Genomic DNA, 55757 nt, shown 5'->3' with positions numbered 1-55757 from the left:
ATGGTTGACCACCGTCGCGAGGTCCTCGAGGGCGTCGTCGTACTTCTGGGTGTCGGTGCCCTTGGCGCGCAGGAAGGCCAGCAGCGCCTCGTTGATCTCGGCGTGCTCCTCCTCGCCGTGCTCGGCCTCGTGGTCGGTGATGTCGTCGGCCTTGCGGCGCAGGGTCGGGTAGACCTTCTCCTCCTCGGCGACGGCGTGCGCGGTCAGCACCTCGGCCAGGGCGCGGCGGGCGGCCTCACGGTCGGTGTCGGTGCGCCGGGCCTCGCGCAGGAGGTCCTCGAAGAGCCGGTGGTCCTCGAGGATGCGCTCGATGACGTCGCCGCTGACCGGCCGGGGGATCTCGTAGTCGCTCATCCACGCATCCTGTCAGACGGCACGCCTGACCTGCGTCGACGCATCCCGTCCTTCGACGAGCGTCAGGGGCGCTCGGCGAGCCAGACGGTGGTCTCGCCGTACTTGCGCGGCTTGCCGACGCGCTCGAGGCCGGTGGGCCACGCGGGCTCCGGTGAGCGCGAGGAGCGCTCGACGACGACGAGCCCGTCGTCCCCGAGCCAGCCGTCGGCGAGCCGCTCCAGCACGGAGGCCAGCGCATCCTCCCCCACGTCGTACGGGGGGTCGAGCAGCACGAGGTCGGCCGGGCCCTCCGCCCCGGGCTCGCCGGCGAGCGCCGAGGCGACCGTCGTCGGCACGACCCGCACCCCTCGCAGCGCGAGCGAGGCGACGTTGGCGGCGATGACCGTCGCGGCGCGCCGGTCGGACTCGACGAGCACGCACGAGCGCGCCCCGCGGCTCACCGCCTCGAGGCCGAGCGCGCCGGAGCCGGCGTAGAGGTCGAGGACGTGGGCGCCGCGCACCGCGCCGCGGGCCTCGAGCGCCGAGAACAGCGCCTCGCGGACCCGGTCGCTCGTCGGGCGGGTCCCCGCGCCGGGCGGGGTGCGCAGGGTGCGTCCGCCGTGCGTGCCGGCGATGATGCGGGTCATCAGCCACGCTCCAAGTAGGCGGCCTGCTCGGCGTCCACGCGGGCCTGGACGGCGGCCGCCAGCAGGGGGTGGTCGGCGAGGTCCGGGTCGGCGTCGACGAGCGCGAAGGCGTCCTCGCGGGCCTGCTCGATGACGTCCTCGTGCTCGAGGATGTGGAGGAACTCCAGCTGCGTGCGCCGGCCGTGCTGCGCGGCGCCGAGGATGTCGCCCTCGCGGCGCTGGGCGAGGTCGAGGCGGGCGAGCTCGAAGCCGTCCGTCGTCCCCGCGACCGCGGCGAGCCGGGTCAGGGCCGGCTCGGCCTCGGACCCGGTGACGAGCAGGCACAGCCCGGGGAAGCCGCCCCGGCCGATGCGCCCGCGCAGCTGGTGCAGCTGGCTCACCCCGAAGCGGTCGGCGTCCATGACGACCATGACGCTCGCGTTCGGCACGTCGACCCCGACCTCGACCACGGTCGTCGAGACGAGGACGTCGGTCTCGCCGCGCTGGAAGCGCCCCATGACGGCGTCCTTGTCCTCGGGCGACATCCGGCCGTGCAGGACCTCGAGGGTGAGCCCGGCGAGCGCCGGCTCGTCGGCCAGCCGCGTGGCAAGGGCGGTGACGCTGGTCAACGGGCGCGGCGGCGGCGCCTGGGCCTCGTCGGCGTCGGGGTCGGTGGCCTCGACGGTGAGCACGGCGCCGTCCTCGGGCGCGTCGTCGTCGCCGATGCGCGGGCACACGACGTACGCCTGCCGGCCGGACCGCACCTCCTCGGCGATGCGCTGCCACGTCCGCTCCATCCACCCCGGCCGGTCCTCGGGCACGACGTGGGTCGTGATCGGCGCGCGCCCCGCGGGCAGCTCACGCAGGGTCGAGGTCTCGAGGTCGCCGAAGACCGTCATCGCGACGGTGCGCGGGATGGGCGTGGCGGTCATGACGAGGACGTGCGGCGGCGTGGACCCCTTGGCGCGCAACGCGTCCCGCTGTTCGACCCCGAACCGGTGCTGCTCGTCGACGACGACCAGGGCGAGGTCGTGGAAGTCGACGTGCTCCTGGAGCAGCGCGTGCGTGCCGACGACGATGCCCGCGTCGCCGCTCACGACGTCGAGGAGGGTGCGCCGGCGCTCCGCGGTCGGCTGGCTGCCGGTGAGCAGCGCGACCCGCGTCCCGTGCTCGGCGCCGCCCAGCATCCCGCCCTCCGCGAGGTCGCCGAGCATCCGGGTGATCGTCCGGTGGTGCTGCGCGGCGAGGACCTCGGTCGGGGCGAGCAGCGCAGCCTGGCCGCCGGAGTCGACCGCCTGGAGCATCGCCCGCAGCGCGACGACCGTCTTGCCGGAGCCGACCTCGCCCTGGAGCAGCCGGTGCATCGGCACCTCGCGGCCCATCTCGTCGGCGACGACGGCGCCGATGTCCCGCTGGCCGTCGGTGAGGGTGAACGGCAGCCGCTCGTCGAACGCGGCGAGCAGCCCGTCGGCCTGCCCGGCGCGGGCGCGCGTCGCCGTCGCGGCCGAGGCCCGCCGGCGCTGCGCGAGCGTCGCCTGGAGGACGAACGCCTCCTCGTAGCGCAGCCGCTGCTGCGCCGCCGCGACCTGCTCGAGGGTGTCCGGGCCGTGGATGCCGCGCAGGGCGTCGGTGCGCGACACCAGGTTCCGCCGCGCACGGACGTCCGCCGGCAGGGCGTCGGGCACGTCGTCGAGGACGTCGAGGACGCGGCGCACCGACTCGGTGACCGTCCACGTGTGCAGCTTGCCGACCCGGCGGTAGATGGGGATGAGGTCGCGCCGCTCCCCCGCGTCGTAGTCGTCGAGCATCGTGTAGCCGGGGTGCGTCAGCTGGAGGCGCCCGCGGTAGGTGCCGACCGTCCCGGCGAAGATGCCGCGGGCCCCGGGCACGAGCACCTTGTCGTGCCCCCAGGCCTTGAAGAACGTGATGTCGAGCTCGTGGCGCCCATCGGTGATGACGACCTCGAGCATCGTGCCCTTGCGCGTCTTCATCCGCCGGGTCTGCGCGGAGCGCACCTCGGCGACCCCTACGAGGAACTCGCCCGGCGTCACGGCGCCGAGGTCGGCCTCGCGGGTGCGGTAGCGACGCGGCCAGTAGGCGAGCAGGTCGCCGACGGTGTGGACGTCGCGGTGCTTGGAGAAGTCGGCGGCGGCCGTGGCGATGATCGGCCGCAGCGGGCTGGACTCGGTCGCCACGTCACTCCACCCCGATGAGCAGCGGGTACACGGGCTGGCCGCCGTCGAGGACGACGACCTCGAGCTCGGGCCGCTCGCGCCCGAGGTCGGTGGCGAGGCGCTCGACGAGCAGCGGGTCCGCGTCGGCGCCGCGGACCAGGGTGACGAGCTCGCCGCCGGCCGCGAGGAGCCGGTCGAGGACGTCGCGCGCCGAGGCCGCGAGGTCGGTGCCGAGGAACGCGACGTCGCCGTCGACGATCCCGAGGACGTCGCCCGGGCGGCAGACGCCGGCCCAGGTCAGCGCCTCCTTGGTGGCCACCGACACCGCCCCGTGGCGGGTCGCGACGGCGGCCTGGGTCATCGCGACGACGTTGGCGTGCACCGGCCGCGCGGGGTCGAGGACGGCCATCGCCGCGATGGCCTGCACGGTGGTGCGGGCGGGGACGACGTGCACCTCGAGGCCGTCGGCCGCGCCGGCCTCGGCGGCGACCTCGGCGGCCATCAGCCCGTCGGGGTCGGCGGGCAGGACGACGACCGCGGAGGCCCCGGTGCGCCGGGCGGCGTCGAGCAGCTGGCTGGCCGAGGCGCGCCGGCCCGGGCCGAACTCCAGCGCGACGGCGCCCGCCTCCTCGAGCAGGGCCACGACCCCCGGCCCCGCGGCGCCGGCGACGACCCCGAGGGGCACGACGGCCTCACGGGCCGCGACCTGGCTCGGCAGGTGGGTGATGCGGATGCGCTCCAGCCGGCCCGCGCCGAGCGCGGCCTCGACCGCGGCGCCGGCGTCGTCGACGTGCACGTGGACGTTCCAGAGGTCCGGGCCGCCGACGACGATGAGCGAGTCGCCGAGGGCGTCGAGCTGCTCGGTCAGCGCCTGCACGCGCGCGGCGTCGGTGTCCAGCAGCAGGTACATCACCTCGAAGGCCGGCCCGGGCGCCTCGGTCTCGTCGGCCGTGTCGTCCGGCGACGGGCGCCGCGGCGGGGAGTGCCAGCGCGCGGGGTCGGTGCCGCTCGCCGCGGTGAGCAGCCCCTCGTCGGCGCTCGTCCACGCACCGGTGACGACCCGGTGCAGTGCCTCGAGGAGCAGGACGCAGCCCGCTCCCCCGGCGTCGACGACCCCGGCGCGGGCGAGGGCCGGCAGCTGTTCGGGCGTGCGGGCGAGCGCCTCCGTCGCGGCCTCGACGGCGGCGGCCGACACCTGGGCCATCGAGCCGCCGGCGTCGCAGGCCGCCCGGGCCCCGGCCGCCGCGGCGTCGGCGACGCTGAGGATGGTCCCCTCCTGCGGGTGCGCGACGCTGGCCCGGGCCTTGGCCGCCCCCCGCTCGAGGCAGGCGGCGAGGAGCGCGACGTCGACCTCGGCGGCGTCCTCCTCGACGACGACGTCGCAGACGCCTCCGACCACCTGGCTGAGGATGACCCCGGAGTTGCCGCGGGCCGAGAGCAGGACGGCGCGGCGCAGCGTGCGGCACTCCTCGACGAGCCCGACGGCGCCGCTCCCCCCGTCGGCCGAGCGCGCCGCGACGACCTCGTCGATCGCGCCGTCGAGGGTGAGGTAGAGGTTGGTGCCCGTGTCGCCGTCGGGCACGGGGAAGACGTTGAGCTCGTCGATCTCCGTGCGGCGCGCCGCGAGGGCGGCCCGGGTCAGCAGGGCCCACTGCCGGGCGTCGGCGGCGGTGAGGACGTCGGGCACGATGTCAGGGTAACGGGGTGGTCCGTCGCCCCCGCCGGAGCCGTTTTGGTCGGGCCGGTGGCCCTCGGCTACTCTTGTCCGGTTGCGCGTGCGCTCTGCGCCGCGCCCCGATGACCACACGACCGTTACTGCATCAGGAGATCTCCCGTGGCTGCCAACTGCGACGTCTGCGGCAAGGGCCCCGGTTTCGGGCACAACATCTCGCACTCGCACCGCCGCACGAAGCGCCGTTGGAACCCCAACATCCAGCGCGTCAAGGCGATGGTGGGCGAGGCCGGTGTGACCCCGAAGCGGCTCAACGTCTGCACCTCGTGCCTCAAGGCGGGCAAGGTCAAGCGCTGACCTCCCCCTGACGCACCTCGGAACGGGCGGCCTCCCTCGCGGAGGCCGCCCGTTCCGCGTCTTCCGGGCAGGGTTCAGGCGCCGGCGAAGTGGTCCCAGCCGCGCACGTCCGGCACGACCCCGTCGACGGTGACGCTCGCGCCGTCGGGCCCGGTCCCGCCGACCCGGCCCACCGCCACCCACGGCCGCCCCGGCAGCGCTCCGAGGTCGACCGACGCCGGGAAGCACCCGACGAGCGAGTGCTCCTCGCCCCCGCCGAGCACCTGGCGCAGCGCCTCGTCCGCGCCGAGGCAGCGCTCCAGCGGGCCGCTCGCGAACCGCGTCCGCAGCGCCTCCCCCGACAGGTCGATGCCCACCCCGCTCGCCCGGGCGACCCGCCCGAGGTCGGTGACGAGCCCGTCCGAGACGTCGACGAGCGCGTGCGCGCCGGCCTCGGCGGCGACCGGCCCGGCCTCCCACGGCGGCCGCGGCGCCCGGTGGGCCGCGCGCAGCCGGTCGGCGTCCTCCCCTCCCCCGGACGAACGCCCCGCGAGGTAGAGGGCCAGGCCGCCGCCGGAGGTCCCGAGCGTGCCGCAGACGGCGACGACGTCGCCGGGGCGCGCGCCCGAGCGCCGGACCGGTCGCCGGCCGCGCAGGTCGCCGAGCGCCGTGAGGGTGACCGTCACGACCCCCGCCGGCCCGGACGACAGGTCGCCGCCGACGACGGGTGCGCCGGACTCCCGCGACACCGCGGCGATGCCCTCGGCCAGCCCGAGCACCCAGTCGACCGGGGTGTCGGGGTCGGCGACGAGCGAGACGAGCAGCCCGGTCGGGACGGCGCCCATCGCCGCGACGTCGGCGAGGTTCTGCACGCTCACCTTGACGCCGACGTCGTGCGCGCTCGACCAGTCGTCGCGCCAGTCGCGGCCGCGGACCATCCCGTCGGTCGTCGCGACGACCGTGCCGGACGGGGTCGCGAGCACCGCGGCGTCGTCGCCCGGGCCGACCCGCAGGGCCGCGTCGTCCGGGGCCACGGCCGCGGCGTAGAGGGGGAAAACGCGGGCGAGGAGCTCGGCCTCGTCCAGGTCGCGCAGGCGCTCCACGCGGTGCTCCCTCCCTGCGGTGACGTCCGGTCCACCGGCACGGTAGCGTCTGGGTCGAGCCCCGCCGGACCCGGTGGGCACCACGTGCGGGGCCGCACCGGCCCCGCCGACCGACGACAAGGTGGAGTTCAGTGGTCCAGGCCTACATCCTGATCCAGACCGACGTCGGGCGCGCCGCGTCCGTCGCCGCGACGATCGCCGACATCGACGGCGTCGTCCTCGCCGAGGACGTCACCGGCCCCTACGACGTCATCGCCCGGGTGGAGGCCGCGACCGTCGACGAGCTGGGCAAGCTCGTCATCTCCCGCATCCAGGACACCGAGGGCATCACCCGCACCCTCACGTGCACCGTGGTCCACGTCTGAGCGTGCCCGGACCCCGTCGGACGGCGGCAGCGCTCGGCGCTGCCGCCGTCCTGCTGTCCGGGTGCTCCTCGGCCGTCGGGGTGAGCGTGCCCGGGGGCGCCGCGGGCTGCGGCGACCCCCGCTGGCCGGCGCAGGTCGGCGGCCACGAGCGCGTCGACACCGACCCCGCGAACGCTGCCGTCGCCGCGTGGGGCGACCCCGCGGTGGTCGCGCGCTGCGGCGTCGGCGCGCTGGCGCCGACCGAGACGGAGTGCATCGAGATCGACGGCGTCGGATGGATCCCGTCGAGCCTCTCGGACGGCACGCGCTTCACGACGTTCGGCACCGACCCCGCGCTCGAGGTGCTCGTGCCGTCGGCCTACGACCCCGCGCCGCTCCTGCTGCCGGCCTTCGACGAGGTCGCGAAGGCCCTGCCGCCCAACGGTCTCCGCTGCCGCTGAACCCCCGCGGCGGCGGCGCGTCAGCGCAGGCCGGTGCGCCGCTCGAGCGCCAGCGCGACGAGCTCGTCGATGAGCTCGGGGTAGGCGACCCCGGTCGCGGCCCACATCCGCGGGTACATCGAGCTGGGGGTGAAGCCGGGCATCGTGTTGACCTCGTTGAGGACGATCTCGCCCTCGTCGGTGAGGAAGAAGTCGACGCGGGCGAGGCCCTCGCAGCCTGCGGCCTCGAAGGCGCGCGCCGCCATCGACCGGATGTCGTCGGCCACCTGCGACGGCACGTCGGCCGGCGCCTCGAGCCGCACGTCGTCCCCCGCGAGGTACTTGGCCTCGAAGTCGTAGAAGTCGTGGTTCTGCACGACGACGCACTCGCCGAGCTCGCTCGTGCGGGGGGCGTCGGTGCCACGGCCCTCGAGGACGCCGCACTCGATCTCGCGCCCGACGATGCCTTGCTCGACGACGACCTTGGGGTCGTGCTCGCGGGCCGCCTCGATCGCGGCCTCGAGGGCGTCCGTCGACGCGACCTTGGTGATGCCCATGCTCGACCCGGCGCGGGCCGGCTTGACGAACACCGGGAAGGTCAGGGCGCCGACGGCGTCCATCGCGGCCGCGGGGTCGCGCCGCCAGTCGCGGTCGGTGATGACGACGTACGGGCCGATCGGCAGGCCGGCCGCCGCCAGCACGGTCTTCATCATCGCCTTGTCCATCATGACCGCCGAGGCGGTGACGCCCGACCCGACGTAGCGGACGTCGGCGAGGTCGAGCAGCCCCTGGATGGTGCCGTCCTCGCCGAACGGGCCGTGGAGCAGCGGGAAGACGACGTCGACCTCCCCGAGCGTGCGCGGCGCCTGCCCCGCCTCGTGGACGACGAGGGTGCGGTCGGTGGCCGAGGTCGGGACGATGACGCTCGCCGACCCGCCGTCGACCTGCGGCTCGTGGTCGGGCGCGAGCCGCAGCGGCTCGGGGTCGTCGGCGGCGAGGACCCAGTGGCCGTCCTTGGCGATGCCCACGGGCACGACGTCGTAGCGGTCGCGGTCGAGCGCCTCGAGGACGCTCGCGGCGGTCGCGCAGGAGACGGCGTGCTCCGACGAGCGGCCCCCGAAGACGAGGGCGACGCGGATCTTGTCGGCTGGGCGGTCGGTCATCGCAGAGGACTCTAGCCGCCCCTAGGGTGGCCCTCGTGACCGACGGCCCCTCCTCGCCCGAGCCCCTCGCCCCCGCCACCCGGCTCGTCGCCCTCGGGCGCGAGCCGGCCTCCCCGGGAGCGCAGGTCGGCGCGCCGCTCGTGCTCACCTCGACCTACCACGCCGACGGCGCGGTCAGCTACGGCCGCGGCGGCAACCCGACGTGGTCGGCCCTCGAGGAGGCCCTCGGCTCGCTCGAGGGCGGCGACGCCCTCGTCCTCGCCTCCGGGATGGCCGCCGTGTCCGCCGCGTTCTCGCTCCTCCCCCACGGCGGCACCGTCGTCGTCCCGGACGCCGCCTACAACGGCGTGATGGCGACCGTCGGCGACCTCGAGGCCGAGGGCGCCGCGACGGTCCGCCGGGTCGACCTCACCGACACCGCGGCGGTCGTCGCCGCCCTCGAGGGCGCCGACCTGCTCTGGCTGGAGTCGCCGACCAACCCCCTCCTCGAGGTCGCCGAGGTCGCGACCCTCGCCGCCGCCGCCCGCGAGCGCGGGGTGCTGACGGTCGTCGACAACACCTTCGCGACGCCGCTCCTCCAGCGGCCGCTCGAGGACGGCGCCGACGTCGTCGTGCACTCGGTCACCAAGTACCTCGCCGGCCACAGCGACGTCCTCCTCGGCGCCGTCGTCACGGCGCCCACCGAGGCCGGCCGCGCCCTCCACGACCGCCTGCACCGGTACCGGCGCCTGCGGGGCGCCATCGCCGGGCCGATGGAGTCCTGGCTCGCGCTGCGCGGGATGCGCACCCTGCACCTGCGCCTCGAGCGGGCCTGTGCGAGCGCGGTCGAGCTCGCGCGCCGGCTCGAGGGCCACCCGGCCGTCACCCGCGTCCGCTACCCCGGCTTCGGCGCGATCGTCAGCATCGAGGTCGTCGGCGGGGCCGACGGCGCCGAGCGCGTCTCGGCCGCCACGCGGCTCTGGGTGCACGCGACGAGCCTCGGCGGCGTCGAGAGCCTCCTCGAGCGACGCAAGCGCCAGCCCGACGAGCCCCTCAAGGTCCCCGACGAGCTGCTGCGGCTCTCGGTCGGCGTCGAGGACGTCGACGACCTGTGGCGCGACCTCGCGGCCGCCCTGGAGCACGCAGCGGGCTGACCCCGCGGGTGCCGCTGCGGCTCAGGCGGTCTCGGCCTTGCGGGGCCGCGAGAGCAGGGCGGCGACGACCTCCTGCGCGGTCCGACCGTGCCGGATCATCGCGTCGACCTGCTCGATGATCGGCACGTCGACGCCGTGCGCCCCGGCGAGCTCGAGGATCGAGGTGCAGGACTTGACCCCCTCGGCGGTCTGCCGGGTCAGCGCGACGACCTCGTCGACGGCCATCCCCTGCCCGAGCCGGACGCCGAAGGAGTGGTTGCGCGACAGCGGCGACATGCACGTCGCGATGAGGTCCCCGACCCCGGCGAGGCCCGCGAAGGTCACGGCCTCGCCGCCGAGCGCGGTCCCGAGGCGCATCGTCTCGGCGAGGCCGCGGGTGATGATCGAGGCCTTGGAGTTGTCGCCCATCCCGAGGCCCTCGGCCATCCCGACGGCGAGGGCGATGACGTTCTTGACGGCCCCGGCGATCTCGGTGCCGACGACGTCGGAGCCGGTGTACGGGCGGAAGTACGGTGCGGCACAGGCCGCGGCCACGCGCTCGGCCATCTCCTCGCTCCGGCTCGCGACGACGGACGCGGCGGGCTGCTTGGCCGCGATCTCGCGCGCGAGGTTGGGACCGGAGACGACGACGACCCGGTCGGGGTCCACGCCCCCGACCTCGGCGACGACCTCCGACATCCGCCGGGTCGTGCCGAGCTCGACGCCCTTCATGAGCGAGACGACCGCGGCGTCGCCCGGCAGCACGTGCCCCCAGGCGGTGAGGTTGTCGCGCAGGGTCTGCGAGGGCACCGCGAGAACGACGACGTCCGCGCCGTCCGCGGCCTCCGCCGGGTCGGTCGTCGCGCGGACGGTGCCCGGCAGGCGCAGCTCGGGGAGGTAGTCGCGGTTGACGCCCTCGTTGACCTGCGCGACGACCTCGGGACGCCGGCCCCACATCGTCACCGGGGTCCCGGCATCGGCGAGGACGGCCGCGAAGGCGGTGCCCCAGCTCCCGGTGCCGTAGACGGCCGCTCGGCTCATGACGCCTCCTCGATCGGTCGGGGTCGGCCGGTCGGGGTGACGCGGGCCCGTCGGGGGTCGAAGCGCTCGGCGGGCGCGGGCTCGCCCCGCAGCACCTCGAGCTCGGTGGTGATGGCGGCCATGATCCGGCGGGTCGCCTCGGCGAGCACGTCGGCCGTCACCGGCAGGTCGTAGAGGTCCGCGAGGTCGACCGGGCGGCCGGCCCGCACCCGCATGACGGGGCGCGGCAGGAGCCGCGGCACCCGCGCGTACGGCGCGAGCATCTCCTGCGGCCCCCAGACCGCGACGGGGACGACGGGGCACCGGGTCTCGAGGGCGACGCGGGCCGCGCCGGTCTTCCCGCGCATCGGCCAGAGGCCGGGGTCGCGGGTGAGCGTGCCCTCCGGGTAGATGGCGACGCACTTGTTCGCGCGGACCGCGGCGACCGCGGCGCGGTAGGCGTCGACCGCGCTGCCCGACTCGCGGTGCACCGGGATCTGGTCGGCCGAGCGCAGCACCGCCCCGACGACCGGGACGCGGAAGACCTCGTCCTTGCCGAGGAAGCGCGGCGAGTACCCCTGGTCGACGAGGAAGTGCGCGAAGGCGAGCGGGTCGACGTGCGAGACGTGGTTGGGGCACACGACCCAGCCGCCCGTGGTCGGCAGGTGCTCGACCCCCTCCCAGCGGCGGCGCGTCAGCGCCCGGAGGACCGGCCGGAGGACGGCGATGGCGAACCGGTACCCGAAGGGACGCGAGCTGTCGGTCGGGGTGGTCACCTGTGGCCTTCCGGGGTGGGGGTCACCGCATTCTGGTCCGCGGTGCAGGTGATGTCGAGCGTGCCACGGCGGGGTGTCAGGATCGGCACGTGCCCTCGCCCCCACCCCTCGCGGTCGTCGTCCCCGTCAAGGGCGGCCCGCTCGCGAAGTCGCGCCTGCCACTGCCGCGCGAGGACCGGATGGCCCTCGCCGACGCCTTCGCCCGCGACACCGTCGCCGCGGCCGCGTCCCTGCCCGGCGTCCGCGTGCTCGTCGTCACCGGCGACCCCGTCGTGGCGGCCTGGGCCGCGGTCGTCGCCCAGGTCGTGCCGGACCCCGGCGGGGGGCTGGACGCCGCGGTGCGGGCCGGGGTCGCGGCGGCCCGCGGCACGGGCGCCCGCCGCGCCGTCGTGCTGCTCGGGGACCACCCGGCGCTCACCGGCACCGAGCTCGCCGCCACGCTCGAGCGGACGGGCCGGCTCCCCCGGGCCGTCGTCCCCGACGCCGACGGCACCGGCACGGCGCTGCTGGACCTCGCGCTCGACGACGGGCCGGCCCCGACGCGCTTCGGGGCGGGGAGCGCTGCCGCGCACGCCGACCTCGGCTGGGAGACGGTCCGGGTGCCCGCCGCGGGCCTGCGGACCGACGTCGACGACGCCGCGTCGCTGGCCGACGCCGTCGCGCTCGGGGTGGGTGCGCACACCGCCGAGGCCCTGGCTCGCGCTACCCTGCCGGGCGTGCAGGCCACCATCCACCGGGTCCCGGACGAGACGGGCGGCAGCGCGCTGCTCGACGACGGCCGCGAGGTCGAGGTGCCGATCGCCGCGCTCGTCGACAGCGGTCTCCTGCACCTGCGCAGCGGCCAGCGGGTGAGCATCGAGCTCGACGCCGACGGCCTCGTCGCCACGCGGGCCTGGATCGTCGGCATCGGGCCGGGCGAGACCATCCACTGACGGCCCCGCCCGACCCGGCGCGTCAGCGCTTGGCGGCCTTCTTGGCCGGGGCCTTCTTCGCGGTCGTCTTCTTCGCGGTCGTCGCCTTGCTCGCCGTCGCCTTCGTGGCGGTCTTCTTCGCGGGGGCGGCCTTGGTGGCGGTCTTCTTCGCCGGTGCCTTCTTCGCGGCGGTCTTCGCCGGGGTCGCCTTCGTCGCGACCTTCTTCGCGGCGGTCTTCGCCGGGGTCGCCTTGGTCGCGACCTTCTTCGCCGCGGTCTTCGCCGGGGTCGCCTTGGTCGCGACCTTCTTCGCCGCCGTCTTCGCCGGCGCCGTCGCCTTGGTCGCGGTCTTCTTCGCCGCGGCCTTGGCCGGCGCCGCCTTGGTCGCCGTCTTCTTCGCGGTCGTGGCCTTGGTCGCCGACTTCTTGGCGGCCGTCTTCTTGGCCGGGGCCGCCGCCGCGGCGCCCGCGCTGCCGGCCGCGGCGCGCCCCGTCGCCGGGCCGCCCTTGGGCAGCGAGCTCGGCTTGCGGACGTAGTCCTTGAAGGCGGTGCCCGGGCGGAAGCGCGGCGCCTTGCTCTTGGGGATGCGCACCGAGGTGCCGGTGTGCGGGTTGCGGCCGGTGCGCGCGGCGCGCTCCGCCCGGTCGAACGTGCCGAAGCCGGTGATCGCGACCTTGCCGCCCCGGGTGACCTCACGGACGATCGTGTCGAGCACGGTGTCCAGCGCGTCGTTCGCGAGCTTGCGGCTGCCGAGGGCCTTCTCGAGCTCCTTGACGATGTCTGCCTTGTTCACGGTGGATCCTCCATCGGTCGGCGCGAGGCGGCCGCCTCGACGCTGGGACGTGGGGCCGGGGCTCGCCGACCTTGTGGACGACGGTATGCCTGCCGGAGAGGCACGTCCACCACTGTCGCGGCGTGTTCTGGTTGCGCGACAGAGGCTTTGGCGTCGCCGCCGGCGTCACAGCAGCCCCACGCACACCAGCGCGGCACCCCCGAGGGGATGCCGCGCCGCTGTGTTCCTGCCCGGAAACGGTTGTGGGAGAGGGACTTCGTCAGGCGGTGACGCTCGGCTTCCACGCCGGACGAATTGCCTCGTACGCCGTGATGTCCTCTTCGTGCCGCAGCGAGAGGCTGATGTCGTCCAGGCCCTCGAGCAGGCGCCAGCGGGTGTAGTCGTCGACCTCGAAGGGGGCGACGAGGTCACCGGCGGCGACGGTGCGCGACTCGAGGTCGACCGTCACGGAGGTGCCGGGCTCGTTCTCCAGCAGCTTCCAGAGCAGCTCGACGTCGTCCTGCGAGCACTGCGCGGTGAGCAGGCCCTGCTTGCCGCTGTTGCCCCGGAAGATGTCCGCGAAGCGCGAGGAGATGACGACCCGGAAGCCGTAGTCCATCAGCGCCCACACCGCGTGCTCGCGCGAGGAGCCGGTGCCGAAGTCGGGGCCGGCGACGAGGACCGACCCCGCGGCGAAGGTCGGGTCGTTGAGCACGAAGGTCTCGTCGCCCCGCCAGGCGGCGAAGAGCCCGTCCTCGAACCCGGTGCGCGTCACCCGCTTGAGGTAGACGGCCGGGATGATCTGGTCGGTGTCGACGTTGCTGCGGCGCAGCGGGACGCCGATACCGGTGTGCGACGTGAACTTCTCCATCAGGCGTTCGCCTCCACGGGCTCGAGGTCGGCAGGGCTCGACAGGGTGCCGCGGACCGCGGTGGCGGCCGCGACGAGCGGGCTGACCAGGTGGGTCCGGCCCCCCTTGCCCTGTCGCCCCTCGAAGTTGCGGTTCGAGGTCGACGCGCTGCGCTCCCCCGGCGCGAGCTGGTCGGGGTTCATCCCGAGGCACATCGAGCACCCGGGCAGGCGCCACTCGGCGCCGGCCGCGGTGAAGACCTCGTGCAGGCCCTCGGCCTCGGCCTGGACGCGGACACGGGCGGAGCCGGGGACGACGAGCATCCGCACACCGTCGGCGACGTGGCGACCCTCGATGACCTCGGCCGCGGCGCGCAGGTCCTCGATCCGGCCGTTGGTGCAGGAGCCGACGAAGACGGTGTCGACGTGGATCTCGCGCAGCGGGGTCCCGGCCTCGAGGCCCATGTACTCGAGCGCCCGGCGCGCGGCGACCTTGTCGTTGTCGTCGCCCATCGACTCGGGGTCGGGCACGGCCTCACCGAGGGGGCTGCCCTGACCGGGGTTGGTGCCCCAGGTGACGAAGGGGGTGAGGGAGGCGGCGTCGAGCGTGACCTCGGTGTCGAACTCGGCGTCGTCGTCGCTGCGCAGCTCGCGCCAGGCCTCGACGGCGGCGTCCCAGTCGGCGCCGGTCGGTGCGTGGTCACGGCCGCGGACGTACTCGAAGGTCGTCTCGTCGGGGGCGATCATCCCGGCGCGCGCGCCGGCCTCGATCGACATGTTGCACACGGTCATCCGGGCCTCCATCGAGAGGGCGCGGATGGCGCTGCCCCGGTACTCGATGACGTGGCCCTGGCCGCCGCCCGTGCCGATCTTCGCGATGACGGCGAGGACGATGTCCTTGGCGGTCACGCCGGGCGAGAGCTCGCCCTCGACGGTCACGGCCATCGTCCGGAACGGCTTGAGCGGCAAGGTCTGCGTCGCGAGGACGTGCTCGACCTCGGAGGTGCCGATGCCGAAGGCCAGCGCCCCGAAGGCCCCGTGCGTCGAGGTGTGGCTGTCGCCGCACACGATCGTCATCCCCGGCTGGGTCAGGCCCAGCTGCGGGCCGACCACGTGGACGATGCCCTGCTCGGCGTCGCCCATCGGGTAGAGCGTGACGCCGAACTCCTCGCAGTTGCGGCGCAGCGTCTCGACCTGGGTGCGGCTCACCGGGTCGGTGATCGGGCCCGGGGTCGTCGGGACGTTGTGGTCCTCGGTCGCCAGGGTGAGGTCGGGGCGGCGGACCGGCCGGCCGGCGAGGCGGAGCCCGTCGAAGGCCTGAGGGCTCGTCACCTCGTGGAGGAGGTGGAGGTCGATGTAGAGGAGGTCGGGCTCCCCGTCGCCCCGTCGCACGACGTGCTGCTCCCACACCTTCTCGGCCAGCGTTCCGGCCATCCCACTCACCTCTCGTCCACGTGACCGCGGCGGTCGGCCGCGGGGTCGTCGGCGGCGGACGCGGCACCGCGCCGTCGCCGTCGTCCCGAGATTCGCACGGTGATGTCACGGATGGACTTGCGTCTCATCCGATGAGATAGCAATATCAAGACATGGACAACAGCAGTGGGGTCGGAGTGCTCGACAAGGCAGCCGTCGTGCTGTCCGCCCTCGAGGCCGGCCCGTCGACGCTCGCCCAGCTCGTGACGGCCACCGGCCTGGCCCGCCCGACGGCGCACCGGCTCGCCGTCGCCCTCGAGCACCACCGGCTCGTGACGCGCGACCTGCAGGGACGCTTCGTCCTCGGCCCGCGTCTCGGCGAGCTCGCGGCCGCCGCCGGCGAGGACCGCCTCCTCGCCGCCGCCGGTCCGGTCCTCGGCGCGCTGCGCGACCACACGAACGAGTCGGCGCAGCTCTTCCGCCGCCAGGGCGAGTACCGGGTGTGCGTCTCGGCCGCCGAGCGCCCCGTCGGCCTGCGCGACTCCATCCCGATCGGCGCCACCCTCTCGATGCGCGCCGGCTCGGCCGCGCAGATCCTCCTCGCGTGGGAGGAGCCCGACCGACTGCACCGCGGCCTCCAGGGCGCGGCCTTCACGGCGACGGCCCTCTCCGGGGTCCGGCGCCGGGGCTGGGCGCAGAGCGTCGGCGAGCGCGAGCCCGGCGTGGCGTCGGTCTCGGCCCCCGTCCGCTCCCCGAGCGGGCGGGTCATCGCGGCGGTCTCGATCTCGGGACCCATCGAGCGCCTCTCGCGCCAGCCCGGCCGCCTGCACGCCGCCACGGTCATGGCCGGCGCGAACAAGCTGAGCGAGGTCCTCGCGCGGCACGCCGCGCAGCAGGAGGTCCAGAACAACGCCTGACCGGTGGGGCTCGCCGGCCGCCACGCAACACGGATGTCACACGCGGCGCGCGCCGGGGCAACATGCCGCGAGCAGGCTGGGCGCACCGTCCATCGCAGGAGGAGCGCCCGTGACCCCGACCGCCGCCTCGCGCATCGCCCGTGACCGCACCCGGCTGCTCGCCTTCCCGCGCCCGGACCGGCCGGCGCTGGTCGTCGGCGGTGGCAGCGTCGCGGCCCGGCGCGCGGCGGCGCTGACCCGGGCCCGGACGCCGGTCATCGTCTTCGCACCGACCCTGTGCGACGACGTCTTCGACCTGCTCGCCGAGCGGCTCGTCATCTGGGAGAACCGCTGGCCCACGCTCGAGGACCTGCGCTCGGCGTGGCTCGTCCACGCGGCGACCGGCGACGCCCGGCTCGACGCCCGGGTGTGCGCGCTCGCCGCGAGCGCCCGGGTCACGGTCGCCTGAGGCCTCAGGACAGCCGGCTGCCGAGCCGCTGGCGGGCCGTCTCACCGCGCCGACCCAGCGGGAGGACTCCGGCGATCGACGCGAGCCCGAGCGGCTTCGGACCCGCGTACGCGCTCTCGGCACCGTGCGGCGTCACCTCGTAGGTCTCGTGCCAGATGGTGACGGCGCCGGGGTCCTTCGTCGCGACGGCGTAGAACTCGGTCCACGCCGGCCGGTGCAGGTGGTCGGCGGCGTTCGCGTAGGCGTAGAGGTCCTCGGTGCTGCGCCACCACTGGACCATCGTCGTCGCCATGAGGTGCACGGTCGAGCGGCTGCCGAGGTAACCGAGCGACTCCTCCTCGCCGCGGGCGGCCGCGGCCTTGTTGCGCTCGAGCTCGGTGATCATCCGCGGCATCGCGCTCGCGGCCTGGCGCACGATGCCGACCCGCCAGGGGCGGTGGACGCGCAGGCCGATGAGGAAGACGGTGAGGGGGCCGTCGTAGGCGTGGGTCATGCGATCCATGGGACGCTCCTGACTGGATAGTGACGCTGTCCGGTGACACCATGGTGGAGAGTGGCACTATCCGGTGTCAAGAGGGAAGGAGCGGGAGTGCGCATCTCGGAGCTGGCGGAGCGGACCGGCGTGCCGGTGCACACGCTGAAGTTCTACCTCCGGGAGGGCGTGCTGCCGCCGGGCCGGGCGACGAGCCGGACCTCGGCCGACTACGGCGACGAGCACGTCGAGCGGGTCCGGCTGGTCCGGGCGCTCGTCGAGCACGGCGGCGTCGGCCTCAGGGGTGTGCGCGCGATCGTCGGCGCCCTGGAGTCCCCTCCCCCGTCCCGTCACGACCTGCTCGGCGCGGCCGCGGCCGTCATCCCGACACCTGCCCCCCGCGGCCCGGTCGACCCCGAGATCACGGGGCTGCTCGAGGAGCTCGGCTGGTGCACGTGGTCGGGCGCACCCGCCCTCACCGCGCTCGGCGACGCGGTGGCGGCGGCCCGGGCGGCCGGCGTCCCGCTGGACGCAGCGACCCTGCGGCGGTACGCCGCGGGGATGACCGTGGTCGCCGAGGCCGACGTCGACCTCGCCCTCGCGGCGCAGGACCCGGCCGAGGCGATGCGCACCGTCGTCGTCGGGACCGTGCTCGGCGATCCCGTGCTCGTCGCGCTGCGACGGCTCGCCCAAGAGGCGGTGAGCAGCCGGCGTCAGGCGGCCGCCGACGCGCGCGAGGACGCCTGAGACGCAGCCCCGTCGACACACGACGAAGGCCCGGTCCTGGTGGACCGGGCCTTCGCTCGATGTAGCCCCGACGGGATTCGAACCCGCGCTACCGCCTTGAGAGGGCGGCGTGCTAGGCCACTACACAACGGGGCCTCGGTGTCGTCCGGACCACCGCGAGGCGGGCCGGGCAACGAGGAGAAACCTTACCGAACGGGAGGGCTTTCTCCGAAATCGCCTCCGGCCGAAGCCGGGGGCGATGGCTGGGGTACCAGGACTCGAACCTAGAACGGATGAACCAGAATCACCAGTGTTGCCAATTACACCATACCCCATGGGGTATGCCGTCCGATGTCCCGCGAGCGGGCCGACCGAGCGGCGAACCGAGAGAGAACACTACCGGGCCTCCTCCCCCGACCCAAATCGCGGGGCTCACACCCCCCGCAGACCGGCGATCTCGCGCAGCGAACGCACCACCGGCACACCGTGCTGCGCGGCGAGCAGCCGCTCCCGCTCCCCCGGCTCGCCGTCGCGGACGAGCCACGCCGCGGGCATCCCGGCACCGACGGCGCCGAGGGGGTCGGTGGTCAGCTCGTCGCCGACGTACCCGGTCCGGGACGGGTCGGCCCCGAGCCGCCGCGCGGCTTCGTGGAAGGCGCGGGCATCCGGCTTGCCGAAACCGAGGGTGTCGCGGCTGCAGACGACGTCGAAGAGGTCCTCCAGCCCCGCGGCCACCAGCTTGGCCTGCGTGTAGTCACCCGCCGAGTTGGTGAGCACGCCCACCAGCACGCCCTGCTCCCGCAGCGCCCCGACCGCCGGCCGGACGTCGTCGAAGGCCTCGAGCGCGACGAGGAAGGCCGGCTCGTAGGCCTCGTCGAACGGCGCCGACCACTCGCCGTCCGGCTGCCCGAGCCACACCGCGAGCTCGCCGAGGCGGGCCCGGCGCATCTGCGCGAAGTCGGTCTCGCCGCGCGTGTACGCGGCGAAGTGCCCCTGCGGGTCGTCACGGAAGCGCACCCCGGCCGCCGCGAGCCGCTCGGGGTCGGCGTCCGGCCAGACGCGGGTCGCCGCCGCCGCGCCGGCCCGGTGCATCGCCGTGCGGGTGTCGTAGAGCGTGTCGTCGGCGTCGAGGAGGACGGCCTCGACGCCGAGGCCGTCCCACGCGGCGGTCACAGCGTCGCGCGCAGCGCCGCGAGGCGGGCGAGCGTCGAGTCCTTGCCGAGGATCTCCATCGACTCGAACAGCGGCGGGCTGACGCGCTGCCCCGAGACCGCCGTGCGCAGCGGCCCGAAGGCGAACTTCGGCTTGAGGCCGAGGCCCTCGACGAGCGCGGACCGCAACGCGGCCTCGATCGCCTCGGCGCGCCAGGTGCGCTCGGCACCGAGCGGCCCGCCCCGCTCGTCCGGCACGTCCGCCAGCGCGGCCGACGCGGCGTCGAGCGTCGCGGCGGCGTCGTCCTTGAGCTGGGCGCGCGCGTCGTCCGCGACGACGACGGCGTCGTCGGCGACGTAGAACGGCGCGACGAGCGCGGTCGCCTCGGTGAGGTGGGCGATGCGGGTCTGGACGAGCTCGGCGACGAGCTCCAGGCGCGCGAGCTCGGCGAGCGAGGGGCTCTCGCCGAGGACGCCGTCTCGCACGAGGTAGGGCAGGAGGCGGGAGGCGAAGTCGCCGAGCGAGAGCGCGCGGATGTGGACGCCGTTGAGCCAGTCGAGCTTCTTGAGATCGAAGATCGGGCCGACGGGATTGACGAGCGACCAGTCGAAGCGCTGCGCGAACTCCTCGAAGGTGAAGAACTCGACGTCGTTGCCCTCGGCGTCCTGGGCCGGCGGGTACGCGAGCAGGCCGAGGAAGTTGACGAGCGCCTCGGGCAGGTAGCCCTCCTCCTGGAACCACGTGAGGCGCGCCTCGGGGTTCTTGCGCTTGCTGATCTTGCTCTTGTTCTCGTTGCGCAGCAGCGGCATGTGCGCGAACCGCGGCGGCTCGAGCCCCAGGCGGCGGTAGAGCAGGACGTGCTTCGGGGTCGAGCTGACCCACTCCTCGCCGCGCACGACGTGGGTGATGCCCATCTCGTGGTCGTCGACGACGACGGCGAGGTGGTAGGTCGGGAACCCGTCGGCCTTGAGGATGACCTGGTCGTCGGGGCGCGGGGCGGTCATCCGGCCGCGGATGAGGTCGTCGAACTCGAGCTCGACGTCGTCCGGGACGAGGAGTCGCACGACGGGCGTCTCGGAGAAGCCGGGCAGCGCGCGCCGCTCCTCCTCGCTCTTGCCGAGGCAGAGGCGGTCGTAGCCGGTCGGCTGCTTGAGGCGCTGCTGCTCCTCGCGCATCGCGGCGAGGCGCTCGGTCGAGCACCAGCAGAGGTAGGCGTGGCCGTCGGCGAGCAGCCGGTCGACGTAGGGGCGGTAGGTCGTCAGCCGCTCGCTCTGGCGGTACGGCGCGCACGGGCCGCCGACGTCCGGGCCCTCGTCCCAGGTGAGGCCGAGCCAGCGCAGCGTGTCGAAGACCTGCTGCTCGGAGTCCTCGCGGAAGCGCGTCCGGTCGGTGTCCTCGATGCGCAGGAGGAACCGGCCCCCCTGCTGGCGCGCGAAGGCGAGGTTGAAGAGGGACATGTACGCCGTGCCGACGTGCGGGTCGCCCGTCGGGGACGGGGCGACGCGGAGGCGGACGGGACCGGGGAGGTCGCCGGCCGGCGGGGCTGCGGGGGTGTGCTCGCTCATGATGGGGCCAGCGTAGTGACGTCGCGCCGGGGGTGGCGCACGGGCGGCGACGGGCGCAGACTCGCGGCATGGCGGGGGCGACGGCCGAGCGACCGGCGCGACGGGTGCGCCCCGTCGGCGTCGTCGTGGCCGTGCTCACGACCGTCGTGCTCGTCTTCTTCGTCCTGCGCCTCGTCACCGACGTGCCGCACCTGGTGGACGGCACCGTCCCGGACGACGACCTCGCCGAGCTCTACGTCGCGCACCCGTGGCTCGCCTACGGCCACATGGTGCCCGGCGTCCTCTACCTGCTCGGGGCCCCGCTCCAGCTGTCGGCGCGCGTCCGGGACCGCCACCTGCGCCTGCACCGCCGGCTCGGCCGGGTGCTGCTCGCAAGCGGCCTCCTCTCGGGCGTCCTCGCCGTGGTGCTCGGGTTCGTGTTCGCTTGGGGCGGAGGGGCCGAGACGAGCGCGACGCTGGTCTTCGGCGCATGGTTCGTGCTCTGCCTGGCGCTCGCGCTGCGCGCCGTCCGCTCCGGGCGCGTCGCCGACCACCGCCGCTGGATGGTGCGCGCGTTCGCCGTCGGGCTCGGCGTGGGGACCATCCGCCTGTGGGTGGGGCTCTTCACCGGGATCCAGCTGGGGCTGCTCGGGATGGGCGGCACGACGATGCCGCTGCGGGCCACGTTCGGGGTGGCCTTCTGGCTCGGCCTGTCGATGCACGTCGTCGCCGGTGAGTGGTGGCTGGGTCGCCGACCGATGAGTCCGGCGACCACCGGCGGTCGGTCCACGTGAGCCGGCAGGGAGCCGGCCGGGAGGAGCCCACCATGGACACCACGCACGACGCCACCCGACCGGGGCCGGTCGACCTGCGCTTCGACGCCGAGGTCGTCCGCAGCGACGCCCCGGGCGGCTGGTGCTACGTCGTCTGGCCGCGGTCCGCGGAGGTCTTCGGCACCCGCGGCCTCGTCAAGGTCACCGGCACGGTCGACGGGCGGGACATCCGCACGTCCTTCATGGCGCTCGGCGACGGCCGCCACAAGCTGCCGATGACGCAGGACCTGCTCCGCGCCCTCGGCAAGGACGTCGGGGACACCGTGTCGGTCCACCTCACCGAGCGGCGCTGACCCGGTCGGGCGGAGCGGTCAGGCCTGGTCCGCGGGCCGGGCGTCGCCGACGTCGGGCGAGCCGGCGGTCTCGTCGTCCTTGACCTCGTCGATCTCGTCGACGACGCGCTCGCGCTCGGCGGGGTCCAGGGCGACGCCGGCCTCGTCGAGGCCGCGGTCCAGCTCGCCCTCGATGGTCTCGCGCTCGCCGCTGTACTCCCACGACGTCACCTCGTCAACGACGTTCTGGGCGGCCTCGGTCGCGGCCTCGTGGGTGGAGGCGTCGTCGGTGGTCTCGGGGCGGTCCTGCTCGGTCACGGGGTGCTCCTCGGGGGTCGGGACGTCGTCATCCCGACCATGCCCCGTGGCGCCCGGCGCGAAACGCGGCCGGGCGCACCGGTGCTCAGTGCCGGACGAAGGGGTTGGCGAGGACCCCGATGCCCTCGACCTCGACCTCGACGCGCTGGCCGGCCTCGACCGGCCCGACGCCCGCCGGGGTCCCCGTGAGGATGACGTCGCCGGGCAGCAGGGTGAAGGCCTTGGACGCGTACGAGACGAGCGCGGCGACGCCGTGCACCATGTCGCCCGTCGTGCCGTCCTGGACGACCTCGTCGTCGCGGCGCGTGACGACCGAGAGGGACGAGACGTCGAGGTCGGTCTCGATCCACGGCCCGAGCGGGCAGAAGGTGTCGAAGCCCTTGGCCCGCGCCCACTGGCCGTCGGAGCGCTGCAGGTCGCGCGCGGTGACGTCGTTGGCGCAGGTGTAGCCGAAGACGACCGAGAGCGCGTCCTCCGGCTCCAGGTCCTTGCACACCCGGCCGATGACGACCGCGAGCTCGCCCTCGTAGTGGACCTCGGTGCTCTGCGGCGGCAGGACGACGGGGTCGCCGGGGCCGACGACCGCGGTGTTGGGCACGAGGAACATCAGCGGCTCCTCGGGCACGTCCGTCCCCATCTCGGCCGCGTGGTCGGCGTAGTTCTTGCCGATGCCGATGACCTTGCTCCGCGGGATGACCGGGGCGAGCAGGCGCACGTCCTCGACGAGGTGCGTGGCGCCGGTCAGCTCGATCCGCTGGTAGAGGGGGTCGCCGGTGACCTCGGCGATCTTCTCGCCGGCCCCGTCGACCAGGCCGTAGACGGGGTCGTCCCCGGTGGTGAACCTCGCGATGCGCATGACGCGAGCCTACCGACCGGGCGTCGGCCTCAGGAGACCCCGGCCTTCCGGGCGGCGTCCGCGACGACGCGGCCGACGACGGCGGCGCCCTCGTCGGTGAGGTGCACGTCGAAGGCGGTGCAGATGTAGGTGAGGGTGCAGACCTGCGCGACGTTGGTCGGGACCTCGCGGCCGTTGAAGGTCGTCGGCGACTCGTCGTCGAACGCGAAGGCGGCGTCGAGCCCGACGTAGCGCGCCCCCGCGGCCTTCGTCGCCTTCTCGATGGCGGCGTCGAGCCCGGAGTACGCGGTCTTCGCGGCGTCGAGCTGGGCCTCGCCCGTGCCGAGGTAGGAGGCCGCGAGCCACGGGTTGTAGTAGCCGAGGACGAGCACCGGCACGTCGGGGCCGGCCGCGGCGCGCAGCCGCTCGACGATCGTCGGCAGGTTCTTCGCGACGGTCCGCACGCCTTGCTCGGCGCAGGCGGCGTCGACCTGCAGCCGGGCCGCGCAGCGGAGCAGGTCGTTGCCGCCGATGTCGAGGGTCACCATCCGCACGTCGGAGCCGCGCTCGCGCAGGAAGGCCTCGGCCTGGGCCAGCTGGCTGCCCTCGGCGTAGTCGCAGCGGCCGCCCTCGAGGAGGGTGCCGGTGGTCTCGCCGCTGCAGGCGAGGTTCTCGACGCCGAGCTCGGTGCCGCCCTGCGACACCCGCGCTGCGGCGAGCGCGGGGTAGGCGGTGTCGCGCCGCTCGCTGCCCCCGGGCTGGTAGCCGGCGGCCAGGGAGTCGCCGAGGGCGAGGACCACGGGGCCGTCGGGGGCCGCCGTCGCGGACGCGGACGGCGATGCGGAGGCGGAGGCGGTGCTCGAGGCCGGCGCCGGGGCCGACGAGGCGGCGGGGTCCGGCTCGGAGCCGCCGATGGTGCAGCCGCCGACGAGGGCGAGCGCGGCGAGCGCGGCGGTGAGAAGCGCGGGGCGGCGCACGGGTGGACCTCCGGGTCGGTGGCTGGACGCTGACGGGGGCGCGGCGGTGGCCGCACCTCCATCCTCACCCGCGTCCAACGCCCGAGGGCTCCCGGGTGTGCCCGGGGCGTCCCGCGGTCGCGACTACCGTGGTGCGGGTGACCGTCGTCCTGGCCCGCGAGGAGTGGCGTGGGCTCGAGCGGGCCCACGCCGAGCGGGTCGACGCCGCGACCGCCGGTCACCGCACCCGTCGCGCCGACGGGCGGGCGCACCCCGTCGAGGACTTCCTGTTCCGCTACTACAACCACTCCCCCGCGAAGCTGCGCCGATGGCACCCCGGCGCCGGCGTGCTGCTCGAGGGAGCGGCGTCCACCGAGCGGGCCGGGTGGCGGCACCACGAGGTCGTCGGCGACGGCGTCCGGCTGGACCTCGGGTCGTTCCTCGACGCGCGGGGTGGCACGGTCTCGTTCGTCCGAGAGCTGCTGACGGCCACGCTCTCGCGGCCCCCGCACCTCGGGTGCTTCGGGCTGCACGAGTGGGCGATGGTCCACCGGCTGCCCGCCGACGACATCCGCCACAGCGGGTGGCCGCTGCGCCTCGGCCCGCGGGGCACCGACGAGGTCGTCGAGCGGCACGCGGTGCGGTGCTCGCACTTCGACGCCTACCGCTTCTTCACCGAGTCGGCCGCCCCGCTCAACCAGCTGCGGCCGACGCGCGAGGAGCAGGTCGCGCACGAGCAGCCGGGGTGCCTGCACGCGGGGATGGACGTCTACAAGTGGGCGTTCAAGCTCGCGCCGCTCGTGCCGAGCGACCTCACGGCGGACGCCTTCGACCTCGCGCGCGCCATCCGCGTGCTCGACATGCAGGCCTCGCCGTACGACCTGCTCGAGCTCGGGTACGAGCCGGTGCGCATCGAGACGTCCGAGGGCAAGACCGAGTACCTGACGCGGCAGCGTGAGTTCACGGTCCGGTCTAACGCGTTGCGGCGCAGGCTCGTCGAGGTGCTCGAGCAGGGAGTCGCGCGCTCAGGCGGCGTTCGCGAAGAGCCAGTCGATGCGTCGCTCGAGCGCTGAGCCGCCTCGTCCGTCGGCGCCCGGTGGTGGGTGCGGCTCGCTCCCCCAGCCCAGCAGGGGCGGTGCGAGGGAGCGGTAGGAGTGCCCGGCCGGGGTGCGCGTGACCAGCTCGTGGGGTGAGCCACGCGTCACGGTGACGCACCAGCCCGGCGCCTCCTTGACGAGGTTGCAGCGCAGGCACTTCCCGTTCCCGTTCCATGCGCTGGTGGGCCCGCCGTCGTGGGCGGGGTGGGCGTGGTCGGCCTGGACGATCGGTGCGTCGCAGAACGGGGTCGTGCAGACGTCGTCGCGCAGCACGAGCATCCGGCGCAGCCCGCCGAGGAAGGTGCGGCGGCGGGAGTCCATCGCGACGAGGTCCCGCCCGTCGGGCGTCGTGTAGAGCCGGCGCAGCCACACGGACGCGGGGCCGGCCCCTCGGACCCATGCGCGGGCGACCGGCGCCGGTACCGAGCCGTGCCCCGGGAGGCGGGCGGGCTCGTCGAGCGGGCGGTCGGCGTCACCGGTGCCGAGGAGGGAGCGGTCGGTCATGACGAGCTGGACCTCGAGGGGCTGCACCTGCCCGTGCGTCCGCCCGGAGAGCAGGCGCAGAGCGGTGTCGGCGCTGACGGCCCCGACGCCCCGCCCGTCGGGCGCCTCGTCCTCGCACTGCCCGCCGACAACGCTCCGCGCCCGGCGCAGCAGGGCGGCGTGCGCGCCGACGATCTCGTGCAGGGGGCCGAGCACCGTCAGGTAGGCCATCCCGTCGGGAGCGGGGCGCACGCTCACCCGCCGGCTCCGCACCGCGGCCTCCATCCGGCGGACGACGGACGCGGCGTCCAGCTCTGCCGCCACCCGGGCGGCCGCCCGTCCGGCCGCGCGGGCGGAGAGCCGATGGAGGGCGTCGGCGATGCGGCGGTCGACCTCGGCCCGGTCCTCGCGGGTCAGCGTCGCGGTCTCCCGGACGACCTCGACCGCGGCCCACTCGCTCGTCGCCCCCTCGGTGAGAGCGGCCAACAGGCAGGGCATCTCGTGCACGAGCGCCCGCGCCAGGCCGACGAACCGGTCTCCGCGGCTCGGGGCCTCCCGGCGGGCGAGGGCGATCTCCGAGCCCACCGAGCGGGTCACGTCGTGCGGCGCCACCGCCTCGCGCGAGCGTCGGAGCGCGTCCGTCGCACGGGCCTGGCAGGCCGCCGCCGCGGCCTTGAGCCGCTCCAGCTCGGCGACCAGCGCGACCCGCTCGTGGTCCGTCCCGGCCCCGGCGTCGAGCGTGGCCAACGAGGCGCGCAGGGAGGCGACGACGTCCGCGGGCGCAACAGAACTTCGGCTGTCCTGCAGCGAGATCGCGCCCATCGGTCGCCCCCTTTCCCTGTGCTCCACACTCTAGGAGAAGCCACCGACAAGGCCCACCGACCTTCCGCTTCGAGGACCCCGGCGGCTGCGGGCCCGTGGCTGGAGCACCGGCCCGACCACGTAGCCGCCTGCCACCATCGTGAGGTGGCCGTCGGTCGTCCCCTCCCCGCGCTCTCGGTGCTCTGCGCGTGCGCCGCCCTCGTCGGGTGCGACTCCGGCTCCGGTCAGGTGCTGGACGCCGGCGGCACAGCGGTGCTCGTCGGGGAACGGACCAACTCCGGGGGCGACGCCCTGCTCTCGGGGCCTCTCACGGACGTCGGTGGGTGCCTGGGCGTCGGCGACACGGTCGTCGTCTGGCCCGCCGGCACGTCGGTCACCACCGACGGCCCGGCGACGGTCCACGTGCCCGGCCGGCCGTCGGCCGCGCTCGGCGACCCGGTGGACGTCGGCGGCGGAGTCGCGCTCGAACCGGGCGAGCGGCGCTCCGACCACGAGGTGGCCGGCGTCGTCGTCCCCGCGGCCTGCGCCGAGAAGGGTGTGTGGGTGGCGGCTCCCGCCTCGTGACGACGCCCCCCGAGCCGACGACCGCTGTCGTCCGCATCGCGGACCGCGTGGAGCTCACCCGCTCCCGAACCACCATCGACCGTGTCGCGGTGCGAGGGTCGAGGTCATGGCCAGCACCAACCACCACGTCAGCACGTCGCACGACCGCCCAGGGGAGGCGTCGCCCGAGGCCGTCACGAAGGCGCGCAAGGCCGTCGTCGCGTCCTCGATCGGCAACGCCCTCGAGTGGTTCGACATCATCGTCTACTCGAGCTTCGCGGTCGTCATCAGCGAGCTGTTCTTCCCCGAGGTCTCCGGCTTCGCCGCGCTGATGCTCACCTTCCTCACCTTCGCCGTCTCCTACCTCATCCGCCCGCTCGGCGCCGCGGTCATCGGCAGCTGGGCCGACCGTCACGGCCGCAAGCGCGCCCTGTCGATGACCATCCTCACGATGATGGTGGGCACGGGCCTCATGGCCGTGGCCCCGACCGCAGCCGTTGTCGGACCGGTCGCGGCCGGCCTCTGGCTGCTCGCCTCCCGTCTCGTGCAAGGGTTCTCGGCCGGCGGTGAGTTCGGCACCGCGACGACCTTCCTCGTCGAGTCGGCCCCCGACCGGCGCGCCTTCTACGGCAGCTGGCAGGTGGCGACCCAGGGCGCGGCGATGTTCCTCGCCTCCGCGTTCGGCTTCGGGCTCACCACCTTCCTGTCCCGCGAGGCCCTCTACACGTGGGGCTGGCGCGTCCCGTTCTTCGTCGGGATGCTCATCGGCCCGGTCGGCTGGTACATCCGCCGCAAGATGGACGAGACCGCCGACTTCGAGCACGCCGAGAAGCTCGACTCCCCGCTGGGCTCCACGGTCAGCACGCACCTCGGCCGCCTGCTCGCGGCCGCCGGCGCCGTCGCGCTCGCGTCGATCTCGGTCTACCTCATCCTCTACATGCCGACCTTCGCCGTGAAGAGCCTCGACCTCCCGGGCTACGCGGGCTTCCTCGGCGGGATGATCGCCGGCGTCGTCACCCTCGTCGGCACCCCCTTCGTCGGGCGGCTCGCCGACCGCGTCGGCCCGGCCCGCGTCATGACCGTCGCCGCCGTCGCCGGCCTCGTGGTCGCGTGGCCCCTCTTCCAGCTGCTCGTCGCGGTGCCGACCGTCGCCGTCCTCACCGTCGTCCAGGTCGTGTTCGGCGCGGTCATGGCCTCGTACTTCGGCCCCCTGCCGGGGCTGTACCACGACCTCTTCCCGACCAACGTGCGCACGACCGGCATGGCCGTCGGCTACAACCTCGGCGTCCTCGTCTTCGGCGGCTTCGCGGGCGCGATCTTCACGTTCCTCATCGACCGCACGGGCAGCCTCTCGGCCCCCGCGTTCTACTTCATGGCGGTGGCAGCGCTGTCACTCGTGACGATCACCTTGTGCCGCAAGCGCTTCCATCTGGCCTGAGAGGTCACGGCCCGGACACGGACCGCGCCCACCTGTTGCCCTGAGGCCGACGTGCACCTAGGGTCGCTCCACCGGCTGTGACCCAGGTCACCGTCGGGCACGGCACCCAACGGAGGGAGAGCGGGCCGATGCGACTGCGACGACTCACGGGCCTGGGGGTGGTCGCGGCCTCGGTGGCGGCGCTCGCGGCCTGCAGCGACGGCGACGGCGGCACGCCCGTCATCAACGTCTACGGCAGCACCTCCGACGCGGGGTGGACCAAGATCCTCGACGCCTGCAATGCCGCCGCCCAGGGCCGCTACACGATCCGCCCCAACCTCATCCCCAGCGACGCCGACAGCCAGCGTGAGCAGTTCGTCCGCCGGCTCGCGGCCCGCGACGAGGGCATGGACGTCCTCGGGATGGACGTCACGTGGACGGCCGAGTTCGCGGAGGCCGGGTGGATCCGCGAGCTGACCGGCGAGCAGGCGCAGGCCGCCACGGAGGGCGTGCTCCAGCAGCCGATCGACACCGCGACGTGGAAGGACAAGCTCTACGGCATCCCGCGGACGACCAACGTCCAGCTCCTCTGGTACCGCAAGTCGCTCGTGCCCGACGCGCCGACGACGTGGCAGCAGGTCGTCGACCGGGCCCAGCAGCTGAAGTCCGAGAACAAGCCGTACGTCATCGGCCTGACCGCCGCGCAGTACGAGGGCTACGTCGTCGGCTTCAACACGATCCTCTCCTCGCTCGGCGGCACGCTCGTCAACGAGGACAGCACGAAGCCGACCGTCGACGAGCGCACGGTCGAGGCGCTCGGGATCCTCAAGAGCCTCGCGACCGACGGGCTGGCGAGCGCCTCCCTCTCCAACAGCCAGGAGCCGGAGGTCTTCGCCCAGATGCAGAACGGCCAGGCGGCCTTCGCCATCAACTGGCCGTACATGCTCTCGGCGATGCGCGAGGCCAACCCCGAGGTCGCCGACGACCTCGGCTGGACCAAGCTCCCGCAGTTCAAGGAGGGCGAGCCCGCCCGCGCCACGCTCGGCGGGATGAACTACGCGATCAGCACCTACAGCACGCACCCCGACCTCGCCTTCGACGCCGCGATGTGCCTGCGCAACCCCGAGGCCGAGCTCAACGGCGCCCTCGACGCCGGCAACGTCCCGGTCCTCGAGGAGGTCTTCGACGACCCCGAGTTCCAGGAGGCCTACCCGATGTACGAGGACATCCTCGCCGAGCTCGAGACCGCCGTCCCGCGGCCCAAGACGCCTCTCTACCAGAACATCTCGACGATCGTGTCGTCGACGCTGTCGCCACCGTCGCAGATCGACCCACAACGCACGGCCGACACCCTGCGCACCGAGATCCAGGACGCCATCGACGGCAAGGGGATCCTCCCGTGAGCACCCAGACGCCGCCGGCGGTCGCCGCTCCCGAGCCCGACGAGGGCCTCGTCATCGCCCGCAAGCGCGCCAGCGAGGGCCGTCGCGCCGAGCAGCGCCTGGGGCTCATGCTCTGCGCCCCGGCCGTGCTCGTCATGCTCGCGGTCGCGGCCTACCCCATCGCCTACGCGATCTACCTGTCGTTCTTCAAGGCCGACCTGCGCAAGCCGGACGCCAACGAGTTCGTCGGCCTCTCGAACTACGTGACCGTGCTGACGAGCCCGATCTGGTGGCAGTCCTTCGGCATCACGATGTTCATCACCGTCATCGGCGCCGCCGCCGAGCTCGTGCTCGGGATGCTGCTCGCGCTCGTCATGCACCGCACCCTCGTCGGCCGCGGGCTCGTGCGCACCTCGGCCCTCGTGCCGTACGCCATCGTCACCGTCGTCGCCGCGTTCTCGTGGCGCTTCGCGTGGACCCAGGGCATCGGCTGGCTGGCCGGCGACTCCGCACCGCTGACGGACCGGTGGCCCTCGATCTGGATCATCATCCTCGCCGAGGTCTGGAAGACGGTGCCCTTCATGGCGCTGCTCCTCATGGCCGGCCTGGCGCTCGTCCCCGAGGACCTCCTCAAGGCCGCCTCGATGGACGGAGCCAGTGCGTGGCAACGGTTCTGGCGCGTCACGGTCCCGCTCATCAAGCCGTCGATCCTCGTCGCGCTGCTCTTCCGCACGCTCGACGCCTTCCGCGTCTTCGACAACATCTTCGTGCTGACCGGGGGCAGCAACGACACCTCGTCGGTGTCGATGGTGGCCTACAACAACCTGATTCGCGGCCTCAACCTCGGCATCGGGTCGACGATGGCGGTGCTCATCTTCATCACCACCGCGATCATCGCCTTCCTGTTCGTCAAGCTGTTCGGGGCCGCGGCCCCGGGAGGGAGCGGGTCCCGATGACTGCAGTCCCCATCACCCCCCAGCGACGCATCGGCTGGAGCGTCGCCAACGCGATCGTCCTCGTCTACGCCTTCGTCCCGATCATCTGGATCATCTCGCTCTCGCTCAAGGGCGACGACACCCTCAACGACGGCAACTTCCTGCCGCTCAACCCGGACACCACCGCCTACAGCGACATCTTCCGGAACAGCGACTTCATCCGGGCACTGGTCAACTCGATCGGCATCTGCCTCATCGCCACCGGCATCGCCCTGACGCTCGCGACGATGGCCGCCTACGCCATCGCCCGGCTCGAGTTCCCCGGCAAGCGGGCGATCGTCGCGACGTCGCTCCTCATCTCGATGTTCCCCCAGATCGCCCTCGTGACACCGCTGTTCAAGATCGAGACGGCGATCGGCATCTTCGACACCTGGCCCGGGCTCATCCTCCCGTACATCACCTTCGCCCTGCCGCTGGGCATCTACACCCTGTCGGCGTTCTTCCGCGAGATCCCCTGGGAGCTCGAGAAGGCCGCCCAGATGGACGGCGCCACGCCCTACCAGGCGTTCCGCCGGGTCATCGCCCCGCTCGCCCTCCCGGGCGTCTTCACGACGGCGATCCTCGTCTTCATCGCCTGCTGGAACGACTTCCTCTTCGCGATCTCGCTCACCTCGACCAACTCGGCGCGCACCGTGCCCGCCGCGATGTCGTACTTCACCGGCGCGACGACGTTCGAGAAGCCCACCGCGGCCATCGCGGCCGCCGCCGTCGTCATCACCATCCCGATCGTCCTGTTCGTCCTGTTCTTCCAGCGGCGGATCGTCGCCGGCCTCACCTCGGGAGCGGTCAAGGGCTGACGCCCGCGACCCGGACCACGAAGGAGCACCCCATGGCAGAGATCGTCCTCGACCACGTCGTCAAGCGGTACCCGGACGGCGCCCTCGCCGTCGACGACCTCAACCTCGAGATCCGCGACGGGGAGTTCATCATCCTCGTCGGGCCCTCGGGCTGCGGGAAGTCCACGACCCTCAACATGATCGCCGGGCTGGAGGACATCACCCAGGGCGAGCTGCGGATCGACGGCCAGGTCGTCAACGACAAGGCGCCCAAGGACCGCGACATCGCGATGGTCTTCCAGTCGTACGCGCTCTACCCGCACATGACCGTCGCCGAGAACATGGCCTTCCCGCTCGTCCTCGCCAAGGTTGACCAGAAGACGATCGACCAGAAGGTGGGCGAGGCCGCCGAGATGCTCGAGCTGACCAACCACCTCGACCGCAAGCCGGCCAACCTCTCCGGCGGGCAGCGCCAGCGCGTCGCGATGGGCCGCGCGATCGTCCGCAGCCCCAAGGCCTTCCTCATGGACGAGCCGCTGTCCAACCTCGACGCCAAGCTCCGGGTCCAGATGCGCACGCAGGTCTCGCGCATCCAGAAGGCCCTCGGCACGACGACCGTCTACGTCACCCACGACCAGACCGAGGCGATGACCCTCGGCGACCGCGTCGTCGTCATGCGCGGCGGCATCGTCCAGCAGGTCGGCTCCCCCACCGAGCTCTACGAGCACCCGACCAACCTCTTCGTCGGCGGCTTCATCGGCAGCCCGTCGATGAACTTCCTCCCGGCCACGATCGAGGGCGACCGGCTGCAGACCGGCCTGGGCGAGCTGACCGTCCCGGGCGCCGTCCGCCGCGCCGTGCAGGAGTCGACCAGCAAGCAGGTGCTCATCGGGTTGCGGCCCGAGCACTTCGAGGACGCCTCCCTCGTCGGCGACAAGCCGGGCGCCACCGTCACGGTGCCGGTCGACCTCGTCGAGTCGATGGGCTCGGACGTCTACGCCTACTTCACCGTCCAGGGCGAGCAGGTCACCTCCGGCGACCTCGAGGACCTCGCGAAGGACACCGGGCAGGACATGGTCGGCGAGGGCACGACGGTCACGGCGCGGCTCGACGCCGCGGCGCGCGTCCGGGCCGGGCAGCAGGCCGAGCTGTGGGTCGACACCTCGAAGATGCACGTCTTCGACGTCGGCAGCGGTCGCAACCTCACCGCCGGCGTCGGCGAGCACGCCGACGCCTGACGCGCGTCAGCGGGGCGGCACCTGCGCGCGGACCAGCCCGTAGGTGACCGACTCGACGAGCGCGTCCCAGCTCGCCTCGAGGATGTTCGCCGCGACCCCGATCGTCGTCCACGACGTCGTGCCGTCGGAGGTCTCGATGAGCACGCGCGTCACGGCGTCGGTGCCGTGGGCGGCGTCGAGGATGCGCACCTTGTAGTCGATGAGCTCGAGGCCGGCGAGCTCCGGGTAGGTGGTGGCGAGCGCGGCCCGCAGCGCGTGGTCGAGCGCGTTGACCGGCCCGTTGCCCTCGCCGGTCTCGACGTGCCGCTCCCCCGCCGCGCGCACCTTGACGGTGGCCTCGGACAGCGCGTCCTCGTCGCCCCGCGCGTCGGTGATGACCCGCCACGACTCGGTCTCGAAGAACGCGGGCAGGCCGCCGTCGAGCTCGCGGCGCAGCAGCAGCTCGAAGCTGGCGTCGGCGGCGTCGAAGGTGTACCCGCGCAGCTCCTTCTCCTTGACGGCGGCGAGCACCCGGCGCAGCGTCGCGGCGTCCGCCTCGTCGGAGGCGTCGAGGTCGAAGCCGAGCTCGCGGGACTTCAGCTCGATGGACGCGCGCCCGGCCATGTCGGAGACGAGCATCCGCATGTCGTTGCCGACGTGCTTGGGGTCGAGGTGCTGGTAGAGGTCGGGGTCGACCTTGATGGCGCTCGCGTGCAGGCCGGCCTTGTGCGCGAACGCGCTCGAGCCGACGTACGGCTGGCGCGAGTACGCCGGCACGTTGGTCACCTCGGCGATGGCGTGCGCGATCCGGGTCGCCTCCTGGAGGCGGTGCGGCTCGAGGAGCGCGCGGCCCTGCTTGAGCTGGAGGTTGGCGACGACGGTCAGCAGGTCGGCGTTGCCGGTGCGCTCCCCGTAGCCGTTGACCGTGCCCTGCACGTGCGTGGCGCCGGCGTCGACGGCGGCCATCGAGTTGGCGACGGCGCAGCCGGTGTCGTTGTGGCAGTGGATGCCCACGCGCGCGCCGGTCGAGCGGACGACGTCGTCGACGATGCCGCCGACCTCGCCGGGCAGCAGCCCGCCGTTGGTGTCGCAGAGGGCCGCGACCTCCGCGCCGGACTCCATCGCGGCCCGGACGACCTCGAGCGCGTAGTCGCGGTCGGTGCGGTAGCCGTCGAAGAAGTGCTCGGCGTCGAGGAAGACCCGGCGGCCCTCCCCGACGAGGAAGGAGACGGTGTCGCGGACCATCTCGAGGTTCTCGGCGAGCGTCGTGCGCAGGGCGCGCTCGACGTGCCCGGTGTGCGACTTGGCGACGAGCGTGACGACCTGCGCCCGGCTGTCGAGGAGCGCGCGCACCAGCGGGTCGGTGTCGGCACGGCCGCCGGCCCGGCGCGTGGCCCCGAACGCGGCGAGGGTGGCGTTGTGCAGCCGCAGGTCGCGTGCGGCCCGGGCGAAGAACTCGGTGTCCTTGGGGTTGGCCCCCGGCCAGCCGCCCTCGATGTAGCCGACCCCGAGCTCGTCGAGGTGCGCCGCGATCGCCATCTTGTCGGCGACGGAGAGGTTGAGCCCCTCCTGCTGCGCCCCGTCACGCAGGGTCGTGTCGTACACGTGCAGGTCGGTCATCGGATCCATCCGCGAGTCAGGCCGGTCTCCCGGCGCCCGTGCCCCGGCCCGTGCGGGCCGGGGCGTCGACGCGTGGTGCTTCGTGCTCCATCATCGCCTCGCCGGTGCCCGGTCGCCCGCGGGGGTGGGCGGTCGACCGTCTCCGTCGGTCCGGCCGCACCCTCCCGGGTGACGTCCCTCCCAACGAAAAGACCTCCCGGGGTGCGGGAGGTCTGCGCGACGAGGAAGTGCTCTCGTCGCGCTACACGATGATGATCGCGGTGGTGGCCGCGTCACGGAACGTCACGGGCCCAGCGTGGCACGGGGCCGGACCGGCGGCCAGCACCCGTCCACATCGTGGCGGTGCCGGACGGCTCGATGCCACCGGGTCCTCGTACGGTGGCGGGATGAGGTACGGCCTCGAGCTCCCCTGCGGAGGCGACGACGTCCCGGCCGACCTGCTGGTCGAGCTGGGTGTCGAGGCCGAGCGCGCCGGCTGGGACGGCGTCTTCCTCGAGGACTACCTGGATTACCACCGCGGTGAGGACCCCTCGACCTCCGACCCCTGGCTGGTCCTCGCTCTCGTGGCGGGACGGACGCAGAAGGTCACGCTGGGGACGACGGTCACCGGGCTGCTCGCGCGGGACCCCGTCGGGCTCGCCCGGGGGGCCATGACCCTGCAGGCCCTCTCCGGCGGCCGCGTGGTGCTCGGGGTGGGTGCCGGCGACCCCGGCGACCGTGGCGCAGCGCTGAACCCGTTGTGGGACACCACCCGCGCCCGGGGCGGCGGCCCGGCGGGCGGCCCGCGCCGACGGTGTCGTGCCCTACAAGCTCGCCGACACCGGGCGGTGGAGCGACCACACGACCGAGGACGTGCTCCGCCTGCGCGAGGCGGTGGCGCGCCGCCGTCGACGCCGCGGCCCGGTGCGGGCCACGAGCCGGGGTCCGGGCTGACCGTCCGGGGCGGGGGCGGTGCTCAGGCTCGCACGGGGAGGCCGGCCGCCGCTTCCCACCACGGGTCGAGGCCGGGCGGGTCCGCCACGTCGACCCGGTCGCCGACGCGCGGGACGGCGACCGGGACGCCCTCAGTCGCCGCGGCGACGAGCAGGCGCTCGACCGGCTCGGCCCACGGGTGCGGGGCGAGCACGAAGGTGCACCAGTGGATCGGCAGCAGCAGGCCGCCGCCGAGCTCGACGGTCGCGCGGACGGCCTCCTCGGGGTCGAGGTGGATGTCGCGCCACGCGGCGTCATAGGCACCGACGGCCATGAGCGAGACGTCGAACGGGCCGTGCTCGGCCCCGATCCCGCCATACCCGTCGAAGTACCCGGTGTCGCCGCTGAAGAACACGCGCCCGCCGGGGCCGCCGAGCACCCACGAGGCCCAGAGCGTCCCGTCGCGGCGCAGGCCGCGACCCGAGAAGTGCTGCGACTCGACCGCGGTCACCCGCACGCCGCGGACGTCGTGTCCCTCGCCCCAGTCGCACTCGACGACCCGCGCCCCGGGCACGCCCCAGACGTCGAGGTGCGCGCCGATGCCGAGCGGCACGACGAAGACGGCGTCGGTGCCGGCGGCGAGCGCCTGGATGGTCGCCATGTCGAGGTGGTCGTAGTGGTCGTGCGAGATGACGACGGCGTCGATGCGCCCGAGCGCCTCGAGCGGCACGGGGGTCGCGTGGAGGCGTCGGGGGCCGACGTGCTGGCTCGGCGAGCAGCGCTCGCTCCACACCGGGTCGAGCAGGAGGCGGACGCCGTCGAGCTCGACGAGGGCGCTGGCGTGACCGAACCACGTGACGTGCAGGCCCTCGGTCGCGGGCTCGCGGTGCGCGCTGACGACGGGGATGGGCCCCGCCGGCCGGCGCGTCTCGGCGTTGGCCCGGTAGCGCTCGAGCACGTCGCGCTGGCTCGTCGGCATCGACGCCGTCCCGCGGCGGCGGTTGTGGAAGGCGCCCGCGCGGTAGTGCGGCGAGCGCCGCATCCGCTCGAGGCGGACCCCGTCCGGTCGTGCCCCCATGGCGGCACCCACGCCGCGCCCGGCGGCGGCAAGGGCCCCGAGGGCGCTCGCGGCGCCGGCGGCGACGGCCAGTCTGTTGAGTCGGCTCACCGGCCCATTGTCACCCCGGCGACAGGCAGTGGCGGTCTCGTCCACCCTGTCGAGACGATGTCGGTCAGGGCCGGAGCGCCGCCACGTCGGCCGCCGCGCGGACGAGCGCGACGAACAGGTCGGCGAGCTCCCCCTCCTCGGCGTGCCACTGCACCCCGAGGCGGAAGCGGGCCCGCGGGTCCTCCATCGCCTCGAGCGTCCCGTCGCCGTGCCACGCCGCCGGCACCCAGCCCGACCCCTCAAGGGAGGACGCGAGCACCGCCTGGTGGTGGTAGGTCGGCACGTCGAGCGGCAGCTCGCCGACGACGGACGCGAGGAGGCTCCCCGGCACCGGGTCGACGTGGTGCGAGGTGTAGACGCCGGGGCTCGGGCAGTGCGCCTCGTGCCCGACGCGGTCCGGCAGGTGCTGCTCCAGCGTCCCGCCGTCCGCGACGGCCATCACCTGCATCCCCCGGCAGACGCCGAGGACCGGCAGGTCGACCTCCGCAGCCGCCCGGACCAGGGCCGTCTCCCAGGCGTCGCGGTCGGGCCGCGGCGCCTGGGAGGTGGGGTGCGGCTGCGCGCCGTAGCGGCCGGCCTCGACGTCCGCTCCCCCGGCGACGACGAGCCCGTCCACGCGCTCGAGCACCGAGCGGGCGAGCGCCCCGTCGACGTCGGGTCGCGGGGGCAGGACGACGGCCACCCCACCCGCCGCCTCGACCTGCGCGACGTACCGGTGCGGCAGGACGACGCTGCGCTGCCCCACCCAGGGGTAGCGGTCGACGTCCTCGACGTAGCAGGTGATCCCGATGACCGGGCGGTGGGTGGGCACGGCCGGGCTCAGAGCGGCGTGACGTAGGCGCCCGAGATGCCGCCGTCGACGAGGAAGGTCGAGGCGGTCATGAAGCTCGACTCGTCCGAGGCGAGGAAGAGCACCGCGTTCGCCATCTCCTCCGGCTCGCCGAAGCGACCCATCGGCACGTGGACGAGGCGGCGCGCGGCGCGCTCGGCGTCCTTGGCGAACAGCTCCTTGAGCAGCGGCGTGTTGACCGGGCCCGGGCAGAGGGCGTTGACCCGGATGCCCTCGCGGGCGAACTGCACGCCGAGCTCGCGGGTCATCGACAGGACGCCGCCCTTGGATGCGGAGTACGAGATCTGCGACGTCGCCGCACCCATGACCGCGACGAAGCTCGCCGTGTTGATGATCGAGCCGCCGCCCTGCTCGCGCATCATCGGGATGACCGCCTTGCAGCAGAGGTACACCGAGGTGAGGTTGACCTCCTGCACCCGGCGCCACGCGTCGAGGTCGGTGTCGAGGATCGAGTCGTCGTCGGGCGGGCTGATCCCCGCGTTGTTGAAGGCGATGTCGACCCGGCCGTGCTTCTCCTTCGCCGTGGCGAAGAGGGCGTCGACGTCGTCCTTGGACGCGACGTCGCAGTGCACGTACGTGCCGCCGATCTCGGCGGCGAGGGCCTCGCCCGCCTCGTCCGCGAGGTCGGCGACGACGACGGTCGCGCCCTCCTCGGCGAAGCGACGCACGGTCGCGAGGCCGATGCCGGAGCAGCCGCCGGTGACGACGGCGACCTTGCCCGCGAGCCTGCCTGACATGTTCTCTCCTCGGTGCTGGGTGGTGCGGTGGGTGGTCGGGTGGAGCGGCGCTCAGTCCTCGGTGGAGATGAAGACGTTCTTCACCTCGGTGAACGCGTCGAGGGCGTCGGGCCCGAGCTCACGGCCGATGCCGCTCTGCTTGAACCCGCCGAAGGGCGTGGAGTAGCGGACCGACGAGTGGCTGTTGACCGAGAGGTTGCCCGCCTCGATGCCCCGCGAGACGCGCAGGGCCCGGCCGACGTCCCGCGTCCAGATCGAGCCCGAGAGCCCGTAGGCGCTGTCGTTGGCCATCGCGACGGCCTCCGCCTCGTCCTCGAACGGCAGCACGGCGACGACCGGCCCGAAGACCTCCTCGCGCCAGATCCGGTCCTCGGTGCCCGAGGGCAGGACGACGGTCGGCGGGTACCACCAGCCGGCGCCCTCGGGGGCGCTGCCCCGGAACGCGACGTCGACCGCGTCGTGCCCGTCGGTGCCGTCGACGTAGCCGCGGACGGTCTCGCGCTGCCGCTCGCTGACGAGCGGGCCCATCTGCGTCGCCTCGTCCCCCGGGTCGCCGACGACGACGTCGCGGACGGCGGTCTCGAAGCGCTCCATGAACGCGTCGAGGACGCTGCGCTGCACGAGGATCCGGGTGCGGGCGCAGCAGTCCTGGCCGGCGTTGTCGAGGAAGCTCATCGGGGCCGCGGCCGCCGCCTTGTCGAGGTCGGCGTCGGCGAAGACGACGTTGGCGGACTTGCCGCCGAGCTCGAGCGTCACCCGCTTGAGGTGCTCCGCAGCGCCGCGCATGATCCCCTGCCCGACCCGGGTCGAGCCGGTGAAGGCGATCTTGCGGACGTCGGGGTGGGTGACGAAGCGCTCGCCGACGACGGCGCCGGCGCCGGGCAGGACCTGCAGCACACCCTCGGGGAGGCCGGCCTCGAGCGCGAGCTCGCCGATGCGCATCGCCGTGAGCGGGGTGAGCTCGGCCGGCTTGAGCACGACGGTGTTGCCGGCGGCCAGCGCGGGGGCCATCCCCCAGCCCATGATCGGCATCGGGAAGTTCCAGGGGACGATGATGCCGACGACGCCGAGCGCCTCGCGGAAGGTCACGTCGAGGCCGCCCGCGACCGGGATCTGCCGGCCGAAGAGGCGTTCCGGAGCGGCGGAGAAGTAACGCAGGACGTTGACGACGTTGCCGGCCTCCCAGCGGGCGTTGCCGATGGTGTGCCCCGCGTTGCGGACCTCGAGCCGCGCGAGCTCCTCGGTGTGCTCCTCGACGAGGTCGGCGAAGCGGCGCAGGAGCATCCCGCGGTCGGCGGGCGCGACGGCGCGCCAGGCCGGCCCGACCTCGACGGCCCGCGCGACCGCGGCGTCGGTCTCCTCGACGCCGGCCAGGGTGACCGTGGTGACGACCTCCTCGGTCGCCGGGTCGATGACGTCGTGCGTGGTGGTGCTCATCGCTGGGTGCTCACAGCCTCTCGAATCCGCGGACCCGCTCCCAGTCGGTGACCGCCGCGTTGAACGCGGTGATCTCGACGTCGGCGGCGTTGACGTAGTGGTCGACGACCTCGTCGCCGAACGCGGCGCGGGCCACCGCGCTGCCGGCGAGCAGGTCCCGCGCCTCGGCGAGGGTCGTCGGGACGTGGTCGTACTCGCCCGTGTAGGCGTTCCCCTCGCAGACCGGGGGGAGCTCGAGGCCCTCACGGATGCCGTGCAGGCCGCCGGCCATCATCGCGGCCACCGTGAGGTAGGGGTTGACGTCCCCGCCCGGGACGCGGTTCTCGACGCGCAGGCCGGCGCCGTGGCCGACGACGCGCAGGGCACAGGTGCGGTTGTCGGTGCCCCACGCGACGGCGGTGGGGGCGAACGAACCGGCAGCGAACCGCTTGTAGGAGTTGATGTTCGGCGCGTAGAAGTACGTCAGCTCACGCATCGTCGCGAGCAGGCCGGCGAGGAAGTGGTCGAAGAGCTCGGAGCGACCCCCCTCGCGCTCGTCGTCGGCGAAGACGATCTCCCCGTCGGTGCCGCGCAGCGAGAGGTGCACGTGGCACGAGTTGCCCTCGCGCTCGTCGTACTTCGCCATGAAGGTCAGCGACTGCCCGTGCCGGGCCGCGATCTCCTTGGCCCCGGTCTTGTAGACGGTGTGGTTGTCGCAGGTGCGCAGGACCTCGTCGAAGAGGAAGCCGACCTCGTGCTGGCCGAGGTTGCACTCCCCCTTGGCCGACTCGACGGTCATCCCGGCGCGGTACATCTCGTTGCGGATCTCGCGCAGGACCGGCTCGACCTTGCTGCCGCCGAGGATCGAGTAGTCGACGTTGTACCGGTTGGCCCCGGTCAGGCCCTGGTAGCGGCGGTCCCAGGCGCTGTCGTAGGAGTCCTCGAAGAGGATGAACTCGAGCTCGGTGCCGGCGAAGGCGCCCCAGCCGCCCTCCTGCGCCGCGGCCACCTGCTTCTTGAGGATGGTCCGCGGCGACTGCACGACCTCGCCCGAGCCGTCGAGCCACGACAGGTCGCACTGGACGGTGACGGACCCCGGGTGCGCGGGGGTGCGCCGCAGGGTCGAGAGGTCGAGGTCGAAGAACATGTCGCCGTAGCCGCGCTCCCACGACGAGATCGCGTAGCCCCCGACGGTGTTCATGTCGACGTCGACGGCGAGGAGGTAGTTGCAGCCCTCGGTCCCGCCGTCGAGGACGTGCTCGAGGAAGAAGGCCGCGTGGATCCGCTTGCCCTGCAACCGTCCCTGCATGTCGGTGAACGCGACGATGACGGTGTCGACGGTGCCGTCGGCCACGTCGGTCCGCAGCTGCTCGAGGGTCAGGCGCGGCGGTCCGCCGAGGTGGGTCGGGGTCGTCATGGTCGTCCTCCCGGTCATCCGATGAGCCCCCGCAGGAGTGCGGAGGTCGCGTCGCAGTGTTCTTCCATGGCGGTCCGCGCGTCGTCGGCCGCCCCGGTCAGGATGGCAGCGACGACCGCCCGGTGCTGGTCGTGCGAGTGCTGGATGTTCTTGCGGAGCACGGGGATCGCCGTGAGCAGCTCGCCGAGCGCCGCCTGCGCGCGGGTGACCGCCTCGATGAGCATCGGCGAGCCGGACACCGTGGCCACCGCGAGGTGGAGACGGCTGTCCGCGAGGCGGTGCGCCCCCGGGTCGACGGCCTCCGTCGTCTCGCGCAGGCACGTCTCGAGCCACGCGCGCTGGTCGCCGGAGAGGTCGCGGGTCGCCGCGAGCCACGCGGCCCCCGGCTCCACGACCCGCCGGAAGTCGAGCGCGTCGAGCAGGGTCGCCCCCCGCCGCACGGGCCCTCCGCTGCCGGGAGCGGGCGCGGTGTAGGTGACCACCGACCCGCCGCCCCGGCCGCGGCGCGTGGTCACGAGCCCGGCGTCGCGCAGGGCGGCAATGGCGTCGCGCAGCGTGCCGCGCGCCACGCCCATCCGCTCCGCGAGCTCGCGCTCGGGCGGCAGCTGGTCGCCGTCGAAGAACACGCCGAGCCGGATGGCCGTCGCGAGCTGCTCGACGGTCGTCTCGAAGGGGTTGCCCGGGGTCTGCCGGAGGATGGCCGACGGCAGGTGGGTCACGAGGGCGGGGTCGCCCATGCTCGGTCCTCCTTCCCGGACGGCGACGCCGGGGGCGTCGTCGGCAAAGGTCCCTTTCCGGACCTTTCGTGGCGTCGAGTCTGTCACGGCGTCACCGTCCGCGCCGTCCGTGGGTCGAGGGGCGGACGCCGGGACACCGTGAGGGGCAGCCGCTCCCCCGCCAGGTCGACCTCCCAGCGGCCGGTGCCGAGCCACCCGTCGTCGGCGGAGCCGGTCGCCTGGTCCCCCACGAGGGCGAGGCCGACCGACGCCCCGACCGTCGCGCCCCACGCCGCGCTCGTCACCTGCCCGGCCGGCACGTCGTCACGCAGGACGAGCTCGCCGCCCCACAGCCAGGCCTGCGGCTCGGCGCACACGAGGGAGACGACCCGGCGCGCCGGGCCGCGACTCCGGCGCTCCTCCAGCGCCGCCCGCCCGAGGAAGTCGGAGCCGCCCGCGAGGTCGCAGGCGAAGAGCAGGCCCGCCTCCAGCGGGGTGACCTCGGGGGTCAGCTCCCGCCCGAAGGCCCGGTACCCCTTCTCGAGGCGCAGCGCCTCGATCGCCGAGTAGCCGGCCGGCACGACGCCGAGGTCGGCGCCCGCCTCGAGCAGCGCGTCGTGGACGACCGCCGCCTGCTCGGTCGTCACGTAGAGCTCCCACCCGAGCTCGCCGACGTAGGTCATCCGGGTGGCGCGCACCATCGAGCGGCCGAGCGGCAGGACGCGCGAGGTGCCGAACGGGTGCGCGGCGTCGTCGAGGGGGTCGGGCGTGAGGCGCGAGAGCAGCTCGCGCGAGCGCGGACCCATGACCCCGAGCACGGCGTAGGCGCTCGTAACGTCGACGACGCCCGGCCGGCCGACGCGGTGGCGCCGCAGCCGGTCGAGGTCGCGCTCGGTCGTCGCGGCGCTCGAGACGACGAGGAACTCCTCGGGCGCGGTGCGGGTCACGGTCACGTCGGCCTGGTACCCCGCGCGCTCGTCGAGCATGCCCGTGTAGACCGTGCGCCCCACCGGCACGTCGACGTCGGCCGTGCACGTCCACTGCAGGGTGGCCAGCGCGTCGGGGCCGGTCACGAGGTACTTGCTGAACGAGGTCTGGTCGAAGACCGCGACGGCCGAGCGGGTGGCGCGCTGCTCCGCGTCGCACCAGTCGGCCCACGCCGGTCGCTCCCACGAGTACTCGAGCCGCGGTTCCTCCCCGGGCGGCGCGAAGGCCAGCGGACGCTCCCACCCGTTGCGCGTCCCGAAGACCGCGCCCAGCGCGGCGACCCGGTCGTGCACCGGCGAGCAGCGTTGTGGCCGACCGGAGGTCAGCTCGCGGTTGGGCCACGGCACCGCGTAGTGCAGCCCGAGCACCTCGACCACCCGAGAGCGCAGCCACGTCGGGTTGGCCGCCACCGACGGGAAGCGGCGCAGGTCGACGGCCAGCAGGTCCGAGGTCGCTTCCCCCGCGACGACCCACTCGGCGAGCGCCCGACCTGCGCCGCCCGCCGACGCGATGCCGACGGAGTTGAAGCCGGCGGCGACGAAGAACCCGCCGCACGCGGGGGCCTCGCCGAGGATGAACTGGTTGTCCGGCGTGAAGGACTCGGGCCCGTTGTAGAACTTGCGGATGCCCGTCTCGGCGAGCACCGGGAGGCGGTGGACCGCGCTGTCCATGAGCACCGAGAAGTGCTCCCAGTCCTCCTCGAGCAGCTGGAACTCGAACGGGTAGGGGATGTCCTGCGGCGCGACCCACGGCTTGGCCTCGGGCTCGAAGCCGCCGACGAGCAGGCCCCCGACCTCCTCCTTGACGTACGTGTAGCCGTCCGGGTCGCGCAGCACCGGCAGGTCGCGGTGCACGCCCTCGACCTGGTCGGTGACGACGTAGAAGTGCTCCGCCGAGTGCAGGGGCACACCGACGCCGGCCATCGCCCCGACGAGCGGCGCCCACTGGCCGGCCGCGTTGACGACGACCTCGCACTCGACCTCGCCCCGGTCGGTGACCACGCCGGTGACGCGCCGCCGGTCGCCGCGCTGCTCCAGGTGCAGCCCGGTGACCCGCACCCGCTCGTGGATGCGCACGCCGAGCTGCCGCGCCCCGCGGGCGAGCGCCTGGGTGAGGTCCGCCGGGTCCGCGCGCCCGTCCCCCGGCAGCCAGATGGCGCCGACGAGGTCGTCGGTGCGCAGCAGCGGGTAGCGCTCCTTGGCCTGCGCGGGGGTCAGCAGCTCGCACTCGAGGTCGTAGGCGGCAGCGCTCGCGACCGTGCGCCGCAGCTGCACCATCCGCTCGGGGGTCCGGGCGACGGTGAGGCCGCCGCAGACGCGGTAGCCGGTCGAGAGCCCCGTCTCGGCCTCGAGCCGGCCGTAGAGCTCCGTCGAGTAGCGGACGAGCCGTGTCGCGGCCTCGCTGGCGCGCAGCTGCCCGACGAGCCCGGCTGCGTGCCAGGTCGTGCCGCACGACAGCGTGCCCTGCTCGAGGACGACGACGTCGGTCTCCCCCAGGTGCGCGAGGTGGTAGGCGACGGAGGCGCCGATGACCCCGCCACCGACGACGACCACCCGTGCGCGGGAGGGCAGCTCGCCGCTCATGATCCCGCCGCCCCGGCCAGCAGCCGTTCCCAGCGCGGCCCTCCGGCGAGCTCCCGCGCGGCGTCGAACTTCTCCGTGGCCCACGCCCGGAAGTCGAAGTCGATCTCGCCACGTCCCTCCTGGATGACGCCCCACAGCGTCCAGCCGTAGCGGGCGAGGAAGCCCCAGAGCTCGGCCCGCGCCGCGTCGCCGGGGTCGCGCCGAGCGTGGTAGACCGCGCACAGCTCGGCGAGCGCCTCGTGGTCGAGGCCGGCCTCGGCGGCCGCGTTGCCCAGCTCGAAGGACGGCTCGTTCATCCCGGAGTACTCGTAGTCGATGATGCGCAGGTCGCCCCCGTCGTCGAGGACGTTGGCGGCGAGCAGGTCGTTGTGGCAGGGCACGAGCGGCTCGGGCCGCGCGGCGAGGGCGGCCTCGGCGCGCTCGGCAACGGGCTCGAGGTCGTCGTACCCGGGCGGGAGCGCGAAGCCCTGCTGCTCGACGACCCGGCGGTACTCCCGGCGCAGCGCGGTCATGTCGAAGCGGCCGACGAACCCCGGCGCGGAGTGCAGCCGGCGCAGCGCCGTCGCGAGCCGGGGCAGGTTGGCCGCGACGTCGGCGTCCCCCCACGTGCGCCCGGGCAGGAAGGCGACGACGAGGATGCCGCGGCCGCCGAGGTAGTCGACGACCGGCGCCCCGACCCCGGTGCCCGCCGCGGCGAGGGTGTTGACGAACTCGGCGTGCCGGTCGACCCCGAGCAGCCCGGTCCCGGGGTCCGAGAGGCGCACGACGACGTCGAGGCCGGTGCCGGTGCGCACCCGCAGGTTGGTGTTGGTCAGCCCGCCGGGCAGGCGCGTCACGTGGCGCGCCTGCCCGGCGAGGACGGGGATCCCGTCGAGGACCTCGTGGTGACCGGTCACGGAGGGGCCGGTCACTTCAGCGGGTCGCCGGGCTTCCAGTCGTGCTCCACCCCGCCGTGGGCCGTCTTGCCGTGGTGCTCGAGCGCGATCTCGTCGGCGCCGGTCATGCCCTCGGGCAGGTCGATCGTCGTCTTCGGCCCGGTGAACCACTTCTTCGCCGACAGGTGCCACCCGACCCACAGCGCGACGAGCGTGCCACCGGTGAGGATGGGGGCGTAGTTGACGAACTTCCAGCTGAACTCGTCGTTCAGCGGGTTCGCGGCCGGGGTGAACGGGAGGACGAAGTACACCGACACGACCGCGATCTCCGCGACCGCGAGCGGGGCCATCCACCGCCACTTGCTGCCGAGGTTCCACCGGCCCTGCTGGAAGGAGTCACCGGCCTTCCACCGCAGGTAGATCGGGATGGCGAAGGCGAGGTAGAGGCCGATGACGGCCACCGACACGACGGCGTAGAAGGCCACCGGGACCGGGGCCCCGTTGATGTCGACCTCGACGAGCGCCGGGAGGGTGATGATCGCGGCCACGACGGACGAGACGAGGACCGCGTTGGCCGGCACCTTGCGGCTGTTGAGCCGCGCCCACCGGGAGGCACCCGGCACCGCACCGTCGCGGCTGAAGGCGAAGAGCATCCGGCTCGTCGAGGTCATGCAGGCGGTGGTGCAGAAGAACTGGCCGATGCTCGCGATGAGGAGCACGGTGCCGGCCCAGCCCGACGAGAGCGCCTGGTTGAAGATCAGGGCCACGCTGCCACCGCCCTCGGTGACCGCCGCGGGGTCCTGGACGGCGAAGAGGAAGGACAGCAGGAGGATCCAGCCACCGATGGCCGAGTAGAAGATCGAGCGCCAGATGCCCTTGGCCGCACCGTCGGCCGCGCCCTGCGTCTCCTCCGAGAGGTGGGCCGAGGCGTCGTAGCCGGTGATCGTGTACTGCGTGAGGAGGAAGCCGAGGGGCAGGACGTAGAACCAGAAGCCGAAGCCCTCGGTGTCACCCCCGGCGAGCCCGCCGCTGTTGTTGACCCGCATCGTGAAGACGTCCGCGACGCTCATGTGCTTCTCGGGGAGGAACACGAGGATGAGGATGACGGCCGCGGCGCCGACCACGTGCCACCACACCGAGACGTTGTTGAGCAGCGCGAGGAGGTGCCCGCCGAAGATGTTGACGAGCGCGGTCAGCACGAGGACGACGAGGAACATCCAGAACACGCGCTGGAGGCTGTAGCCCGCCGCCCACGACTCGCTCATCGTGCTGAACGACAGGTCGAAGAACGTCGCGGCACCGTAGGCGACCGATGCGTCGACCGCGAGCAGGCCGATGAGGTTGAGCCAGCCGGTGTAGTAACCCGCCTTCGCGCCACCGAGCTTGGCCGCCCACCAGTAGATGCCGCCGGACGTCGGGTAGGCCGACACCAGCTCCGACATGCACAGGCCGATGACGAGGATGAAGGCCGAGATGATCGGCCAGCCGATCGAGATGGCGATCGGGCCGCCGTTGTTCCACGCCTGGCCGAAGGTCGTGAAGCAGCCGGCGAGGATGGAGATGATCGAGAAGGAGATCGCGAAGTTGGAGAAGCCGGACCAGCTCCGGTTCAGCTCCTGCTTGTAGCCCAGCTCGGCGAGGAGGGCCTCGTCGTCCGAGTGGCCTTCGGTCGTCCGGGAAACGCTCACGTGCACCTCTTGGTGTGCAGAAGCGGACCGCGGGGGTCCGGGGCGGATCGAGTGGTGCACAGACAACACCCGGCGCTCCGGCGGTGTCAATGGTCCGTTCAGGAACCATTGATCGCGGTCGGTCAGGCCAGGCGCGTCAGCCAGCCGCGGGAGTCCTCGGCGCGCCCGTACTGGACGTCGAGCAGGGCCTGCCGGATGGAGCGCGTGACCTCGCCGCCCTCGTCGCCCGCGGTGGACGGCGCCTCGCCGCCGTCCCAGCAGAGCTCACCGACCGGCGTGATGACCGCGGCTGTGCCACAGGCGAACACCTCGCGGATGTGCCCGTCGCGCACGCCGTCCTTCCACTCCTGGATCTCGATGCGACGCTCCTCCGGCTCGAGCCCGAGGTCCTTGGCGAGCTCGAGGATGGAGCTGCGCGTCACGCCCTCGAGGATCGTGCCGGTGAGCTCCGGGGTGAGCAGCCGCCCGTCGTCGGTGACGAGGAAGAGGTTCATCCCGCCGAGCTCCTCGATGTACGTGTGCGTCGCGGAGTCGAGGAACACGGCCTGGTCGCAGCCGTGCTCGATGCCCTCGAGCTGGCCCGCGAGCGAGGAGGCGTAGTTGCCGCCGGTCTTCGCGGCGCCGGTGCCACCGACGCCGGCCCGGGCGTAGTGCTCGGAGATCCAGAGGCGCACCGGCTTGAGGCCCCGAGGGAAGTACGCCCCGGCCGGTGAGGCGATGACCGAGTAGGTGACCTCGTTCGCCGGGCGCACCCCGAGGAAGGCCTCGCTCGCGTACAGGAACGGGCGCAGGTACAGGCTCGTCTCGCCCGTGCCGAACGCCGGCACCCACGCCTCGTCGACCTCGACGAGCGCGCGCAGCGAGGCGAGGAAGTCGTCGGTGGGCAGCTCGGGCAGCGCCAGGCGCCGGGCGCTGCGCTGCATCCGCTCGGCGTTGGCCTCCGGGCGGAAGGACCACACCGAGCCGTCCTCGTGGCGGTACGCCTTGAGGCCCTCGAAGACCTCCTGCGCGTAGTGCAGCACGGCGGCGCTCGGCATGATCGTGATCGGGCCGTACGGGTGGATGCGCCCGTCGTGCCACCCGCCGTCGCGGGTCCACGTGGCGCTGGCCATGTGGTCGGTGAAGTACACGCCGAAGCCGGGGTTCGCGAGGATCTCGGCACGACGCTCGTCGCTCGCGGGGTCCGGCCGGCGCTCGAGGTCGAAGGTCAGGCTCATGGGACGGAAGGTCCTTTCCTCGGGAAGCGACGGTGCTCCCGAGAGGCTAGCCGGTCGGTCAGAGGCGCGCCGCGATGGCGTCGCCGACGGCGCTCGTCGAGCGGGCGGCGGTGCCGCGCTCGGCGAGGTCGGCGGCGACGGCCTGCTCGACGCGGGCGGCGGCGTCCGCGAGCCCGACGTGCGCGAGGAGCATCGCCACCGAGAGCACGGTGGCGGTCGGGTCGGCGACGCCCTGACCGGCGATGTCGGGGGCCGAGCCGTGGACCGGCTCGAACATGCTCGGGAAGCGGCCCTCGGGGTTGATGTTGCCGCTGGCCGCGAGGCCGATGCCGCCGGCGATGGCCGCGGCGATGTCGGTGATGATGTCGCCGAACAGGTTGTCGGTGACGACGACGTCGAAGCGGCCGGGGTCGGTCGCGAGGAAGATCGTCGCGGCGTCGACGTGCTGGTAGGCGGTCTCGACGTCGGGGAACTCGGCGCCGACCTCCTCGACCGTGCGCCGCCACAGGTGGCCGGCGTGCGTGAGGACGTTGTGCTTGTGCACGAGGGTCAGGTGCTTGCGCGGGCGGGCCTGGGCGCGGGCGAACGCGTCGCGGACGACCCGCTCGACGCCGAAGCGGGTGTTGACGCTCACCTCGGTGGCGATCTCGTGGGGCGTGCCGACGCGCAGGGCGCCGCCGTTGCCGGTGTACGGACCCTCGGTGCCCTCGCGGACGACGACGAAGTCGATGCCCTCGGGCGCGACGCGCTCGACGGCCAGCGGGCTCTCGACGCCGGGGTAGAGCTTGGCCGGGCGCAGGTTGACGTAGTGCTCGAGGGCGAAGCGCAGCGGCAGGAGGACACCGCGCTCGAGGACGCCGCTCGGCACGCCGGGGTCACCGATCGCGCCGAGGAGGATGGCGTCGTGGCCCGTGACCTCCTCGAGGACGGAGTCCGGGAGGGTCTCGCCGGTCGCGTGCCAGTGCCGGGCGCCGAGGTCGTACTCGGTGGTCGCGACCTTGGGTCCGTCGGCGCCGACCGCCGCCTCGAGCACCTTGAGCCCCTCGGCGACGACCTCCGGGCCGATCCCGTCACCGGCGATCACGGCGAGGTCGAGGGAGGACGGGGTGGTCGTGGCGGCGTCGCTCATGTGCTCCAGCCTAGGGAGATGGGTCCGGGATGCGGACGGCCGTCCCAGCCCGTGGAAGGGCGAGAACGGCCGTCGGGTCCGCGCCGCTCGTGGGCGGCGTCGGGGCTCAGGCCCACGCAGAGCGTGGGACCCGGGCGCTGTCAGTCGTCGCTGTGGCCCTGGTCGCGCAGGTCCATCGACTCCTGCAGGGCCTGACGTGCCAGGGTGGCCTCGTCGAACGTCGTCTCGGTGTTCATCGCGTCTCTCGTTTCCGCGGCGGGTGCCGCTCGGGGGTTCTGGGTGGTCCGGTGCTCGAGCCGGGGTGGGCCGGCGAGCGGTCAGCGGCGTCGCGGGGTCTCCGCGGCGAGGGTGCTGACTACAGGACCTCGCCGCGGCCGGGAATGAGGAGTACGCGCCGCGTCATGCCTCCACGGTAGGAGGACGTCCTACTACCCGTCAGGTCGATCCCACGATGCGGACCGCGCGACGCACGAGATGCGCGTCACACCGGCCGCCGAAGTTCGGAATCGCGCGTCTCGGCGGCCCCTGGACGACGTGATCAGCGGTAACGACGACGGATCCAGTGCACGGGGCGCCCTCTGTCCCACGACGGCGTCCCGGGGTCCCGCCGGGGTCCTCCCCCATGCCGCGGTCGGTCGCACGCCCGTAGCGTCGACACCGTGCCTCTCCGCCACTCCGCCCCACCCGCCCTGGTGCTCGCCGCCGGCCTCGGTACCGTGCACGCCGCCTCCAGCCTCGCGTGGGCGGCCGGCTCCCCCGTCCTCGCCGCCACCCTCGGCGAGTGGGCGACGTCGTGGCGGGACGAGTCCCCCGTGGCCGCCGGCCTCGCCCTCGCCGCCATCGGGCTCGGCAAGCTCGCCGCGGCGTGGGTCCCCCTCCTCGCCGCCCGACGTGGCGGCCCGCGGCACGGCCTGGGCATCGCGGCCTGGCTCGTCGCCGCCGCCCTCGTGCTCTACGGCCTCGCGAACACCGTCGCGGCCAACCTCGCCCTGACGGGTGGCCTCGGCCCGGTCGAGGACCTCGTGGCCGTCCGCGGCCACGCCTGGCTGTGGGACCCCCTCTTCCTCGCGTGGGGGCTCGCCCTCGCGGCCGGGCTGCGCCGCACACGACGACGGCGGCCCACCCCCGAGGGGGCGGACCGCCGTCGCGGGGTGCCGGTGGTCAGCCGAGGTTGACGACGCGCACGGTGTCGGCGCCGATCTCGCGACCGATGGCGGCCACGACCTCGTCCGGGATCGCGCGGTCGACCGTCAGCGCCACCATCGCGGTGCCGTCGGCGTCGTGCGGCGAGACCTGCATGGCGGCGATGTTGACGTCGGCGTCGCCGAGGAGGCGGCCGATGGAGCCGATGACGCCCGGCCGGTCGACGTAGGAGAAGAACGCGAGGTGGCGGCTCAGCGGGACCTCGAGGTCGTAGCCGTGGACGCCGGTGACCTTCTGGACGAGCTTCGGGCCGGTCAGCGTGCCGGCCACGGAGACGACCGTGCCGTCGGCGAGCGTGCCCTTGAGCGTCGTGACGTTGCGGTAGTCCTCGCTGCTGCCGTCGGTGACCAGACGCGACTCGAGGCCGCGCTCCTTGGCGAGCAGCGGGGCGTTGACGTACGTCACCGGGTCCTCGGTGATGTCCGTGAACAGGCCCTTGAGCGCCGACAGCTCCCAGATCGAGACGTCGTGCTGGGTGATCTCGCCGCGCACCTCGACGTCGAGCTGCACCGGCACGGAGCCGGCGATGGCGGTGAAGACGCGGCCGAGCTTCTCGACGAGGTCGATGCCCGGGCGGACCTCCTCGGCGACCGCGCCGCCGGACACGTTGACGGCGTCCGGCACGAGGTCGCCGCCGAGCGCCAGGCGCACGGACTTCGCGACCGCGACACCGGCCTTCTCCTGGGCCTCCTCGGTCGAGGCGCCGAGGTGCGGCGTGACGACGACCGACTCGAAGGCGAACAGCGGGCTGTCGGTGCACGGCTCGGACGCGAAGACGTCGAGTCCGGCGCCGGCGACGCGACCGTCGGCGATGGCCTCGGCGAGGGCCGACTCGTCGAGGACGCCACCGCGGGCGGCGTTGATGATCCGCACGCTCGGCTTGACCTTCGCGAGGGCCTCCTTGCCGATGAGGCCGAGGGTCTCGGGCGTCTTCGGCAGGTGGATGGTGATGAAGTCGGACTCGGCGAGCAGCTCGTCGAGGGTGACGAGGCGGGCCCCGAGCTGGCCGGCGCGCTGCACCGACACGTAGGGGTCGTAGGCGAGGATCTCGACGCCGAAGCCCTTGAGCCGCTCGGCGACCAGCTGGCCGATGCGCCCGAAGCCGACGATGCCGACCTTCTTCTCGAGCAGCTCGACGCCGCCGTACTTGCTGCGCTTCCACGCGCCGTTCTTCAGCGCCTCGTTGGCCGGCGCGATGTTGCGGGCGCAGGCGAGGAGCAGGCCGACGGCGAGCTCGGCGGCGGAGGTGATGTTCGAGGTCGGCGCGTTGACCACCATCACACCGGCCTTCGTGGCGGCGTCGACGTCGACGTTGTCGAGACCGACCCCGGCGCGGGCGACGACCTTGAGGTTCTTCGCGGCGGCGAGGGCCTCCGCGTCGACCTTGGTCGCGGACCGGATGAGGATCGCGTCGACGTCGGCGATGGCCGGCAGGAGCTGGGAGCGGTCCGCGCCGTCGGTGTGGCGCACCTCGAAGTCGGGTCCGAGGGCGTCGATGGTCGCGGGCGAGAGCTCCTCGGCGATGAGGACGACGGGCTTGGTCACGTGAAAGGTCCCTTGCGTGCGTGGGTGGTCGGGGGTCCGCCGATGCGGTGACGTGCCGTCCGGCACGCCGCTGTGCCGGGACCTCCATCGTAGGCACCCGCCAGCATGTGGACACCAGTGACCACGATGTGATCGTCGTCGCGTCCGGGGTCAGGCCGCGGCGTCGACCCGACGACGCAGCCGCCGCGCCGCGAGGACGACGAGCAGCACGACGCCGGCGGCCACGAGGAGCCACCACCAGGGCACCCGGCCGAGCGCGGCGTCGACGACCGTCATCCCGACCGTCGTGTAGACGGCCGCCCAGAGCAGGGCCCCGGGGACGACCGCGGGCAGGAAGCGGCGCAGCGGCATCCGGAGCATCCCGCTGGAGGCGTTGATCGCGCTCTGCAGGCCGACGGTGAGGAAGCCGAGGGTGACGGCGGGCGGGCCGACCCGGCGCACGAAGCGCTCGGCGCGCGCGACGGCCGGCCGGTCGAGGTGGTGGGCCCAGCGGGTGCGCCCTCCCCCGGCCCGTACGCCGCGCCCGACCCAGTACGTCGCGACCCCGCGGGCCGTGGCGCCGGCCCAGAACGCGACGAGGACGACCCAGAAGGGCCACCCGTCGACGAGGTCACGCATGTGTCGAACGTACAGAACACGCCGTGCGCGAGGAGTCGCGCACGGCGTGTTCTGCTCACTCGACGGGTGGGTCGAGGTGGTGGTGTCGCGTCAGCGCGCGGCGGAGCCCTCGACGTAGTCGCTGTCGCGGTCGGTGTCGACCCACGCCATGAGCTGGCGCAGCTCGCGGCCGGTGCCCTCGATGGGGTGGGCGGCGCCCTTGGCGCGCAGCTCCGTGAACTCCGGTGCCCCGGCGTCCTGGTCGTCGATGAAGCGCTTGGCGAAGTTCCCGTTGCGGATGTCCTCGAGGACGGCCTTCATGTTGTCCTTGACGTGCGGGTCGATGACGCGGGGCCCGGAGACGTAGTCGCCGTACTCGGCGGTGTCGGAGACCGACCAGCGCTGCTTGGCGATGCCGCCCTCGATCATGAGGTCGACGATGAGCTTGAGCTCGTGGAGGCACTCGAAGTACGCGACCTCGGGCTGGTAGCCGGCCTCGACGAGCGTCTCGAAGCCGTACATGACGAGCTGCGAGGCGCCACCGCAGAGGACGGCCTGCTCACCGAACAGGTCGGTCTCGGTCTCCTCCGTGAAAGTGGTCTTGATGCCGCCGGCGCGCAGGCCGCCGATCGCCTTGCCGTAGGACTTCGCGAGGTCCCAGGCCGAGCCCGAGGCGTCCTGCTCGACGGCGAGGAGCACGGGCACGCCGCGCCCGTCGACGAACTCGCGGCGCACGATGTGGCCCGGGCCCTTCGGGGCGACCATGAGCACGTCGGAGCCGGCCGGCGGCTCGATGTAGCCGAAGCGGATGTTGAAGCCGTGGCCGAAGAGCAGGGCCGCGCCGTCCCGGAGGTTCGGCTCGATCTCGGCCGCGTAGAGACCGCGCTGCACCTGGTCCGGCGTGAGGATGACGACGAGGTCGGCCTCGCGGACGGCGTCGGCGACGGTGTGGACGGTCAGGCCCTCGGCCTCCGCCTTGGCGCGGCTCGTGGAGCCCTCGGCGAGGCCGACGCGCACGTCGACGCCGGAGTCGCGCAGGTTGAGGGCGTGGGCGTGGCCCTGGCTGCCGTAGCCGATGACCGCGACCTTGCGGCCCTGGATCACCGACAGGTCGGCGTCGTCGTCGTAGAACATCTCGGCCATCGGAACAGGCCTCTCCTTCGGGTCGGGTGTGCTGCTGGATGGGACTCTAGGGGGGTGCGGCTCAGGCGCTGCGGAGCGCCCGGTCCGTGATCGAGCGCGGCCCACGGCCGATCGCGACCATCCCCGACTGCACGAGCTCGCGGACACCGAAGGGCTCGAGGACCTCGAGCAGCGCATGGAGCTTCTCGGTGGTGCCGGTGGCCTCGATGGTCAGCGACTCGGTCGCGACGTCGACGACCTTGGCGCGGAACATCTGGACCATCTCGAGGACCTGGCTGCGGGTGGCGGCGTCGGCGCGCACCTTGATGAGCATGACCTGCCGCTGGACGGCCGAGCCGGGCTCGAGCTCGACGACCTTGAGCACCTCGACGAGCTTGTTGAGCTGCTTGGTCACCTGCTCGAGCGGGAGGTCCTCGACGTCGACGACGACGGTCATCCGCGAGACCTCGGGGTGCTCGGTCTCGCCGACGGCGAGGCTGTCGATGTTGAAGCCGCGGCGGGAGAAGAGCGCGGCGATGCGCGCGAGGACGCCGGGCTTGTTCTCGACGAGGACGGACAGCGTGTGCTTGCTCATGGTTCTCCCTCAGCGGCCGTCGTGGTCGGCGTCGGTGTGCTGCTCGATGGCCTCGGACTCCTCGCGGTCCCACTGCGGAGCGGTGTCGCGGGCGACCTGGATCGCGTCGTTGCTCACGCCGGCGGGGACCATCGGCCAGACCATCGCGTCGCGCTCGACGACGAAGTCGACGACGACCGGGCGGTCGGTGACGGCCATCGCCTGGCGGATCGTCTCGTCGACGTCCTCCGGTCGCTCGCACCGCAGCCCGACGCAGCCGTAGGCGTCGGCGAGCTTGACGAAGTCGGGGACGCGCGAGCCGACCGACGTGTGCAGGTCGGTGTTCGAGTAGCGCTCGTTGTAGAAGAGGGTCTGCCACTGGCGGACCATCCCGAGGCTGCTGTTGTTGATGATCGCGACCTTGATCGGGATGTTGTTGATGACGCAGGTGGCGAGCTCCTGGTTGGTCATCTGGAAGCAGCCGTCGCCGTCGATGGCCCAGACCGTGCGGTCCGGCTCGCCGACCTGCGCGCCCATCGCGGCCGGGACGGAGTAGCCCATCGTCCCGAGGCCGCCGGAGTTGAGCCAGGCGTTGGGCCGCTCGTACTGCACGAACTGCGCGGCCCACATCTGGTGCTGGCCGACGCCGGCCACGTACACCGACTCCGGCCCGCTCAACGCGCTGAGCCGCTCGATGACGTACTGCGGTGCGAGAGCGCCGTTCTCGGGCGCCGTGTACCCGACGGGGAAGGTCTCCTTCCAGCCGGCCACACGCTCGCGCCACGCGGTGTAGTCGCCGCCCTGCCCGGCCTCCATGTCGGCCTCGACCGCCTCGGCGAGGTCGGCGATGACGGCGCGCGCGTCGCCGACGATCGGCACCTCGGCGACGCGGTTCTTGCCGATCTCGGCCGGGTCGATGTCGGCGTGGATGACCTTGGCCTCGGGCGCGAAGGTCGACAGCTGCCCGGTGACCCGGTCGTCGAAGCGCGCGCCGAGCGCGATGATGAGGTCGCTCTTCTGGAGGCCGGTCACGGCGGCGACCGAGCCGTGCATCCCCGGCATGCCGAGGTGCAGCGGGTGGCTGTCGGGCAGGGCGCCGCGGGCCATGAGCGTCGTCACGACGGGGATCTGCGTCAGCTCGACGAAGCGGCGCAGCTCCTCGCTCGCGCGGGCCCGGATGACGCCGCCGCCGACGTAGAGGACGGGGCGCTCGGCCGCCGCGACGAGGCGCGCGGCCTCGCGGATCTGCTTGCCGTGCGGACGGGTCACCGGGTGGTAGCCGGGCAGGGCGATCTTCGGCGGCCACGAGAACGTGGTGCGCGCCTGGAGCGCGTCCTTGGAGATGTCGACGAGGACGGGCCCGGGCCGGCCGGTGCTCGCGACGTGGAACGCCTCGGCGATGACCCGCGGGATCTCGGCGGGGTCGGTGACGAGGTAGTTGTGCTTCGTGACCGGCATCGTGATGCCGCGGATGTCGGCCTCCTGGAAGGCGTCGGTCCCGATGGCCGTCGAGCTGACCTGCCCCGTGATCGCGACGATCGGCACCGAGTCCATGTAGGCGTCGGCGAGCGGCGTCACGAGGTTCGTGGCGCCGGGGCCGGAGGTCGCCATGCACACGCCGACCCGCCCCGTGGCGGCCGCGTACCCCTCGGCCGCGTGGCCGGCGCCCTGCTCGTGGCGCACGAGGATGTGGCGGACCTTGACGGAGTCCAGCAGCGGGTCGTAGGCGGGGAGGATCGCGCCGCCGGGGATGCCGAAGACCGTGTCGACCTCCATCGCCTCGAGCGAGAGCACGAGGCTCTGGGCGCCGGTCACCTCCACGGGTGCCTTGGCGCGCGCCTGCTCGGCCACCCGGGCCGGGCTGGGAGCCGGTTTCAGGGGTGCCGGGGTCGCCGGTCGGGTGTCGCTCACGTTCGTGTCACCGCTTCCTTCTCGCCGAAAGGGTCGTGCCGGGGTCCGCGCACAAAAAAACCCTCCAGTCCCGTGGTGGGACGACGGAGGGAGCGCGCCTGGTCGCGGGGGCGTCAGGCGCGCTGTGGAAGTACGAGGATCCGGGCCACGCGACAACTGTCTCCCCCTCCCCCCGGTGTGTCAACCGGCGAGACGGCCGGTCCCAGCATCCGGGACCGTGGCGTCCGTCACCCCGGCGGGT

At 73.7% G+C, this 55757-nt stretch carries 55 protein-coding genes, 2 tRNA genes and 1 pseudogene (1 of these 58 only partly in view); 20 read left to right on the top strand and 38 right to left on the bottom strand.

Translation table 11 applies throughout. From position 1 onward, the window contains the following. The 4 genes from IG69_RS0109575 to IG69_RS0109560 all read right to left on the bottom strand — a co-directional run. On the bottom strand, positions 1-354 hold the 5' portion of the coding sequence (locus IG69_RS0109575; protein ID WP_030527940.1) for a hemerythrin domain-containing protein. Its footprint begins 276 nt before the window's first position; the window shows 354 of its 630 coding nt (coding positions 1-354); its start codon is at positions 352-354; its stop codon lies beyond the left edge, outside the window. Between the two features lie 62 nt (positions 355-416). Beyond that, complete coding sequence (gene rsmD, locus IG69_RS0109570) at positions 417-980, bottom strand: 16S rRNA (guanine(966)-N(2))-methyltransferase RsmD (RefSeq protein ID WP_030527939.1); 564 nt, start codon at positions 978-980, stop codon at positions 417-419. Continuing rightward, positions 980-3154: an ATP-dependent DNA helicase RecG gene (locus tag IG69_RS0109565; protein ID WP_030527938.1), complete on the bottom strand. Its 2175-nt coding sequence runs from the start codon at positions 3152-3154 to the stop codon at positions 980-982. The genes rsmD and IG69_RS0109565 overlap by 1 nt, the downstream gene beginning before the upstream one ends. Before the next feature lies 1 nt (position 3155). Then, entirely contained in the window at positions 3156-4820 is a 1665-nt protein-coding gene (locus IG69_RS0109560; RefSeq protein WP_030527937.1) for a DAK2 domain-containing protein, read from the bottom strand. Between the two features lie 147 nt (positions 4821-4967). On the opposite strand from IG69_RS0109560, the gene rpmB reads away from it, so the two are divergent. Beyond that, positions 4968-5162 (top strand): 50S ribosomal protein L28, encoded by a 195-nt coding sequence (gene rpmB / locus IG69_RS0109555; protein WP_030527936.1) that lies wholly within the window; start codon positions 4968-4970, stop codon positions 5160-5162. Positions 5163-5236: 74 nt separating this feature from the next. On the opposite strand, the gene thiL is transcribed toward rpmB, so the two are convergent. Continuing rightward, positions 5237-6244, bottom strand: coding sequence for a thiamine-phosphate kinase (thiL, locus tag IG69_RS0109550; protein ID WP_030527935.1), 1008 nt, complete (start codon positions 6242-6244; stop codon positions 5237-5239). A gap of 131 nt (positions 6245-6375) precedes the next feature. Between thiL and IG69_RS0109540 the strand changes: the two genes are divergently transcribed. Both IG69_RS0109540 and IG69_RS0109535 read left to right on the top strand, forming a co-directional pair. Beyond that, the gene (locus IG69_RS0109540; protein WP_030527934.1) at positions 6376-6609 is read left to right on the top strand and encodes an Lrp/AsnC family transcriptional regulator; all 234 of its coding nucleotides are present in this window, start codon (positions 6376-6378) and stop codon (positions 6607-6609) included. Positions 6610-6611: 2 nt separating this feature from the next. After that, positions 6612-7049: a DUF3515 family protein gene (locus IG69_RS0109535; RefSeq protein WP_157577478.1), complete on the top strand. Its 438-nt coding sequence runs from the start codon at positions 6612-6614 to the stop codon at positions 7047-7049. A gap of 20 nt (positions 7050-7069) precedes the next feature. On the opposite strand, the gene IG69_RS0109530 is transcribed toward IG69_RS0109535, so the two are convergent. Further along, a complete protein-coding gene (locus IG69_RS0109530; protein WP_030527932.1) occupies positions 7070-8191 on the bottom strand; it encodes a D-alanine--D-alanine ligase family protein in 1122 nt (373 codons plus the stop codon). 26 nt (positions 8192-8217) lie between these two features. On the opposite strand from IG69_RS0109530, the gene IG69_RS0109525 reads away from it, so the two are divergent. Beyond that, complete coding sequence (locus IG69_RS0109525) at positions 8218-9324, top strand: trans-sulfuration enzyme family protein (RefSeq protein WP_084696709.1); 1107 nt, start codon at positions 8218-8220, stop codon at positions 9322-9324. A 21-nt stretch (positions 9325-9345) separates the two neighbouring features. Here IG69_RS0109525 and IG69_RS0109520 read toward each other — a convergent pair whose 3' ends face one another. Next, on the bottom strand, positions 9346-10344 hold the full coding sequence (locus tag IG69_RS0109520; protein WP_030527930.1) for an NAD(P)H-dependent glycerol-3-phosphate dehydrogenase: 999 nt from the start codon (positions 10342-10344) through the stop codon (positions 9346-9348). After that, a complete protein-coding gene (locus IG69_RS0109515; RefSeq protein WP_051750400.1) occupies positions 10341-11099 on the bottom strand; it encodes a lysophospholipid acyltransferase family protein in 759 nt (252 codons plus the stop codon). Before IG69_RS0109515 ends, IG69_RS0109520 begins: the two co-directional genes overlap by 4 nt. 89 nt (positions 11100-11188) lie before the next feature. On the opposite strand from IG69_RS0109515, the gene cofC reads away from it, so the two are divergent. Further along, complete coding sequence (gene cofC, locus IG69_RS0109510) at positions 11189-12031, top strand: 2-phospho-L-lactate guanylyltransferase (protein WP_084696708.1); 843 nt, start codon at positions 11189-11191, stop codon at positions 12029-12031. 22 nt (positions 12032-12053) lie between these two features. On the opposite strand, the gene IG69_RS0109505 is transcribed toward cofC, so the two are convergent. The 3 genes from IG69_RS0109505 to leuC form a co-directional block, all read right to left on the bottom strand. Beyond that, positions 12054-12803: an HU family DNA-binding protein gene (locus IG69_RS0109505; RefSeq protein ID WP_030527927.1), complete on the bottom strand. Its 750-nt coding sequence runs from the start codon at positions 12801-12803 to the stop codon at positions 12054-12056. Between the two features lie 259 nt (positions 12804-13062). Then, complete coding sequence (gene leuD, locus IG69_RS0109500) at positions 13063-13653, bottom strand: 3-isopropylmalate dehydratase small subunit (RefSeq protein WP_030527926.1); 591 nt, start codon at positions 13651-13653, stop codon at positions 13063-13065. Further along, positions 13653-15065, bottom strand: coding sequence for a 3-isopropylmalate dehydratase large subunit (gene leuC, locus IG69_RS0109495; RefSeq protein WP_030527925.1), 1413 nt, complete (start codon positions 15063-15065; stop codon positions 13653-13655). Before leuC ends, leuD begins: the two co-directional genes overlap by 1 nt. Positions 15066-15217: 152 nt before the next feature. On the opposite strand from leuC, the gene IG69_RS0109490 reads away from it, so the two are divergent. Together IG69_RS0109490 and IG69_RS0109485 are read left to right on the top strand one after the other, a co-directional pair. After that, on the top strand, positions 15218-15961 hold the full coding sequence (locus IG69_RS0109490) for an IclR family transcriptional regulator (RefSeq protein WP_030527924.1): 744 nt from the start codon (positions 15218-15220) through the stop codon (positions 15959-15961). Positions 15962-16070: 109 nt separating this feature from the next. Next, positions 16071-16409 (top strand): NAD(P)-dependent oxidoreductase, encoded by a 339-nt coding sequence (locus tag IG69_RS0109485; RefSeq protein WP_030527923.1) that lies wholly within the window; start codon positions 16071-16073, stop codon positions 16407-16409. Positions 16410-16413: 4 nt separating this feature from the next. On the opposite strand, the gene IG69_RS0109480 is transcribed toward IG69_RS0109485, so the two are convergent. Beyond that, the gene (locus IG69_RS0109480; protein ID WP_030527922.1) at positions 16414-16911 is read right to left on the bottom strand and encodes a monooxygenase family protein; all 498 of its coding nucleotides are present in this window, start codon (positions 16909-16911) and stop codon (positions 16414-16416) included. Positions 16912-16998: 87 nt separating this feature from the next. Between IG69_RS0109480 and IG69_RS0109475 the strand changes: the two genes are divergently transcribed. Beyond that, positions 16999-17628, top strand: coding sequence for a MerR family transcriptional regulator (locus tag IG69_RS0109475; RefSeq protein ID WP_030527921.1), 630 nt, complete (start codon positions 16999-17001; stop codon positions 17626-17628). Between the two features lie 62 nt (positions 17629-17690). Here the strand turns inward: IG69_RS0109475 and IG69_RS0109470 are convergent. The 4 genes from IG69_RS0109470 to gltX all read right to left on the bottom strand — a co-directional run bounded on the left by IG69_RS0109470 (position 17691) and on the right by gltX (position 20324). Next, positions 17691-17763, bottom strand: a tRNA-Glu gene (locus IG69_RS0109470). 104 nt (positions 17764-17867) lie between these two features. Further along, positions 17868-17942 (bottom strand) — tRNA-Gln (locus IG69_RS0109465). Between the two features lie 97 nt (positions 17943-18039). Next, positions 18040-18780, bottom strand: a complete 741-nt coding sequence (locus tag IG69_RS0109460; RefSeq protein WP_030527920.1) for an HAD family hydrolase — start codon at positions 18778-18780, stop codon at positions 18040-18042. Further along, on the bottom strand, positions 18777-20324 hold the full coding sequence (gene gltX, locus IG69_RS0109455) for a glutamate--tRNA ligase (RefSeq protein WP_030527919.1): 1548 nt from the start codon (positions 20322-20324) through the stop codon (positions 18777-18779). The genes IG69_RS0109460 and gltX overlap by 4 nt, the downstream gene beginning before the upstream one ends. A 68-nt stretch (positions 20325-20392) precedes the next feature. On the opposite strand from gltX, the gene IG69_RS20975 reads away from it, so the two are divergent. Next, entirely contained in the window at positions 20393-21097 is a 705-nt protein-coding gene (locus IG69_RS20975; RefSeq protein WP_051750399.1) for a DUF2306 domain-containing protein, read from the top strand. Positions 21098-21129: 32 nt separating this feature from the next. Next, positions 21130-21429, top strand: a complete 300-nt coding sequence (locus tag IG69_RS0109445; protein ID WP_051750398.1) for a DUF1905 domain-containing protein — start codon at positions 21130-21132, stop codon at positions 21427-21429. 18 nt (positions 21430-21447) lie between these two features. Here IG69_RS0109445 and IG69_RS0109440 read toward each other — a convergent pair whose 3' ends face one another. The 3 genes from IG69_RS0109440 to IG69_RS0109430 all read right to left on the bottom strand — a co-directional run bounded on the left by IG69_RS0109440 (position 21448) and on the right by IG69_RS0109430 (position 23538). Further along, the gene (locus IG69_RS0109440; protein WP_030527916.1) at positions 21448-21726 is read right to left on the bottom strand and encodes a hypothetical protein; all 279 of its coding nucleotides are present in this window, start codon (positions 21724-21726) and stop codon (positions 21448-21450) included. 85 nt (positions 21727-21811) lie between these two features. After that, positions 21812-22582: a fumarylacetoacetate hydrolase family protein gene (locus IG69_RS0109435; protein WP_030527915.1), complete on the bottom strand. Its 771-nt coding sequence runs from the start codon at positions 22580-22582 to the stop codon at positions 21812-21814. A gap of 29 nt (positions 22583-22611) precedes the next feature. Continuing rightward, complete coding sequence (locus tag IG69_RS0109430) at positions 22612-23538, bottom strand: SGNH/GDSL hydrolase family protein (RefSeq protein ID WP_030527914.1); 927 nt, start codon at positions 23536-23538, stop codon at positions 22612-22614. Between the two features lie 131 nt (positions 23539-23669). Between IG69_RS0109430 and IG69_RS0109425 the strand changes: the two genes are divergently transcribed. After that, a complete protein-coding gene (locus tag IG69_RS0109425; protein WP_425414802.1) occupies positions 23670-24590 on the top strand; it encodes a 3-methyladenine DNA glycosylase in 921 nt (306 codons plus the stop codon). Here IG69_RS0109425 and IG69_RS0109420 read toward each other — a convergent pair. Next, on the bottom strand, positions 24543-25919 hold the full coding sequence (locus IG69_RS0109420) for a 13E12 repeat family protein (RefSeq protein ID WP_051750396.1): 1377 nt from the start codon (positions 25917-25919) through the stop codon (positions 24543-24545). The genes IG69_RS0109425 and IG69_RS0109420 overlap by 48 nt on opposite strands. 144 nt (positions 25920-26063) lie before the next feature. On the opposite strand from IG69_RS0109420, the gene IG69_RS0109415 reads away from it, so the two are divergent. From IG69_RS0109415 to IG69_RS0109390, 6 genes are all read left to right on the top strand, one after another. Next, entirely contained in the window at positions 26064-26483 is a 420-nt protein-coding gene (locus IG69_RS0109415; RefSeq protein ID WP_030527911.1) for a hypothetical protein, read from the top strand. Between the two features lie 106 nt (positions 26484-26589). Further along, a complete protein-coding gene (locus IG69_RS0109410; RefSeq protein ID WP_036829640.1) occupies positions 26590-27900 on the top strand; it encodes an MFS transporter in 1311 nt (436 codons plus the stop codon). Positions 27901-28028: 128 nt separating this feature from the next. After that, positions 28029-29282, top strand: coding sequence for an ABC transporter substrate-binding protein (locus IG69_RS0109405; RefSeq protein WP_030527909.1), 1254 nt, complete (start codon positions 28029-28031; stop codon positions 29280-29282). Beyond that, entirely contained in the window at positions 29279-30217 is a 939-nt protein-coding gene (locus IG69_RS0109400) for a carbohydrate ABC transporter permease (RefSeq protein WP_030527908.1), read from the top strand. The genes IG69_RS0109405 and IG69_RS0109400 overlap by 4 nt, the downstream gene beginning before the upstream one ends. Continuing rightward, positions 30214-31053 (top strand): carbohydrate ABC transporter permease, encoded by an 840-nt coding sequence (locus IG69_RS0109395; protein WP_030527907.1) that lies wholly within the window; start codon positions 30214-30216, stop codon positions 31051-31053. The genes IG69_RS0109400 and IG69_RS0109395 overlap by 4 nt, the downstream gene beginning before the upstream one ends. Before the next feature lie 32 nt (positions 31054-31085). After that, positions 31086-32270, top strand: a complete 1185-nt coding sequence (locus tag IG69_RS0109390; RefSeq protein WP_030527906.1) for an ABC transporter ATP-binding protein — start codon at positions 31086-31088, stop codon at positions 32268-32270. A 6-nt stretch (positions 32271-32276) separates the two neighbouring features. On the opposite strand, the gene cimA is transcribed toward IG69_RS0109390, so the two are convergent. Then, a complete protein-coding gene (cimA, locus tag IG69_RS0109385; RefSeq protein WP_030527905.1) occupies positions 32277-33869 on the bottom strand; it encodes a citramalate synthase in 1593 nt (530 codons plus the stop codon). 248 nt (positions 33870-34117) lie between these two features. Here cimA and IG69_RS23270 point away from each other — a divergent pair. Continuing rightward, a pseudogene (locus IG69_RS23270) lies at positions 34118-34576 on the top strand (LLM class flavin-dependent oxidoreductase); the annotation flags it as partial. A 91-nt stretch (positions 34577-34667) separates the two neighbouring features. Further along, complete coding sequence (locus IG69_RS23115) at positions 34668-34802, top strand: hypothetical protein (RefSeq protein WP_281174728.1); 135 nt, start codon at positions 34668-34670, stop codon at positions 34800-34802. Positions 34803-34824: 22 nt separating this feature from the next. Here IG69_RS23115 and IG69_RS0109370 read toward each other — a convergent pair whose 3' ends face one another. The 12 genes from IG69_RS0109370 to IG69_RS0109315 form a co-directional block, all read right to left on the bottom strand. Further along, the gene (locus IG69_RS0109370; protein ID WP_030527904.1) at positions 34825-35949 is read right to left on the bottom strand and encodes an MBL fold metallo-hydrolase; all 1125 of its coding nucleotides are present in this window, start codon (positions 35947-35949) and stop codon (positions 34825-34827) included. A 64-nt stretch (positions 35950-36013) separates the two neighbouring features. Further along, entirely contained in the window at positions 36014-36760 is a 747-nt protein-coding gene (locus IG69_RS0109365) for a gamma-glutamyl-gamma-aminobutyrate hydrolase family protein (protein ID WP_030527903.1), read from the bottom strand. Between the two features lie 8 nt (positions 36761-36768). Further along, entirely contained in the window at positions 36769-37536 is a 768-nt protein-coding gene (locus tag IG69_RS0109360; RefSeq protein WP_030527902.1) for a 3-oxoacyl-ACP reductase, read from the bottom strand. Positions 37537-37587: 51 nt separating this feature from the next. Continuing rightward, a complete protein-coding gene (locus IG69_RS0109355) occupies positions 37588-38973 on the bottom strand; it encodes an aldehyde dehydrogenase family protein (protein WP_030527901.1) in 1386 nt (461 codons plus the stop codon). 10 nt (positions 38974-38983) lie between these two features. Next, entirely contained in the window at positions 38984-40369 is a 1386-nt protein-coding gene (locus IG69_RS0109350) for a glutamine synthetase family protein (protein ID WP_030527900.1), read from the bottom strand. Positions 40370-40383: 14 nt separating this feature from the next. Beyond that, positions 40384-41106, bottom strand: coding sequence for a FadR/GntR family transcriptional regulator (locus IG69_RS0109345; RefSeq protein WP_030527899.1), 723 nt, complete (start codon positions 41104-41106; stop codon positions 40384-40386). A gap of 83 nt (positions 41107-41189) precedes the next feature. Continuing rightward, on the bottom strand, positions 41190-43655 hold the full coding sequence (locus IG69_RS0109340) for a GcvT family protein (protein WP_036829638.1): 2466 nt from the start codon (positions 43653-43655) through the stop codon (positions 41190-41192). Next, positions 43652-44551 (bottom strand): phosphotransferase, encoded by a 900-nt coding sequence (locus tag IG69_RS0109335; protein ID WP_036829748.1) that lies wholly within the window; start codon positions 44549-44551, stop codon positions 43652-43654. Before IG69_RS0109335 ends, IG69_RS0109340 begins: the two co-directional genes overlap by 4 nt. An 11-nt stretch (positions 44552-44562) precedes the next feature. Beyond that, complete coding sequence (locus IG69_RS0109330) at positions 44563-46218, bottom strand: amino acid permease (RefSeq protein WP_084696704.1); 1656 nt, start codon at positions 46216-46218, stop codon at positions 44563-44565. A gap of 122 nt (positions 46219-46340) precedes the next feature. Then, the gene (locus tag IG69_RS0109325; protein ID WP_030527895.1) at positions 46341-47435 is read right to left on the bottom strand and encodes a branched-chain amino acid aminotransferase; all 1095 of its coding nucleotides are present in this window, start codon (positions 47433-47435) and stop codon (positions 46341-46343) included. 58 nt (positions 47436-47493) lie between these two features. Further along, the gene (locus tag IG69_RS0109320) at positions 47494-48564 is read right to left on the bottom strand and encodes a 3-isopropylmalate dehydrogenase (protein WP_030527894.1); all 1071 of its coding nucleotides are present in this window, start codon (positions 48562-48564) and stop codon (positions 47494-47496) included. 140 nt (positions 48565-48704) lie between these two features. After that, a complete protein-coding gene (locus IG69_RS0109315) occupies positions 48705-48800 on the bottom strand; it encodes a hypothetical protein (RefSeq protein WP_030527893.1) in 96 nt (31 codons plus the stop codon). 423 nt (positions 48801-49223) lie between these two features. Here IG69_RS0109315 and IG69_RS0109310 point away from each other — a divergent pair, with 423 nt between their 5' ends. Continuing rightward, the gene (locus IG69_RS0109310) at positions 49224-49739 is read left to right on the top strand and encodes a DUF3995 domain-containing protein (protein ID WP_051750395.1); all 516 of its coding nucleotides are present in this window, start codon (positions 49224-49226) and stop codon (positions 49737-49739) included. On the opposite strand, the gene serA is transcribed toward IG69_RS0109310, so the two are convergent. From serA to IG69_RS0109285, 5 genes are all read right to left on the bottom strand, one after another. Then, positions 49726-51312: a phosphoglycerate dehydrogenase gene (gene serA / locus IG69_RS0109305; protein ID WP_030527891.1), complete on the bottom strand. Its 1587-nt coding sequence runs from the start codon at positions 51310-51312 to the stop codon at positions 49726-49728. The genes IG69_RS0109310 and serA overlap by 14 nt on opposite strands. Positions 51313-51462: 150 nt before the next feature. Beyond that, on the bottom strand, positions 51463-51930 hold the full coding sequence (locus IG69_RS0109300; RefSeq protein WP_030527890.1) for a DedA family protein: 468 nt from the start codon (positions 51928-51930) through the stop codon (positions 51463-51465). A 90-nt stretch (positions 51931-52020) separates the two neighbouring features. Continuing rightward, positions 52021-53052, bottom strand: a complete 1032-nt coding sequence (gene ilvC, locus IG69_RS0109295; protein WP_030527889.1) for a ketol-acid reductoisomerase — start codon at positions 53050-53052, stop codon at positions 52021-52023. Between the two features lie 61 nt (positions 53053-53113). Further along, a complete protein-coding gene (gene ilvN / locus IG69_RS0109290) occupies positions 53114-53626 on the bottom strand; it encodes an acetolactate synthase small subunit (RefSeq protein ID WP_030527888.1) in 513 nt (170 codons plus the stop codon). A gap of 9 nt (positions 53627-53635) precedes the next feature. Continuing rightward, complete coding sequence (locus IG69_RS0109285; RefSeq protein ID WP_030527887.1) at positions 53636-55516, bottom strand: acetolactate synthase large subunit; 1881 nt, start codon at positions 55514-55516, stop codon at positions 53636-53638. Positions 55517-55757: the final 241 nt, after the last annotated feature.

It is taken from the genome of Phycicoccus jejuensis (assembly GCF_000720925.1).
Lineage (GTDB): Bacteria > Actinomycetota > Actinomycetes > Actinomycetales > Dermatophilaceae > Phycicoccus > Phycicoccus jejuensis.
Note: the sequence above shows the minus strand (reverse complement) of the source record. Positions and strands in the feature narration are given on the sequence as shown.

What these genes read in the sequence shown, in the direction of transcription:
- IG69_RS0109350 (WP_030527900.1), bottom strand. Translation starts at nt 40,369, where the DNA reads ATGACGACCCCGACCCACCTCGGCGGACCGCCGCGCCTGACCCTCGAG.
- IG69_RS0109410 (WP_036829640.1), top strand. Translation starts at nt 26,590, where the DNA reads ATGGCCAGCACCAACCACCACGTCAGCACGTCGCACGACCGCCCAGGG.
- leuD (WP_030527926.1), bottom strand. Translation starts at nt 13,653, where the DNA reads ATGGAGAAGTTCACGTCGCACACCGGTATCGGCGTCCCGCTGCGCCGC.
- IG69_RS0109315 (WP_030527893.1), bottom strand. Translation starts at nt 48,800, where the DNA reads ATGAACACCGAGACGACGTTCGACGAGGCCACCCTGGCACGTCAGGCC.
- IG69_RS0109325 (WP_030527895.1), bottom strand. Translation starts at nt 47,435, where the DNA reads ATGAGCCTGACCTTCGACCTCGAGCGCCGGCCGGACCCCGCGAGCGAC.
- rsmD (WP_030527939.1), bottom strand. Translation starts at nt 980, where the DNA reads ATGACCCGCATCATCGCCGGCACGCACGGCGGACGCACCCTGCGCACC.
- IG69_RS0109445 (WP_051750398.1), top strand. Translation starts at nt 21,130, where the DNA reads ATGGACACCACGCACGACGCCACCCGACCGGGGCCGGTCGACCTGCGC.
- IG69_RS0109405 (WP_030527909.1), top strand. Translation starts at nt 28,029, where the DNA reads ATGCGACTGCGACGACTCACGGGCCTGGGGGTGGTCGCGGCCTCGGTG.
- IG69_RS0109480 (WP_030527922.1), bottom strand. Translation starts at nt 16,911, where the DNA reads ATGGATCGCATGACCCACGCCTACGACGGCCCCCTCACCGTCTTCCTC.
- IG69_RS0109300 (WP_030527890.1), bottom strand. Translation starts at nt 51,930, where the DNA reads ATGCGTGACCTCGTCGACGGGTGGCCCTTCTGGGTCGTCCTCGTCGCG.
- IG69_RS0109530 (WP_030527932.1), bottom strand. Translation starts at nt 8,191, where the DNA reads ATGACCGACCGCCCAGCCGACAAGATCCGCGTCGCCCTCGTCTTCGGG.
- IG69_RS0109395 (WP_030527907.1), top strand. Translation starts at nt 30,214, where the DNA reads ATGACTGCAGTCCCCATCACCCCCCAGCGACGCATCGGCTGGAGCGTC.
- IG69_RS0109420 (WP_051750396.1), bottom strand. Translation starts at nt 25,919, where the DNA reads ATGGGCGCGATCTCGCTGCAGGACAGCCGAAGTTCTGTTGCGCCCGCG.
- IG69_RS0109490 (WP_030527924.1), top strand. Translation starts at nt 15,218, where the DNA reads ATGGACAACAGCAGTGGGGTCGGAGTGCTCGACAAGGCAGCCGTCGTG.
- IG69_RS0109520 (WP_030527930.1), bottom strand. Translation starts at nt 10,344, where the DNA reads ATGAGCCGAGCGGCCGTCTACGGCACCGGGAGCTGGGGCACCGCCTTC.
- cimA (WP_030527905.1), bottom strand. Translation starts at nt 33,869, where the DNA reads ATGACCGACCTGCACGTGTACGACACGACCCTGCGTGACGGGGCGCAG.
- IG69_RS0109320 (WP_030527894.1), bottom strand. Translation starts at nt 48,564, where the DNA reads ATGAGCGACGCCGCCACGACCACCCCGTCCTCCCTCGACCTCGCCGTG.
- IG69_RS0109345 (WP_030527899.1), bottom strand. Translation starts at nt 41,106, where the DNA reads ATGGGCGACCCCGCCCTCGTGACCCACCTGCCGTCGGCCATCCTCCGG.
- gltX (WP_030527919.1), bottom strand. Translation starts at nt 20,324, where the DNA reads ATGAGCGAGCACACCCCCGCAGCCCCGCCGGCCGGCGACCTCCCCGGT.
- IG69_RS0109360 (WP_030527902.1), bottom strand. Translation starts at nt 37,536, where the DNA reads ATGTCAGGCAGGCTCGCGGGCAAGGTCGCCGTCGTCACCGGCGGCTGC.
- ilvN (WP_030527888.1), bottom strand. Translation starts at nt 53,626, where the DNA reads ATGAGCAAGCACACGCTGTCCGTCCTCGTCGAGAACAAGCCCGGCGTC.
- IG69_RS0109340 (WP_036829638.1), bottom strand. Translation starts at nt 43,655, where the DNA reads ATGAGCGGCGAGCTGCCCTCCCGCGCACGGGTGGTCGTCGTCGGTGGC.
- IG69_RS20975 (WP_051750399.1), top strand. Translation starts at nt 20,393, where the DNA reads ATGGCGGGGGCGACGGCCGAGCGACCGGCGCGACGGGTGCGCCCCGTC.
- IG69_RS0109355 (WP_030527901.1), bottom strand. Translation starts at nt 38,973, where the DNA reads ATGAGCACCACCACGCACGACGTCATCGACCCGGCGACCGAGGAGGTC.
- ilvC (WP_030527889.1), bottom strand. Translation starts at nt 53,052, where the DNA reads ATGGCCGAGATGTTCTACGACGACGACGCCGACCTGTCGGTGATCCAG.
- leuC (WP_030527925.1), bottom strand. Translation starts at nt 15,065, where the DNA reads ATGGCCGGAACGCTGGCCGAGAAGGTGTGGGAGCAGCACGTCGTGCGA.
- IG69_RS0109390 (WP_030527906.1), top strand. Translation starts at nt 31,086, where the DNA reads ATGGCAGAGATCGTCCTCGACCACGTCGTCAAGCGGTACCCGGACGGC.
- IG69_RS0109435 (WP_030527915.1), bottom strand. Translation starts at nt 22,582, where the DNA reads ATGCGCATCGCGAGGTTCACCACCGGGGACGACCCCGTCTACGGCCTG.